This window comes from Rhodovulum sp. DZ06 (genome assembly GCF_050586345.1).
In the GTDB taxonomy this organism is placed as follows: Bacteria; Pseudomonadota; Alphaproteobacteria; order Rhodobacterales; family Rhodobacteraceae; genus JBOCEF01.
This window is the reverse complement of the sequence record NZ_JBOCEF010000014.1, coordinates 1-55,440: the sequence shown is the minus strand read 5'-3', so window position 1 is coordinate 55,440 and position 55,440 is coordinate 1. Positions and strand designations below refer to the sequence as shown.

Annotated in this window: 50 protein-coding genes, 1 tRNA gene and 1 pseudogene (1 of these 52 only partly in view); 28 read left to right on the top strand and 24 right to left on the bottom strand. The window is 72.1% G+C overall.

From position 1 onward, the window contains the following. Positions 1-329, top strand: the 3' end of a protein-coding gene (gene xrtD / locus ACQ5SO_RS08655) for a VPLPA-CTERM-specific exosortase XrtD (protein ID WP_430941189.1). 1,273 nt of this gene lie to the left of the window's left edge; 329 of the gene's 1,602 nt are visible here — the last part of the coding sequence; the start codon falls outside the window, past its left edge; the stop codon is at positions 327-329. Between the two features lie 168 nt (positions 330-497). Here xrtD and ACQ5SO_RS08650 read toward each other — a convergent pair whose 3' ends face one another. Next, complete coding sequence (locus ACQ5SO_RS08650) at positions 498-935, bottom strand: MarR family winged helix-turn-helix transcriptional regulator (protein WP_430941188.1); 438 nt, start codon at positions 933-935, stop codon at positions 498-500. A 243-nt stretch (positions 936-1,178) separates the two neighbouring features. Here ACQ5SO_RS08650 and ACQ5SO_RS08645 point away from each other — a divergent pair, with 243 nt between their 5' ends. The 4 genes from ACQ5SO_RS08645 to ACQ5SO_RS08630 are packed head-to-tail and all read left to right on the top strand — an operon-like array spanning position 1,179 to position 4,849. Next, complete coding sequence (locus ACQ5SO_RS08645) at positions 1,179-2,360, top strand: 3-hydroxybenzoate 6-monooxygenase (protein WP_430941187.1); 1,182 nt, start codon at positions 1,179-1,181, stop codon at positions 2,358-2,360. A gap of 29 nt (positions 2,361-2,389) precedes the next feature. Beyond that, positions 2,390-3,085: a fumarylacetoacetate hydrolase family protein gene (locus ACQ5SO_RS08640; RefSeq protein ID WP_430941186.1), complete on the top strand. Its 696-nt coding sequence runs from the start codon at positions 2,390-2,392 to the stop codon at positions 3,083-3,085. A 58-nt stretch (positions 3,086-3,143) separates the two neighbouring features. Next, complete coding sequence (locus ACQ5SO_RS08635) at positions 3,144-4,244, top strand: cupin domain-containing protein (protein WP_430941185.1); 1,101 nt, start codon at positions 3,144-3,146, stop codon at positions 4,242-4,244. A 23-nt stretch (positions 4,245-4,267) separates the two neighbouring features. Then, positions 4,268-4,849: a maleylpyruvate isomerase N-terminal domain-containing protein gene (locus tag ACQ5SO_RS08630; protein ID WP_430941184.1), complete on the top strand. Its 582-nt coding sequence runs from the start codon at positions 4,268-4,270 to the stop codon at positions 4,847-4,849. Positions 4,850-4,953: 104 nt separating this feature from the next. Here ACQ5SO_RS08630 and ACQ5SO_RS08625 read toward each other — a convergent pair whose 3' ends face one another. From ACQ5SO_RS08625 to ACQ5SO_RS08595, 7 genes are all read right to left on the bottom strand, one after another. Further along, positions 4,954-5,799 (bottom strand): hypothetical protein, encoded by an 846-nt coding sequence (locus ACQ5SO_RS08625; protein WP_430941183.1) that lies wholly within the window; start codon positions 5,797-5,799, stop codon positions 4,954-4,956. A gap of 223 nt (positions 5,800-6,022) precedes the next feature. Continuing rightward, complete coding sequence (locus ACQ5SO_RS08620) at positions 6,023-7,171, bottom strand: CaiB/BaiF CoA transferase family protein (protein ID WP_430941182.1); 1,149 nt, start codon at positions 7,169-7,171, stop codon at positions 6,023-6,025. After that, positions 7,164-7,529, bottom strand: coding sequence for a hypothetical protein (locus ACQ5SO_RS08615; RefSeq protein WP_430941181.1), 366 nt, complete (start codon positions 7,527-7,529; stop codon positions 7,164-7,166). The genes ACQ5SO_RS08620 and ACQ5SO_RS08615 overlap by 8 nt, the downstream gene beginning before the upstream one ends. 52 nt (positions 7,530-7,581) lie before the next feature. Beyond that, on the bottom strand, positions 7,582-7,932 hold the full coding sequence (locus tag ACQ5SO_RS08610; RefSeq protein ID WP_430941180.1) for a hypothetical protein: 351 nt from the start codon (positions 7,930-7,932) through the stop codon (positions 7,582-7,584). 87 nt (positions 7,933-8,019) lie between these two features. Beyond that, positions 8,020-10,158, bottom strand: coding sequence for a 3-hydroxyacyl-CoA dehydrogenase NAD-binding domain-containing protein (locus tag ACQ5SO_RS08605; protein ID WP_430941179.1), 2,139 nt, complete (start codon positions 10,156-10,158; stop codon positions 8,020-8,022). A gap of 3 nt (positions 10,159-10,161) precedes the next feature. Beyond that, entirely contained in the window at positions 10,162-11,370 is a 1,209-nt protein-coding gene (locus tag ACQ5SO_RS08600; RefSeq protein WP_430941178.1) for an acetyl-CoA C-acetyltransferase, read from the bottom strand. 69 nt (positions 11,371-11,439) lie between these two features. Further along, complete coding sequence (locus tag ACQ5SO_RS08595; RefSeq protein ID WP_430941177.1) at positions 11,440-12,243, bottom strand: enoyl-CoA hydratase; 804 nt, start codon at positions 12,241-12,243, stop codon at positions 11,440-11,442. A gap of 301 nt (positions 12,244-12,544) precedes the next feature. On the opposite strand from ACQ5SO_RS08595, the gene ACQ5SO_RS08590 reads away from it, so the two are divergent. Then, entirely contained in the window at positions 12,545-14,095 is a 1,551-nt protein-coding gene (locus ACQ5SO_RS08590) for an acyl-CoA synthetase (protein ID WP_430941176.1), read from the top strand. Positions 14,096-14,116: 21 nt separating this feature from the next. On the opposite strand, the gene ACQ5SO_RS08585 is transcribed toward ACQ5SO_RS08590, so the two are convergent. Continuing rightward, positions 14,117-14,479 (bottom strand): MmcQ/YjbR family DNA-binding protein, encoded by a 363-nt coding sequence (locus ACQ5SO_RS08585; protein ID WP_430941175.1) that lies wholly within the window; start codon positions 14,477-14,479, stop codon positions 14,117-14,119. Between the two features lie 200 nt (positions 14,480-14,679). Between ACQ5SO_RS08585 and ACQ5SO_RS08580 the strand changes: the two genes are divergently transcribed. After that, the gene (locus ACQ5SO_RS08580) at positions 14,680-15,399 is read left to right on the top strand and encodes a TetR/AcrR family transcriptional regulator (protein ID WP_430941174.1); all 720 of its coding nucleotides are present in this window, start codon (positions 14,680-14,682) and stop codon (positions 15,397-15,399) included. A 234-nt stretch (positions 15,400-15,633) separates the two neighbouring features. Here the strand turns inward: ACQ5SO_RS08580 and ACQ5SO_RS08575 are convergent, their stop codons facing one another. Together ACQ5SO_RS08575 and ACQ5SO_RS08570 are read right to left on the bottom strand one after the other, a co-directional pair. After that, on the bottom strand, positions 15,634-18,378 hold the full coding sequence (locus ACQ5SO_RS08575; RefSeq protein WP_430941173.1) for a hybrid sensor histidine kinase/response regulator: 2,745 nt from the start codon (positions 18,376-18,378) through the stop codon (positions 15,634-15,636). A 315-nt stretch (positions 18,379-18,693) separates the two neighbouring features. Beyond that, positions 18,694-19,308, bottom strand: a complete 615-nt coding sequence (locus ACQ5SO_RS08570) for a molybdopterin-dependent oxidoreductase (protein ID WP_430941172.1) — start codon at positions 19,306-19,308, stop codon at positions 18,694-18,696. 286 nt (positions 19,309-19,594) lie between these two features. Between ACQ5SO_RS08570 and ACQ5SO_RS08565 the strand changes: the two genes are divergently transcribed. Continuing rightward, the gene (locus tag ACQ5SO_RS08565; protein ID WP_430941171.1) at positions 19,595-20,209 is read left to right on the top strand and encodes a response regulator transcription factor; all 615 of its coding nucleotides are present in this window, start codon (positions 19,595-19,597) and stop codon (positions 20,207-20,209) included. Positions 20,210-20,778: 569 nt separating this feature from the next. On the opposite strand, the gene ACQ5SO_RS08560 is transcribed toward ACQ5SO_RS08565, so the two are convergent. Continuing rightward, a complete protein-coding gene (locus tag ACQ5SO_RS08560) occupies positions 20,779-21,843 on the bottom strand; it encodes a glycosyltransferase family 4 protein (RefSeq protein ID WP_430941170.1) in 1,065 nt (354 codons plus the stop codon). 523 nt (positions 21,844-22,366) lie between these two features. Further along, positions 22,367-22,441: transfer RNA gene (locus tag ACQ5SO_RS08555), tRNA-Lys, on the bottom strand. A 263-nt stretch (positions 22,442-22,704) separates the two neighbouring features. On the opposite strand from ACQ5SO_RS08555, the gene moaC reads away from it, so the two are divergent. From moaC to lexA, 3 genes are all read left to right on the top strand, one after another. Then, positions 22,705-23,181: a cyclic pyranopterin monophosphate synthase MoaC gene (gene moaC, locus ACQ5SO_RS08550; protein WP_430941169.1), complete on the top strand. Its 477-nt coding sequence runs from the start codon at positions 22,705-22,707 to the stop codon at positions 23,179-23,181. A gap of 5 nt (positions 23,182-23,186) precedes the next feature. Then, positions 23,187-24,371, top strand: a complete 1,185-nt coding sequence (locus ACQ5SO_RS08545; protein ID WP_430941213.1) for a molybdopterin molybdotransferase MoeA — start codon at positions 23,187-23,189, stop codon at positions 24,369-24,371. Positions 24,372-24,472: 101 nt separating this feature from the next. Continuing rightward, complete coding sequence (gene lexA / locus ACQ5SO_RS08540; protein ID WP_430941168.1) at positions 24,473-25,180, top strand: transcriptional repressor LexA; 708 nt, start codon at positions 24,473-24,475, stop codon at positions 25,178-25,180. A gap of 287 nt (positions 25,181-25,467) precedes the next feature. Here the strand turns inward: lexA and ACQ5SO_RS08535 are convergent, their stop codons facing one another. Then, entirely contained in the window at positions 25,468-26,046 is a 579-nt protein-coding gene (locus tag ACQ5SO_RS08535) for a hypothetical protein (protein ID WP_430941167.1), read from the bottom strand. 16 nt (positions 26,047-26,062) lie between these two features. Next, positions 26,063-28,078 carry a DNA topoisomerase IV subunit B gene (gene parE, locus ACQ5SO_RS08530; protein ID WP_430941166.1) on the bottom strand — a complete coding sequence of 672 codons (2,016 nt, stop codon included), beginning with the start codon at positions 28,076-28,078 and terminating at the stop codon, positions 26,063-26,065. A 368-nt stretch (positions 28,079-28,446) separates the two neighbouring features. Here parE and rplU point away from each other — a divergent pair. From rplU to ACQ5SO_RS08475, 11 genes and pseudogenes are all read left to right on the top strand, one after another. After that, positions 28,447-28,758 (top strand): annotated as a pseudogene (rplU, locus tag ACQ5SO_RS08525) (50S ribosomal protein L21); the annotation flags it as partial. 30 nt (positions 28,759-28,788) lie between these two features. Next, positions 28,789-29,058, top strand: coding sequence for a 50S ribosomal protein L27 (rpmA, locus tag ACQ5SO_RS08520; RefSeq protein WP_430941165.1), 270 nt, complete (start codon positions 28,789-28,791; stop codon positions 29,056-29,058). Between the two features lie 210 nt (positions 29,059-29,268). Next, on the top strand, positions 29,269-29,838 hold the full coding sequence (locus ACQ5SO_RS08515) for a GNAT family N-acetyltransferase (protein WP_430941164.1): 570 nt from the start codon (positions 29,269-29,271) through the stop codon (positions 29,836-29,838). A gap of 52 nt (positions 29,839-29,890) precedes the next feature. After that, a complete protein-coding gene (gene obgE / locus ACQ5SO_RS08510; protein WP_430941163.1) occupies positions 29,891-30,919 on the top strand; it encodes a GTPase ObgE in 1,029 nt (342 codons plus the stop codon). A gap of 165 nt (positions 30,920-31,084) precedes the next feature. Continuing rightward, positions 31,085-31,525 (top strand): hypothetical protein, encoded by a 441-nt coding sequence (locus tag ACQ5SO_RS08505; protein WP_430941162.1) that lies wholly within the window; start codon positions 31,085-31,087, stop codon positions 31,523-31,525. Positions 31,526-31,656: 131 nt separating this feature from the next. Beyond that, positions 31,657-32,880, top strand: a complete 1,224-nt coding sequence (gene proB / locus ACQ5SO_RS08500; protein WP_430941161.1) for a glutamate 5-kinase — start codon at positions 31,657-31,659, stop codon at positions 32,878-32,880. Between the two features lie 141 nt (positions 32,881-33,021). Then, the gene (locus ACQ5SO_RS08495) at positions 33,022-34,296 is read left to right on the top strand and encodes a glutamate-5-semialdehyde dehydrogenase (RefSeq protein ID WP_430941160.1); all 1,275 of its coding nucleotides are present in this window, start codon (positions 33,022-33,024) and stop codon (positions 34,294-34,296) included. A gap of 277 nt (positions 34,297-34,573) precedes the next feature. After that, positions 34,574-35,254 (top strand): TetR/AcrR family transcriptional regulator, encoded by a 681-nt coding sequence (locus tag ACQ5SO_RS08490; RefSeq protein WP_430941159.1) that lies wholly within the window; start codon positions 34,574-34,576, stop codon positions 35,252-35,254. A gap of 182 nt (positions 35,255-35,436) precedes the next feature. Beyond that, the gene (maiA, locus tag ACQ5SO_RS08485; protein WP_430941158.1) at positions 35,437-36,078 is read left to right on the top strand and encodes a maleylacetoacetate isomerase; all 642 of its coding nucleotides are present in this window, start codon (positions 35,437-35,439) and stop codon (positions 36,076-36,078) included. A 104-nt stretch (positions 36,079-36,182) separates the two neighbouring features. After that, positions 36,183-37,118 (top strand): sulfotransferase, encoded by a 936-nt coding sequence (locus ACQ5SO_RS08480; protein WP_430941157.1) that lies wholly within the window; start codon positions 36,183-36,185, stop codon positions 37,116-37,118. Then, on the top strand, positions 37,115-37,960 hold the full coding sequence (locus ACQ5SO_RS08475; protein WP_430941156.1) for a hypothetical protein: 846 nt from the start codon (positions 37,115-37,117) through the stop codon (positions 37,958-37,960). The genes ACQ5SO_RS08480 and ACQ5SO_RS08475 overlap by 4 nt, the downstream gene beginning before the upstream one ends. A 7-nt stretch (positions 37,961-37,967) precedes the next feature. Here ACQ5SO_RS08475 and ACQ5SO_RS08470 read toward each other — a convergent pair whose 3' ends face one another. Beyond that, positions 37,968-38,729 carry a competence/damage-inducible protein A gene (locus ACQ5SO_RS08470; protein WP_430941155.1) on the bottom strand — a complete coding sequence of 254 codons (762 nt, stop codon included), beginning with the start codon at positions 38,727-38,729 and terminating at the stop codon, positions 37,968-37,970. 57 nt (positions 38,730-38,786) lie between these two features. Between ACQ5SO_RS08470 and sfsA the strand changes: the two genes are divergently transcribed. From sfsA to ACQ5SO_RS08455, 3 genes are all read left to right on the top strand, one after another. After that, entirely contained in the window at positions 38,787-39,512 is a 726-nt protein-coding gene (gene sfsA, locus ACQ5SO_RS08465) for a DNA/RNA nuclease SfsA (RefSeq protein WP_430941154.1), read from the top strand. A 91-nt stretch (positions 39,513-39,603) separates the two neighbouring features. Further along, the gene (map, locus tag ACQ5SO_RS08460) at positions 39,604-40,455 is read left to right on the top strand and encodes a type I methionyl aminopeptidase (protein WP_430941153.1); all 852 of its coding nucleotides are present in this window, start codon (positions 39,604-39,606) and stop codon (positions 40,453-40,455) included. Between the two features lie 26 nt (positions 40,456-40,481). Beyond that, positions 40,482-40,748 (top strand): hypothetical protein, encoded by a 267-nt coding sequence (locus tag ACQ5SO_RS08455; protein WP_430941152.1) that lies wholly within the window; start codon positions 40,482-40,484, stop codon positions 40,746-40,748. 96 nt (positions 40,749-40,844) lie between these two features. Here ACQ5SO_RS08455 and ACQ5SO_RS08450 read toward each other — a convergent pair whose 3' ends face one another. The 8 genes from ACQ5SO_RS08450 to acs all read right to left on the bottom strand — a co-directional run bounded on the left by ACQ5SO_RS08450 (position 40,845) and on the right by acs (position 51,477). Then, positions 40,845-43,256, bottom strand: coding sequence for an exonuclease domain-containing protein (locus ACQ5SO_RS08450; RefSeq protein WP_430941151.1), 2,412 nt, complete (start codon positions 43,254-43,256; stop codon positions 40,845-40,847). After that, on the bottom strand, positions 43,249-43,641 hold the full coding sequence (locus ACQ5SO_RS08445) for a response regulator transcription factor (RefSeq protein WP_430941150.1): 393 nt from the start codon (positions 43,639-43,641) through the stop codon (positions 43,249-43,251). Before ACQ5SO_RS08445 ends, ACQ5SO_RS08450 begins: the two co-directional genes overlap by 8 nt. A 130-nt stretch (positions 43,642-43,771) precedes the next feature. After that, entirely contained in the window at positions 43,772-44,287 is a 516-nt protein-coding gene (locus ACQ5SO_RS08440; protein ID WP_430941149.1) for a hypothetical protein, read from the bottom strand. 78 nt (positions 44,288-44,365) lie between these two features. Continuing rightward, the gene (locus tag ACQ5SO_RS08435) at positions 44,366-46,207 is read right to left on the bottom strand and encodes a DUF294 nucleotidyltransferase-like domain-containing protein (protein WP_430941148.1); all 1,842 of its coding nucleotides are present in this window, start codon (positions 46,205-46,207) and stop codon (positions 44,366-44,368) included. Between the two features lie 274 nt (positions 46,208-46,481). Next, positions 46,482-48,269: a sodium:solute symporter family protein gene (locus ACQ5SO_RS08430; RefSeq protein WP_430941147.1), complete on the bottom strand. Its 1,788-nt coding sequence runs from the start codon at positions 48,267-48,269 to the stop codon at positions 46,482-46,484. Between the two features lie 19 nt (positions 48,270-48,288). Then, positions 48,289-48,546 (bottom strand): DUF4212 domain-containing protein, encoded by a 258-nt coding sequence (locus tag ACQ5SO_RS08425; protein ID WP_430941146.1) that lies wholly within the window; start codon positions 48,544-48,546, stop codon positions 48,289-48,291. A gap of 78 nt (positions 48,547-48,624) precedes the next feature. Then, a complete protein-coding gene (locus ACQ5SO_RS08420; RefSeq protein ID WP_430941145.1) occupies positions 48,625-49,305 on the bottom strand; it encodes an adenylate kinase in 681 nt (226 codons plus the stop codon). Positions 49,306-49,506: 201 nt separating this feature from the next. Further along, a complete protein-coding gene (gene acs, locus ACQ5SO_RS08415; protein ID WP_430941144.1) occupies positions 49,507-51,477 on the bottom strand; it encodes an acetate--CoA ligase in 1,971 nt (656 codons plus the stop codon). Between the two features lie 399 nt (positions 51,478-51,876). On the opposite strand from acs, the gene ACQ5SO_RS08410 reads away from it, so the two are divergent. The 3 genes from ACQ5SO_RS08410 to ACQ5SO_RS08400 all read left to right on the top strand — a co-directional run bounded on the left by ACQ5SO_RS08410 (position 51,877) and on the right by ACQ5SO_RS08400 (position 55,356). Next, positions 51,877-52,341: a c-type cytochrome gene (locus ACQ5SO_RS08410; RefSeq protein ID WP_430941143.1), complete on the top strand. Its 465-nt coding sequence runs from the start codon at positions 51,877-51,879 to the stop codon at positions 52,339-52,341. A gap of 7 nt (positions 52,342-52,348) precedes the next feature. After that, positions 52,349-53,326 (top strand): c-type cytochrome, encoded by a 978-nt coding sequence (locus ACQ5SO_RS08405; protein WP_430941142.1) that lies wholly within the window; start codon positions 52,349-52,351, stop codon positions 53,324-53,326. 278 nt (positions 53,327-53,604) lie between these two features. Beyond that, entirely contained in the window at positions 53,605-55,356 is a 1,752-nt protein-coding gene (locus ACQ5SO_RS08400; RefSeq protein ID WP_430941141.1) for a sugar phosphorylase, read from the top strand. Positions 55,357-55,440: the final 84 nt, after the last annotated feature.

The following is a 55,440-nucleotide window of genomic DNA, read 5'->3' as shown; positions in this document are numbered from 1 at the left end:
CGAGCATCAACACCGTGGACATCGGCCCGCAGCTGGGCGTGGCCGAGGAGTTCAACGTGAACCGCGCGGTGATCCGCAAGGGGCTGAGCCAGATGCTGGTCTATTACTGGTTCGAGCAGACCGGCCGCCACATCGCCTCGGACTACTGGGCCAAGGCCATGCTGATCTACTCGGGCGTGGTCGAGGGGCGCACCGACGGCGCGCTGGTCCGCCTGACCACGCCGATCGCCTCGAACGAGACCGAGGCCCAGGCCGACGCGCGGGTGATGTCCTTCCTCAAGCCCGCCCTCGGGCCGATGGACCGGCACCTGAACGGCGAGATCCGCTGAGGACGGGGTGCGGCGCCGCCGCCCGGGCAGGGCGGAGGCGCCGGGCCGGCTCCGGTGCAGGGGCTGAAACGCGAAGGGCGCGCGACGGGGAAACCGTTGCGCGCCCTTTCTTCGTTGCGGGTCTGCGGGCAGGGCCCGGCAGGCGCGGCCCCGGCGGCCCGGCCAGCGTCAGCCCGCCTCGCCCGCGCCCGCGCCCGCGGCCTTGCGCGCCAGCGCCAGGAACTGCACCCGCTCGGCGTCGTCGAGATCGCTGAGAATCTCGTCCTGCAGGCCGCGCACCACGGGGCGCGCCGCCTCCAGCACCGCCTCGCCGTCCCGGGTCAGCCGAAGCTCGCGCGCGCGGCGGTCGCGGCGGCTCACCTCCCGCGCCAGCAGGCCCTTGCGCTCCATCCGGTCGATCACGCCGCCGATGGTCGCGCGGTCATAGGCGATCCGCGCCGCAACCCCGGCCTGGTCGATCCCCGGCGCCGCCGCCACCGCGTCGAGCGCCGCGAACTGCACCGGCGTCAGGTCGAACCCCGCCGCCTTCATCCGCGACTGGAACAGCGCGCTCGACGCCTGGTGAAGGCGCCTTATGACGTGGCCGGCCATGTCCTGGAATTCCATCCGCGGCCCCTCCCGACCCGATCATGTTCCTATCCACATCAATAGCTTGAGTGAATTGATAAGACCACACATCTTTTCGGTTGACCGAGAAATGGTATGCACACATATTATCCCTCGCCGGGGCCGGGAGGACGCGCCGCGGCGGGCAGGGGTTGAACGTCGCCGGACACAGGCGCGCCGCCCCGCCGGGATCAGCACCGGGCGCGCCGCGCGCCGCCCGCGTCGCAGGGGAAGGAAACGCACATGTCCGACGCGCCCATCATCATCGCCGGGGGCGGCATCGGCGGCCTCGCCGCCGCCTGCGGCCTCGCCCGCAAGGGCGTCCGCTCCATCGTCGTCGAACAGGCGCCCGCCCTGGGCGAGATCGGCGCGGGCATCCAGATCGGCCCCAACGCCTTCCACTGCTTCGACTATCTCGGGGTGGGGGACGAGGCGCGCTCCAAGGCCGTCTATATCGACGCGCTGCGCCTGATGGACGCCCAGACGGCCGAGGACATCGCCTCCGTCTCGCTCGGCGACGAGTTCCGCGCCCATTACAAGAACCCCTACGCGGTGGTCCACCGCGCCGACCTGCACGGCGTGCTGCTGGCCCAGGCCGAGGCGAGCCCGCTGATCGAGATCCGGGTCAACACCCGCGTGACCGGCTATGAGCAGGACGGGACCTCCGCCACCCTGCTGACCGCCGACGGGGGCAAGATCACCGGCCGCGCGCTGATCGGCGCCGAGGGGCTGCGCTCCCCCATCCGGTCGCAGATGATCGGCGATGGCGAGCCGCGGATCTCGGGCCACACCACTTACCGCTCGGTGATCCCGACCGAGCAGATGCCCGAGGACCTGCGCTGGAACGCCGCCACCCTCTGGGCCGGGCCGAAGTGCCACATCGTCCACTACCCGCTGAAGGGCTGGAAGGTGTTCAACCTGGTCGTCACCTATCACCGCGACGTCAAGGAAGCGATCGCCGGCAAGCCGGTGAGCAAGGAAGAGGTCGCGCAGGGCTTCGAGCATATCCACCCCAAGGCCCGGCAGATCATCGAGCACGGCAATGACTGGAAGCTCTGGGTGCTCTGCGACCGCGACCCGATCTCTACTTGGATCGACGGGCGCGTGGCGCTGCTCGGCGACGCCGCCCACCCGATGCTGCAGTATTTCGCGCAAGGCGCCTGCATGGCGATGGAGGACGCGGTCGCCCTCTCGCACTGCGTTGCCGGCCATGACGACCTTGACGCCGCGCTCAAATCCTACGAGGCCATGCGCACCGTGCGCACCGCCCGGGTCCAGATGAACTCTCGCCTCATCGGCGAATACATCTATCATCCCGGCGGCGCCCAGGCCGCCGTGCGCAACAGCGTCATGGGCGGCATGAACCAGCAGGACTGGTTCAACACCCTCGACTGGATCTACGGCTCCAACGGCCTGTCCAACTGAAGACTCTCGAAGAACAAGGATACAGCCCCATGGGTTACGTCATCGACCCCGCGCCCCAGGCCTCGGTCGCCGTCGCCGGCAGCGAGGACCGCTTCCCGGTCCGCCGCATCTATTGCGTCGGCCGCAACTACGCCGCCCATGCCCGCGAGATGGGCAAGGACCCGGATCGCGAGCCCCCCTTCTTCTTCGCCAAGCCCGCGAACGCCGTGGTGGACGACAATGAGACCGTCGCCTACCCGCCGCAGACCGAGAACTTCCACTACGAGGCCGAGCTGATCGTCGCCCTCGCCTCGGGCGGCGTGAACATCCCCGAGGACGAGGCCGAGTCCCACATCTGGGGCTATGCCGTCGGCAACGACCTGACCCGCCGCGACATCCAGCTGAAGGCCCGCGACCAGGGCCGTCCCTGGGACATGGGCAAGGGTTTCGACCGCTCCGCGGTCATCGGGCCCCTTCATCCGGTTTCGGAAGTGGGCCACCCGTCGAAAGGCTCGATCAAGCTGACGGTCAACGGCGAGGTGAAGCAGGACGCCGACCTCGAGGAGCTGATCTGGTCGGTTCCCGAGATCATCTCCTACCTCTCGGGCCTCGTCGAGCTCAAGGCCGGCGACGTGATCATGACCGGCACCCCGGCGGGCGTCGGCGCCATGGTCCCGGGCGATGTCTGCGTCGTTTCGATCGACGGCCTCGGCCAGATCACCACCACCATCGGCCCGAAGGCCTGATGACGTTCGGGGGGCGGGCCGGTCCCGCCCCCCGGTTTCGAACAAGGGAGGATGCGCCATGAATGAAGAGCTCGACCACGAGACCGTCGCCCACGGGATGCAGCCCGAAGACACGCCCGAGCTGCGCGCCCTCTACCAGGGGTTCAAGGACAACCACCTGAACCCGCTCTGGACCCAGACCGGCAGCCTGATGCCGATGACCCCCACCTCGGACGCCGTGCCTTACGTGTGGAAGTGGTCCGACCTGCTGCCGTTGGCCGAGAAATCGGGCGAGCTGGTGCCCGTCGGCCGCGGCGGCGAGCGCCGCGCCATCGGCCTCGCCAACCCCGGCCTCGGGGGCGCGGCTTATGTCTCGCCGACGCTCTGGTGCGCCATCCAGTATCTCTGCCCCGGTGAGAACGCGCCCGAGCATCGCCACGCCCAGAACGCCTTCCGCTTCGTGGTCGAGGGCGAGGGCGTGTGGACCGTGGTCGACGGCGACCCGGTGCGCATGTCCCGCGGCGACCTGCTGCTGACCCCCGGCTGGCGCTTCCACGGCCACCACAACGTCGCCACGGAACCCATGGCCTGGATCGACGGGCTCGACATCCCGTTCAGCCGCCAGATGGACGTGGGCTTCTTCGAATTCGGCGCCGACCGGGTGACCGACAACGCGACGCCGCAGTTCTCGCAGGGCGAGCGGCTCTGGGGCCATCCGGGCCTGCGCCCGCTCTCGGGGCTGGAGAACACCGTCTCCTCGCCCCTCGCCGCCTTCCGGTGGGAGCATACCGACCGCGCGCTGACCGAGCAGCTGCTGCTCGAGGACGAGGGCCAGCCCGCCACCGCCGGGCCGGGCCATGCCGCGATCCGCTACGTGAACCCGACGACCGGCGGCGACGTGATGCCGACCATCCGCTGCGAGTTCCACCGCCTGCGGGCCGGCGCCTCCACCCCCGCGCGGCAGGAGGTCGGCTCGACCGTCTTCCAGGTGTTCGAGGGCGAGGGCGCGGTGGTGCTGGGCGGCGAGCGGCGCAAGCTCTCGAAGGGCGACCTGTTCGTGGCCCCCTCCTGGGTGTCGTGGTCGCTCGAGGCCGAGACGCAGTTCGACTTGTTCCGCTTCTCGGACGCGCCGATCATGGAGGCGCTGCACTTCATGCGCACCAAGGTTTCCGGCGCGTGAGCGCCGAAAGCAAGGGGCCGCGCGTGAGCGTGGACGAAACCTCCGCGGCGGCGCCGGATCCCGACGCCGCCGCCCGCGCGGCCCTGCGCGAACGCCAGGGTGCGGGGGCGCGCTGGGACGCCGAGGCCGCCCCGGCCGGGGACCTGCTGCTCGCCCGCCGGGCCGCCGCCTATTTCGCCCGCAAGCTCCGCGAGCTGCCGGACGACGCGCTGTTCGCGCCCTCGGCCCGCCCCGGCGCCACCCGTGCGCGCATCGTGGCCGAAGTGGGCTATGACGCCCGCCGCCGCGCCGCCTGCGCCAAGGCGGCCCGGGTGGGCGAAGCGTCGGAGGACTGCGCCGAGACCCCCGAGGCCCGCCTGTCGCTGGCCGAGGTTCTGCCCGCCCGCGCGCTGCGCAGCCTCTATGACCATTCCGCGGTGCATCTGAACGTGGAATGGCGCGACCTGACGGATGCGGGCTGGGCCGCCGACGGCCCGATGGGCCCGCTCGCCGCCGCCCCCCGCGCCCGCGCCGTGGCGCTCTGGCGCGCCGCGCTCGCGCTTGGAAACGGCGCGCGCCAGGGCGACGTGCCCGACGCGCTCCGGGCGGAGGTCCTCGGCGCCTGAGCGCGCCGGGGGCGGGGCGCCCCGGTCCTCGCCCGGGCGCCCCTTCCGCCGAACGCCCGCGGCCCGAAGCTTGCCGCCGCAGGCCCGCCGCCGCCCGCCGCGCCTCAATAGGTCCGGTGCGCGGCCTGCACGTGCATGAAGTCGTAATTCTTCATCCGCCCCAGCGAATACCAGCCCTCGGCCTCCCACGCCTCCCAGAACGGGATCGCGTCGCGCTGGCCCAGACGCGCCTCGGCGCCGTTGGCATGGAGGCTGTTGCGGGTGTGGTCGAAGTCGAAGGCGATCCCCCAGGAATGCAGCGAATGGCGGTCCGCGCCCTTCATCTTGCGCGGGTTGTAGTCGCCGCTGAAGATGTCGATCCCGAGATCCTCGCGCTGCGCCGGGGAATAGGCCGCCTCGATCCGCGCCAGCACCCGCACCAGGCTCTCGGCGCATTTCTCGTGCACCCGCAGGCTCGAGCGCGACAGGCTGCGGTTCCAGCTCAGCTTCATCCGCCAGGGCAGCTCGACGCGCACCAACCGCGGCTCGCGCCCGTCCTTGACGCCGGGGGCGCCGTAGAAATCGCGGATCTCGCGCTGACCGCGGCTTTCGGCCGGAAAACCCGAGGGGTTGGGCAGGGTCTCGGGCGTCTCGTCGAGGAAATGCCGGATCCCCGCGCCCGAGAGCTTCTGTTCCAGGCACTCGGCCGCGTATTCCGTCTGCGGGCCCCACCAGCCGTCCACCGGGCCGGGGTCGATCCCCTCGGACGCGGCCCAGGCCTGCAGGAAGCCCACGGCGCAGCGTTTGCCGGACCAGTCGGCGAAGCCCTCGGGGGTTCCTTGCCCGAGGCCCGGAAGCCCCGCCCGCGCCGCGGCGTTGGTCTTCGGTCCGCGGTCGCCATCCACCTTGGCGGTGTAATGGCCCATCTCGGCCAGCTTCGTCTGGATCAGCCTCACGATATCGGCGTTCATCGCGCATCCTCCCCTGGCGCCTTCCGGTGCGGCAAGGGTCGGGCAGGGCGCCTGTCGCCAAGGTGAACGGCGGGTGATGCGCGAAGGGGCCGCGCGCCCGTCCGGCGCGCGGCCCCCATCGTCAGGCCCCCGTCGTCAGGCCCCCGTCGTCAGGCCCCCGTCGTCAGGCCCCCGTCGTCAGGCCCCGTCATCAGGCCCCGTCGTCAGGCCCCCGGCGGGCGCGTCAGCCGAGCGCGCCGGCCGCCTTCAGCGCCGCGATCTCGGCCGCGCCCAGGCCCGCCTCGGCCAGCGCCGCCTCGGTGTCCGAGCCGGCGGGCCGCGCCGCCGTCACCGCGGGCGCAGGCGTGCGCCCGAAGCGGGGGGCGGGGGCGGCCTGGGTCACGCCGCCCACCGTCACGTGCACGCCGCGGGCGGTGTTGGCGGGATGCGCCTCGGCCTCGGAGGGCGAGAGCACCGGCGCGACGCAGGCGTCGGTGCCCTCGAAGATCGCCACCCACTCGTCCCGGGTCTTGCCGCGGAACACCTCGGCATACTGCGCCGCGCGCGCCTCCCAGGTCGCCGGGTCGCGCTGGTCCTCGCGATGCGCCTCGGGCAGGCCCGCGAGCTTGACGAACTGCGCGAAGAACTGCGGCTCCAGCGGGCCGACCGAGAGGAACCCGCCGCAGGCGCATTCATAGCAGCGGTAGAAGGGCGCGGCGCCGTCGAGCAGGTTGTCCGCCCGTTCCTCGCGCCAGGCGCCGAGGGCGGCGAAACCGCGGAAGATGCCGGAGAAGGCCGAGACCCCGTCCACCATCGCCGCGTCCACCACCTGGCCCTTGCCGGAGCGCGAGCGTTCCCACAGCGCCGAGAGGACCCCGAGCAGCAGGAACATCGTCCCGCCCCCGTAATCCGCCACGAGGTTCAGCGGCGGGACCGGCGGGCGGCCCTTCTCTCCCATCATCCACAGCAGGCCGGTCATCGACAGGTAGTTGATGTCATGCCCCGCGGTCATCGACAGCGGCCCGTCCTGGCCCCAGCCGGTCATGCGCCCGAACACGAGGCCCGGATTGGCGGCGAGGCATTCCTCCGGCCCCAGCCCGAGCTTCTCCATCACCCCCGGGCGGAACCCCTCGATCAGGATGTCGGCGCCCTTGATCAGGGTCATCGCCGCGCCCGCGCCTTCCGGCGTCTTGAGGTTCAGCGCCACGGGCCGCTTGCCGCGGTTGTTCACGTCCCAAGCGCGATCCTTCGCCGGGGTCCCGGCGCGCTCGATCAGCAGCACCTCGGCCCCGAGATCGGCCAGCATCTGCCCGGCCAGCGGGCAGGGGCCGAGCCCCGCCATCTCCACAACCTTCAGCCCCTCCAGGGGCCCCCCGCGTGCGGCGTCAGCCATTGCGCGTCTCCTTGTCGTTCGTCGTCATGTCGTCGTATTCGTCTCCGCTCCGCGCCCCGGCTGCGGGGCGGCGCAGCAGCCGCCGCACCGCCCAGGGCACGAGAATGAACCATTGCGCATACCCCGCCGCCGCGGTCGCCGCGAACAGCCCGGTCGCCATCAGCGCGCCGCCCCCCGGGACCGGCATGGCGAGTCCCCCCCAGGCCCCGCTGACCAGGAGGCTCGCCGGCGCGTTGGGCAGCAGCATCAGGGCATAGCCGGACAGCAGCGCCTCCTGCGCCGGCAGCGCCGCGATCCCGGCGGCGTAGAGGCAGGCGCCGGCCCAGAGGGCGCGCAAGGCCCAGCCGATCAGCCGCATGCGCCGCCCCGACCTTGAGGCGCCGCCGCCCGGGGCGCCCCGTGTCGCGGCCTCAGCCATCGCGCGCCTCCCCGGTCGTCATGTGGTCATCCCGGGCGGGCGGCTTGCCGAAGACCAGCCGCCGGAACGCCCGGGGCAAAAGAATGAACCACTGGGCATAGCCCGCGGCGGCGGCGAGGGCCCAGACCGCGACCGCCGCGGCCGGCGCCGCCATGATCCCGGCCCCGAAGCTCCACATCAGCGGCGCCGCGGCCAGCACCCCCAGCGGCGCGGTCAGCAGCAGCATGAGCACCACGGCGGCCTGTCCGTCCGCGAACCCCGCCCCCGCGCGCCAGAGGGTCGAGAGGGCGAAGAGGCAGGCGCCGAGCCAGGCCGCCCGCAGGATCCATCCCGCCGTTTTCATCCCGCCCGCGTCCTTTCGCAAGGAAAGGGGCGGCCCGCGCCGCCCCTTCCGGTTCTCGTCGTCGCCGCGGCGCTTGCGCCGCGTCCATCAGGCCGCGATCGGGTCCGCCGCCTTCATCGCCTCGAGCGCCCCTTCGGGCACCGCGAAGCGCTCGCCCCACGCGTCGGCCAGCGCGGCCGCGCGGGCGCCGAACGCGTCGATCCCGACGCCGCGGATGAACTGCATCGCGCCCCCGGTATGGGCCGGGAAGCCGATGGCGAAGATCGAGCCGATATTGGCCTCGACCTCGGAGCGCAGCACGCCCTCATGCCAGCAGCGCAGCGTCTCGATGGCGAAACGGTAGAGCATCCGGTCCTCCGCCTCCTGCATCGAGATCGGCGCGTTCCCTTCCGCGAACTGGCCGAGCCCGTCCCAGAGGCGCCGCCCGTCCGGCCCGTACTCGTAAAAGCCGCCGCCGTAATGGCGCCCGCCGCGGCCGAGCTCGACCATCTTGTGGGCCACCTTCTTCGACGCCTCGTTCTTCGCCGGGAAGCCGTCGGTGATCCCGAGCCGCTTGTCGAGGGCCACATGCGTGTCGTGGACCTTCTTCGACAGCACCATCGAGGTCTCGTCATGCACCTGGAGCGGGCCGACCGGCATGCCGATCTTCCACGCAGCGCGCTCGATCATCACCGGGGACATGCCGTCGACCAGCAGCGCCATGCCCTCGTCGAGATAGGTGCCGAAGACGCGGGAGGTGAAGAAGCCGCGGCTGTCATTGACCACGATCGGGATCTTGCCGATGCCCTGCACGTAGTCATAGGCCTTGCGCAGCGTGTCCTCGCTGGTCTTCTCGCCCATGATGATCTCGACCAGCTGCATCTTGTCGACCGGCGAGAAGAAGTGGATGCCGATGAAGCGGGTCGGGTCGGGGCAGGCCTCGGCCAGGATCGAGATCGGCAGGGTGGAGGTGTTGGAGCCGTAGATGCCGTCCTCGGACAGCTTCGCAAAGGTCTCCGGGATCACCTTTTCCTTCAGGGCGATGTCCTCGAACACCGCCTCGATGATGATGTCGACGCCGTCGTAATCATCCTGGTCGGTGGGGCGGATGGCCCCGAGCAGCGCCTCGGCGGCCTCGGGCTTCATGCGGCCCTTGGCGACGCGCCCCTCGGCGATCTTGGCGGAGTAGCCCTTGCCCTTCTCGGCGTTCTCGAGGCTCATGTCCTTGAGCGCGGTGGGCAGGCCCTTGGAGGCATGGGCCCAGGCGATGCCCGCGCCCATCATCCCGGCGCCGAGCACGGACGAAGACGCGGGCTTCCAGCGGTCGCCCTTGGGCCGGAACGCCCCGCCGCGGATGGCGCCCATGCCGAAGAAGTTGGTGGTGATCGCCGCCTTCGCCTCGGTGGTCGGGACGAGGGAGACGAATTTGCGCGTCTCCATCCGCAGGGCGTCGTCGAAGCCGATGCGCATGGAGTTGACCGCGATGTCGAGGATCTTCTCGGGCGCCGGCATCAGCCCGCGGGTCTTCTTGACCAGCATGGTCGGGGCGATGGCCGCGGTCATGCGGATGTTCGGCGCATCGGCGCCGCCGCCGGGGTATTTGAAGCCCTTGCGGTCCCAGGGCTGTTGCGCCGCGTCGGGGTTGGCCTTGATCCAGGCCTTGGCGGCGGGGATCAGCTCTTCCGGCGTCTTCACCAGCTCATCGATCATGCCGAGCTTCAGCGCCAAGGCGGGCTTGTGCGGCTTGCCTTCCATCAGCACCGGCAGGGCCTTCTCAAGCCCCAGCAGCGCGGTGATGCGCACCACGCCCCCGGCGCCGGGCAGCAGGCCCAGCGTCACCTCGGGCACGCCGGTGACGGCCCCGGGGTGGTCCAGCGCGATGCGCCGGTTGCAGGCGAGGCAGATCTCGTACCCGCCCCCCAGCGCCGCGCCGTTGATGGCGGCCGCCACCGGGACGGGCAGCTTCTCGATCCGCCGCAGGAAGCCCTTGTTCTCCTCCGCGTAGCCGAAATATTCCTCGGTCGCCTCGGACTGGGCCAGCAGGTCCTTCAGGTCCCCGCCCGCGAAGAAGGTCTTCTTGGCCGACGCGAAGACGACGCCGGTCAGGCCCTCTTCGGCCTCCAGTTTGGCCACCGTCTCGGACATCAGGCCGCGGAACTGCATGTTCATGGTGTTGGCCGACTGGCCGTCCATGTCCATGGTGACGGTCACGATGCCGTCTTCGTCTTTGTCGTAATGGAACGGCATGGATCAGACCCTCTCGATGATGGAGGCGATGCCCATGCCGCCGCCCACGCACATGCACAGAAGCGCGCGCTTCAGATTGCGCCGCTCAAGCTCGTCGAGCATCGTCGACACCAGGCAGCCCCCGGTCGCCCCCAGCGGGTGGCCCATGGCGATGGCGCCGCCGACGACGTTGAGCTTCTCCTCCGGCACGTCGAGATCCTTCTGAAGGCGAAGGGCGACCGAGGCGAAGGCCTCGTTGATCTCCACGAGATCGATGTCGTCCATGCTCAGCCCCGCCTTGGCGAGCGCCTTCTTCGAGGCCGGTCCCGGCCCGGTCAGCATGATCGTCGGGTCGGTCGAGGTCAGCGCGACGGAGACCACGCGGCCGCGCGGGGTCAGGCCGAGTTCCTTGCCGATCTTCTCGTTGCCCACCATCACCAGCGAGGCGCCGTCGACGATGCCCGAGGAGTTGCCCGGGGTGTGGACGTGGTTGATCCGCTCCACCTCGGGGTATTTCGACAGGGCGATGGCGTCATAGCCCATGGCGCCGGGCTTCTCGAAGCTGGCGCGCAGGGAGCCGAGGGCCTGCATGTCGGTGTTCGGCTTGATGAAATCGTCGCGCTCGAGGATGACGAAGCCGTTCTCATCCTTCACCGGGACGACCGAGCGGTCGAACCAGCCGGAATCGCGTGCATGGGCGGCCTTCTGCTGCGACTTCATCGCGAACTCGTCCACGTCGTCGCGCGACCAGCCCTCGATGGTGGCGATCAGGTCGGCGCCGATGCCCTGGGGCACGAAGCCGGTCTGGATGTTGGTCTCCGGGTCCTCGGTGAAGGGGCCGCCATCGGCCCCCATCGGGACGCGGGACATCGACTCGTAGCCGCCCGCGCAGACCAGGTCCTCCCACCCCGACGCGACCTTGGCCGCGGCGGTGTTGAAGGTGTCGAGGCCCGAGGCGCAGAAGCGGTTGACCTGCGCGCCCGCGACCTTCTCGTCCCAGCCGGCCTTCTGCAGGGCGATCTTCGGCAGCACCGAGCCCTGTTCCTTGACCGGCATGACGCAGCCCAGCATCACGTCGTCGACGCGGCTGGTATCAAGGTCATGGCGGCTCTGCATCTCGCTCAGCAGCGTGGTCACGAGGTCGATCGGCTTGACCTCGTTGAGCGTGCCGCCCGCCTTGCCCTTGGACCGGGGCGTGCGGATGGCGTCGTAGATATAGGCGTTTTCCGCCATGCGACTTTCCTCCCTGTGGATGCCCCGCACCCCCCTCCCGGGGGCGTCGGGGCCGTGTTCTGCGGCGGCTCAGACCTGGGTCCGGCCGCGTTCGGTGACCTTCTTGCGCCGCGCTTCCAGGTCGGCGGCGCTGCGGCTTGCGTTCCAGGCGCGCGAGGCCGCGCGCTCGGCCTTCATCCCGTCGGCGAAGGAACCGGCGAGCCCCTCGTCGATCAGCTTGCGCTCGGCGGCGATGAATTCGGGGTCGCTCTCGGCGATCTTGGCGGCGATCTTCATCGCCTCCTCCACCAGCTGATCGGCGGGGACGACGCGGTTGATCAGCCCCCACTCCGCGGCGGTGGCGGCGTCGATGAAATCGCCGGTGAAGGCCATTTCCTTGTAGCGCGACACGCCGATGATCCGCGGCAGGCGCTGCGTCAGGCCCCAGCCCGGCATGATCGCCATGCGCGCATGGGTGTCGGCGAAACGGGCGTTCTCGGACCCGATCAGGATGTCCGCGACCAGCGCCATCTCGAAGCCCCCGGTCACCGCCACGCCGTTCACGGCGCAGATGATGGGCTTGGGGAAATTCTCCAGCGCCACGACCGGGTCGTCCTGGGCCGAACCCTCGCCGAACTTGGATTCGCCCGAGCCGAGCTCCTTCAGGTCCAGCCCCGCGGTGAAGGCGCGGGTTCCGGCGCCGGTCAGCACCAGCACGCGGATCGCGTCATCGGCCCCGAGGTCGCGCACCAGCTGCGCCAGGTCCCGGCGCATGGCCCGGTTCATCGCGTTCATCGCCTGCGGGCGGTTGAGCGTCACAAGCGCCACGCCCTCGCGGCGCTCGCACAGCAGGATCGGGTCTTCGTCGCGGGTTTGGGCGGCGGCGTCGGTCATTCTTCGGTCTCTCCCTGGCTTCGGGCGCCCTCCCGGCGCCGCAATGCGGTCCTGCGTTCCGCAGGATGTCCCGCGCGACGCTAGGCCAGCCCGCCGCGCCCTTCAAGCGCCGCGGCCGAAGCCCTCGACCCGGGGCGGGCCCGCAAGGGGCGCCGACCCGGTTCGACGACCAAATTGACGCGGCTCGAAGTTTAATGCAACGTTTCAATGCGCCCGCCGACGCGACGTCAGATCTGCGCGGCCGGGGCCGGGAGGCGCGCCGCCGCCCCCGCAGGGAGGACGCCGAACAGAAGGACAGCCCATGCTGCATCCGTCGCACCACGCCGCCGTCACGCCGGACAAACCCGCCTACATCATGGCCGGGTCGGGCGAGACGATCACTTATGCCGAGCTTGACCGCATCTCGATGAAGGGCGCCCAGGCGCTGCGCCGCCTCGGGGTCGGGCCGGGCGACAACATCGCGCTGATGATGGAGAACCGGCGCGAGTTCATGGAGATCGTCTGGGCCGCGCACCGCGCCGGGGTGATCTACACCGCCATCAGCCGCTATCTCGGCCCGGCCGAGGCGGGCTACATCCTGCGCGACTGCGGGGCCAAGGCTTTCATCGTCTCGGCCGCGGACGCGGACAAGGCGGCGGCGATCCGCGCCGAGGCGCCGGATGCCGCCTGCCTGACCGTGGGCGGCGCGGTCGAGGGGTTCCGGCGCTGGGAGGACGCCGTGGCCGAGGCCCCCGCCACGCCCCCCGCCGATGAATGCGCGGGCGAGGACATGCTCTACTCCTCCGGCACCACCGGCCGGCCCAAGGGGATCCTGCGCGGGTGGGAGAAACGCCCGGTCGACTGGGCCATGCCCGTGGTGCCGGTGCTGGTCGACGGGCTCTTCGGCCTGTCGCAGGACAGCACCTACCTGTGCCCTGCGCCGCTCTACCACGCCGCGCCGCTGCGCTTCACGCTCCGCGCGGCCTCCCTCGGGGCCACCTGCGTGATCATGGAGAAATTCGACCCCGAGGGCGCGCTGCGGGCCATCGAGACCCACCGCGTCACCCATGCCCAGTTCGTGCCGACCCATTTCGTGCGGATGCTCAAGCTGCCGGAAGCGGCGCGCGCGGGGGTAGACCTCTCGAGCCTGCAGAAGGCGCTTCATGCCGCCGCCCCGTGCCCGGCCGAGGTGAAGGAGGCGATGATCGACTGGTGGGGCCCGATCCTCGAGGAATATTACGCGGGCACCGAGGCCAACGGCATCACCTACGCCACCGCCGCGGAATGGCTGGCGCATCGCGGCACCGTCGGGCGGTCGCTGCTGGGCGAGATCCGCATCCTCGGCCCCGACGGGAGCGAGCTGCCGCGCGGCGAGACGGGGGGCGTCTATTTCGACAGCGGCATCGATTTCGAATACCGGGGCGACCCGGACAAGACCGCCGAGGCCTTCGCGCGGCCCGGCTGCTCGACCCTCGGGGATATCGGGTATCTCGACGAGGACGGCTTCGTGCACCTCACCGACCGCGCCGCCTTCACCATCATCTCGGGCGGGGTGAACGTGTACCCGCAGGAGACGGAGGACCTGCTGATCGCGCATCCCGAGGTGATGGACGCCGCGGTGTTCGGCATCCCGGACGAGGACCTGGGCGAGGCGGTGCACGCGGTGGTGCAGCCGAAGGGGGTCCCGCGCGACGGGCTGGCCGAGGAGCTGCGCGACTGGCTGCGCGCGCGCCTCAGCCACGTGAAGGTCCCGAAGGCGATCGAGCTGCGCGCCGAGCTGCCGCGGACCGAGACGGGCAAGCTGATGAAGAAGCTCTTGAAGGCGGAATACGCCGCCGCCCCGAAGGCGCGCAGCCCCGAACCCGCGGGCTGAGGGGGAGGCAGCGGGCGGCGCTCAGGCCGAAAGGCCCAGCTCCGCCCGCTTCGCCTTGCTCAGCTTGGCCCCGACCATGCGGCGGCTCTCCTCGACATGGGCCTTCAGCTCGGCGTCGCCCAGCGTCTCCGGCCCGGTCCGCTGGATCCATTTCAGCCCGCGCGAGGCCATGTAGGGCGCGGGGCGGCAGCCGGGGGCGTCCGAGAGGATCTCGAACCCCATCTCGGTGGCCTTGAAGGTGACCATGACCTCGCCATCCTCGCCCGACCGGCCCATGGCGTAGACCTTGCCGCCGATCTTCCACACATGCGCGTCGCCCCACTGGCGCACGAAGGTGGAATGGGGAAGGGCGGCGCAGAAGGCGTCGAACTCGTCCAGGGTCATGGCGGCGGCTCCGGGGCGGGGGCGAAGAGGGCGGCGAAGGGGGACCGGGCGCATCACGCCCCGCGGGGCGGCGCGGGTCAAGGGCGTCTTCACGGGCACCTATGGGGGCGCCTATGGGGGCGCCCGTCCGGGCGCCTTTGCTTGGGCGCGCGAAGCGGCTAGGAACGAAACTGGAAAAAGACACCGGAAAGGGGCGGGACGTGAGCGAGGCGCACGAGGCGGATATCGACGGCGGCGGCAGCCACAAGGGCGAGCAGACGCGCGCCCGGATCAAGCGCGCGGCGCTGACGCTCTTCGCCCAGAAGGGCCTCGACGGCGTCTCGGTGCGCGAGATCCTCAAGCTCGCCGGGCAGAAGAACGCCGGGTCGATCAACTACTACTTCTCCTCCCGCGCCGACCTGGTGCAGGAGCTGATCCGCGACGTCGCCGTGATCCTCGACGAACACCACACCCGCCGCCTCGACGCGCTCGAGGCCGCGGGCGGCCCGCACACGCTGCGCGAGCTGGCCGAGATCCTGATCGACGCGCCCTCCCTCTCGGACCCCAACCGGCAGGAGGACGACCGCTCGCTGCGCTTCCTCAACATGGTGCTGCTGAACCACCGCCAGAACCTGTTCGACGCGATGCGCGGGCTCGACGGCGGCACGCGGCGTTGCCTGACCCGGATGCGCGAGATGATGCCCGAGATCCCGCAGCGGATCCTGGCGCAGCGGCAGATGCTGGCGATGATCTACGTGATCGGCGCGACCTCGACGCGCGAGGCGGCGCGGGACGATCCCGACGCCTGGGCCCGCCTCTGGGGCGGGGAAGCGACGCGCGAGACGCTGGCCGACACGGTGGTGGGGATCATGACCGCGCCGGTGGACGCGGCGACCCTCGCCGCCCTGGCCCGGGACGAGGCGCGCGGCCAGGCGGTCTGAGCCCCCCGGCGCTCGGTCCACCCGGTCGTCCCCCGTGTCCGGCCGCCCGGTCGGCCCCCCGGTCGACCCTCCCGTCGGGTCTTCCATCAGCCCCGCGGTCGGCGCCCGCCCGCTCCTCGGTCGCCCCGGGGGGCGCCCCGGGGGCCGGGCCTTGGTGCGCCCGCCGGGCGGTTCCGCGCCCCGTGCCGCGCGCGCCGCGCGGGACGCCGCCTGCGCCCCGGCCCCCCGCGGGTCTCAGGCCCCCCCGACCCGCTCGGGGTTCTCGGCGGTCGCCGTCGCGGTGGCCTCGAGCGCGGCGCGGCAGATCGCCCAGGCCTCGGCCGCCCCGCGCGCCGCGGCCTGCACGCCGTCCTGGTCCCCGTCCCGCGCCGCGCGCTCGAGCTTCGATAGCCGCTGGTGCAGGGCCATGGCGCCGAAGCTCGCCGCCCCGCCGGCCAGCCGGTGCGCCGCCTGCGCCGCCGCGGCGCCGTCCCGCGCGGCCAGCGCGCCGAGCGTCGGGACCACGCGGTCGCCCTCGGCCAGGAAGCGGATCGCCAGCTCCAGCGCCGGGCCCTGGCCCAGCTCCGCCTGCATGTTCTCGAACCGCGCGGGCGACAGCGCGCCATCGCCGCCCGCACCCGCGCCCGCCGCCTTGCCGCCGGCCGGGGCCGGCCTCCGCTCCCCAGCCGTCCCGGCCTCCCCGTCCTGCAGCAGGGCGCCGGGCAGGTTGCGCAGCAGCGCGTCGAGCGACTCGGCGGCGACCGGCTTGGTCAGCACGCTGTCCACGGCGTCCCCGGGCCCGCCGGCCTCGACGGTGACGTCGGCGGTGACGGCGTGGATCGGGGCATGGGCCGAGGGGCCCCCGCCCGAGCGGATCCGGCGCGCGGCCTCGAACCCGTCCATCCGCGGCATGCCGATGTCGAGGAGCACGAGGTCATAGGCCCGCGCCCCGGCCATCACCACGCCCTCGACCCCGTCCCCGGCCTCGTCCACCTCGGCCCCGCGGCGCATCAGCATCCCGCGCAGCACCGCGCGGTTGATGCTGTTGTCCTCGACCACCAGCACGCGCGGCGCGTCGGCGCGGGCGGCGGCGATCCCGCCGGATGGGCCCGGCGCGGCCCCGGTTGCGGTCCCGGTTGCGGCAGGGGGCGCGGCAGGGGGCGTGGCGGCAAGTGGCGTGGCGGCTGCGGCCGCGGATTGGGCCGCGGCCTTGGGCGTGTCGGCGGCGGGGATCGCCGCGCGGACGGGCAGGGTGACGGTGAAGATGCTGCCCTCGCCCGGCTCCGAGACCACGTGGATCGCGCCCTTCATCGCCTCGACGATGCGGCGCGAGATGCCGAGGCCCAGCCCCGTGCCCCGCCGCCAGCGCGCGCGCGATCGGTCCAGCGTCTCGAAATCCTCGAACACCCGCGCCAGGTCCGCCTCGGCGATCCCGGCGCCGGTGTCGATCACCCGCAGCTCGAGCATCGCGTCCTCGCCGCGGCCCAGGATCTCGCCCTCCAGCGTCACCTCGCCGTTCTCGGTGAACTTCACGGCGTTCGAGAGCAGGTTCAGCAGCACCTGGCGCAGGCGCGGCCCGTCCAGCATCAGCCGCGGCGGGTGCGGCCCGATCCAGCGCATCGACAGCCGGTCGCGCCGGCGCTCGGCCTGGGCGACCTGCGAATCGAGCGACTCGCGCATCAGCGCGGGCAGGTCGGTGGCGCGCGGGCGCAGCTCCAGCCGCCCGCTGTCCATCCGGCTGATGTCGAGCACGTCGTTCACGTGCTGCATCAGGATCCGCCCCGAGGTCTCCATCATCCGGCGCAGGTCGTCGCGCTCCTCCTCGGTGCGCGCGTCGCGCATCAGCGCCAGCGCCCCGAGGATCCCGTTGAGGGGGGTGCGGATCTCGTGGCTCATCACCGCGACGAAATCGGCCCGCGCCTTCTCTCCGGCCACCGCCCGGTCGCGCGCCTCGATCAACGCCTCCTGCCAGGCGCGGCGGGCCGAGATGTCGCGGATGAAGGCGATCAGCAGGTCCTCGCCCCCCGCCTGGGCCGAGCGGATCGAGAGTTCGACGGGGAACACCCGCCCCGTCTTGTCGCGCCCGTAGCTTTCCATCGGGCGCTTGTCGATGATCCGCGTCTCCTCTCCGCCCTGCCAGATCTCGCGCCCCTTGCGGTTGGCGGGGACCAGGTTCGGCGGCGTCATCAGGTCGTCCACCGTCTCGCCGATCGCCTCCTCGGGGGAATAGCCGAACATCTCCACCGCGACGTCGTTGAGGTCGAGCAGCCGCCCGTCGCGGTCGGTGACGATGATGGCGTCGAGCGAGCTGCGCAGGATGGCGTCGAGCCGCGCGGCGGTGGCCGCGGCCTCGGCGGCGCGGGCGGTCATCGCGTCCTTGCTGCGCCACAGGGCGGCCGTCATCGCCGCCAGCGCGCCGACCAGCGCGCAGGTCACGAGGGCGAGCAGCGCGAGGGTGTCGGACACCCGCTCGCGCAGCGCCCGGGCGCGGGCGGCCTCGGCCCCGAGGCCGATCACCCCGAGCCGCCGGACGCTCTGCGCCATCACCGCGGCCTGGGTCTCGAGCCCGGGCAGCGCGGCGCGCAGCGCGTCGTCGTCGCCGTCGATCGCCGCGACCGAGGCGTCCAGCCCGCGCTTGAGGCGGCGCAGCAGGCCGTCGAATTCGGGATCGGCGCGCAGGTGGCGATAGGCGTCGCCCTGGGTCAGGGTCGTCACCCGGCTGTAGAACACGTCGAAGCGGCGGCGCACGTCCTCGAGATCGCCGAAGTCGTGCCGCCCCTCCAGCACCGTCTCGTGGATCGCGACATGCAGGGTCTGAAGTTCGGTCTCGGCCCGGGACAGGGTCCACTCGACATTGTCCGCCTCGGCGGTGTCGAGCTCCTGGATCCGGGGCGTCACCTGCAGGCCGAGCGCGGCGATCAGCCCGAGCAGGCCCAGCAGCGCGGCGGCGACCGCGAACAGCCGCCACAGGCGCGGGCGCGCCTCGAAGGCGGGATGCACCCGTCTCACGGTCGCCCGGAGCGGCCCGCGGCGCCCATGATCCGGCGCCAGAGCGCGCCGCGCAGGCGCCTCCAGGCCCGTTCGAATCCCCGGTCGGGGGGCGGCGCGGCCCGGCGCGTCGGCATCGTCTGCATCGCGGCGTCCTTCCCCTCGTCTTCCGCGCGGCCCGCCGTCCCGGCGGCGCCCGCGCCCTTCCGCCCGCCCGTGCGGGCGGCCGTCCCCGAGATGTGGCACAGCCGCGGCGCGCGCACATCCCCCAAACATGTCCCGCCGGCCCCGTCTCGCGCCCGCGCGGGCGCCGCGGCCGCGCGGGGCCTAGTCGACGATCTCGAGCCGGTCGAGCTGCCAGACCGAGCGGGCGTAGATCTCCTCGGTGCGCCAGGCCGGGTCCGCGTCATAGGGGTAGACGATCCAGATCGGCCCCTTGTCGCGCACGCTCATCGGCGCGCCGTCCATCTCCAGCGCCAGGATCGGCCCGGGCGCGCGCGCGTCGGCGACCGGCATCTCGATCATGTAATCGTTGATCGCGGTGGCCATGAGGACGCCCCCGGCGACCCCCAGCCGTTCCATCAACGCCTGCAGCGGCGGCCCCGAGAAGCGCACCGCCCCGTCGGTCCAGTTGGTGCGGGTGGTGAAGCTCTCGGTTCCCAGCGCCTCGAGCATGGCGCGGTCGAACATCGCCTTGCCGCCGACATTGGCGACCCCGATGGCGCCGGACACGACCAGCAGCACCTTGCCCTCGGGCTGGGGCAGGGGGGCGGGCGCCTGCTGCGCCTGCTGCGCCTGCGCCTGCGCCGGGGGCGCGGCGACGCAGAGCGCCGCGGCGACGAGTGCGGCGCAGAGCGCGGCCCGGAGCGCGGCCCGGAGCGCGGTGGCGGCGCGCCGGGGCGTTGACCGGGCGGGCGGGGGCGACCTCCAGCGGGCGTGCATGGGCGGATCCTCGGATCTGTGGCCGGGTGCGGGACAGGGTTTAACAGTTCTTAACGCATGGCCGCTTCGCGGCGCCCGCGCGTTAACGGACAGGGGACCTACCCTTTCGGACAGGTCCGCCTTGCCGCCTTGCGGCGCCGGGGCATCTGGTGCGGGCCGGACGGCGCGGCGCGCGCGCGCTCCGCACCTTGCCGCCCGAGGCTTGTCCGGGGGCCGTTTCCTCGATTAACGTGGTCTCCCGCTGCGCCAGTTCAGCGCACCGCCCCGAACGACGGACGACCACACGATGCGTATCCTGATCGCCGACGATCACGACCTGCTGCGGGACACCCTGCGGCTGTACCTCGAGACCGAAAGCGACATGGACGTGCAGACGGCCGCGGATTTCGACGACGCCATGGAGCTCGTGCGCGGGACCGACCCGTTCGAGGTGGTGCTGCTCGACTACAACATGCCGGGGATGCGCGGGCTCGACGGGCTGCGCGACATGCAGCGGGCCTCGGGCGGCAAGGTGGCGCTGATCAGCGGCGTCGCCACGCGCCGCGAGGCGCAGGCCGCGCTCGACGCCGGGGCCGCCGGGTTCCTGCCCAAGACGCTTTCTGCCAAGTCGCTGGTCAACGCGGTGCGTTTCATGGCGATGGGCGAGGTCTACGCCCCGATCGAGTTCATGACCGCGCCCGAGGAGCCGGCCGGGGCGCACCCGCTGGTCGACAAGCTCTCGCGCCGGGAATACCAGGTTCTCGAGGGGCTCAGCGAGGGCAAGTCGAACAAGGAGATCGCCCGCGACCTGGAGGTCCAGGAGACGACGGTGAAGCTCCACGTCAAGACGCTCTACCGCAAGCTCGGGGTGTCCAACCGCACCCAGGCGGCGCTCAGCGCGCGCGAGGCCGGGCTGTTCTGAGCCGCGGCGCCGGGCACGGCGCCCCGCAGGCCGCCTTCCGCGGGCGCGCCGCCAGGATTCCGTCCGACGGCCCATCCCGCGGCTTATCCCGCGGTCTGTCCCTAGGCTTGGCCCCCGGCTCCATCGCCTGCTCCCGCAGAACGGACCCATTCCCCGGCAATGTTCCCCGCTCATGCCGAAATCCCCCGTGCGCCGCGCGGGGGCCATCCGTGTCGCGCGTCCCGCAGGGACGCACCCCTTCCGCACGCGCGCGGCCTCTCTCCCGGGATGCTGCGCCGTCCCCACAGACTGCGCGGCATGGCGGCCTGGCCGCCCGAGGCGCGCTTGCGCGCGGAAGGGGTCTCCACCGCCCTGCGCCGCCCCTGGGGTCGGGGGGGGGCGACGGTGCGCCCGGGGCTGCCCTCGCTAGCCCTCTTTCCCTGCATGAAAGGGGCGGGTCCTGTCGCGGCCGGGGGACGGCGACGCAGGAAGGGGGCCCGGACGGATCCCGCGGACGCGAACACCGCCCGCGGGAATTCCGGATCGACGGACCGGGCGCCGCGCGCGGCGGCGTCCGGCCCGGTCCGCGCTCAGCCGAGCGCGGCGACGAGGGTCAGCGTCGGGCGCGCGGGGCGCAGCCGCGGCGCCGGGCGGGCGGCGCGCTTCGCCGGCGCCGGGGCATGGCGCGCAAGGCTGTCGAGGGTCAGCGCCCAGCGGGTCTCGAACCGGTCCATGGCGCGGTCGGCCTCGACCCGGGCGCGGGCGATCTCGAATTCCGGCGCGGGCTCGGTCGCGGCGCGCGAGATGGCGGCGGTCCAGGCGCGGGCGGTCAGCCCGGGGACATGCCGCGCCCCGGCGCAGACCTGGTCGCGCAGCCCGCCGGCGCCCGAGGCGATGGCGATCCGCCCTGCGGCCCGGGCCTCGAGCGTCGAGAGCCCGTAGGCCTCCCAGCGCGAGGGGGCGAGCACGGCGTCGAGCCCGCGCATCGCCTGCACCGGGTCGACCGCGTGGCCGTGGAAGCGGATCCGCGGATCGCCCGCGGCCTGCTCGACCAGCGCGTCGCGCATCGGCCCCGCGCCGATGATGTCGAGGGTCAGGCCCGGGTTCTCGAGCTTGCGGAAGGCGGCGATGGCGATGTCGACGCCCTTCTGGCGGGTGAGGCGCCCGAGCACGCCGAAGCGCCGGGCGGGGCGCACCGCGGGGGGCAGCGCGGCGAAGCCCGACAGGTCGGAGGCCGGCGGGATCACCCCGATGCGCCCGTCCGGGACCAGCCGTTCGGCCAGCAGCCAGGCGGCCTGCGCCTCGGAGCAGGCGATCACCCGGTCGAAGCGCTTGTAGACCTCGCGCAGCGCCTCGATCCCGTGCGGGCCGCGCGACACCGCCGGGTGCCCGGGGGCGAGGGCGTGCTCGACATGGACCAGCGGCAGGTGCGGGACGGCGGCGCGCAGCTCGGCCGCCGCGCGCGGGGTCAGCCATTCGGCCGACAGGTGCGAGACGATGACGTCATGCCCCGAGGTCGCGCTCAGCCGGTCGCCGAAGGCGAGCGTCTGGACCTCGTGCACATGCGGGGCGACGGTCTCGAGATGCGCCAGCGTGCGCGTCAGCGCGCCGGGCATGACGTCGTCCAGCAGGTGCAGGATGCGTCTCGTCTTCATGGCGGTCCCTCCGGTCTTCGCGGCCGTTCGGCCGGGCGGTGGAGCGGCGGGCCGGAAGGTGCTGCGGCGCGCCCTGCTGGGGGCGGTCCCGCCGGTCCCCGGCCGCGCCGTCACGGGGGCGCTGGGGGAAGGGGCGGAACATCGGCGCGTCGCGCGGCCTGGTCCGGTGTCGCTCGGCCCGGGAAGCGTGGGGCGCTTCGGGTCGCGATTTCGTTAACCAATAGATACCGCGGCGGGGTCCGGGGGTCCCCGCCCAAGCTGGACACCGGGCGGGCTTATCGGTGCAGAAACCTGTCCTTTCGTACAGATTTATTCGCATATGAACCGCGCCCCGGGCGCTGTTTCGAAGGGAAACTTCAAAGGGCTGAAGAGACTCGAAAGGCGGGGCGTCGATTTGCAATTTTACATTGCTTTGACGTTCATCTGGCGAGTCGCGCCGGGGAGGGGCCGGGGAGGGGCCGCGCGGCCGGCGCCCGAAACGGAAACGGGGCCGGATGCGCTTGCATCCGACCCCGTCCGAAACTGGTGAGCGGGGTGGGGATCGAACCCACGGCCAACTGATTAAAAGTCAGTCGCTCTACCGCTGAGCTACCCGCCCTCACCGGCATCCGCGTCTCCGCGTCCGCCTCCGTTCCCGCCGCGCCGCCGCAGCCGCTCCGTCCGGGAACGGGCGCTTGTTACGGGGCCGGGCGGCGGGCGTCAACCCTCTCCGGGCGCAGTTTTTTCGTTAGCCGTCATCGAGGCCCCCGAAGGGCGTCCCGGCCCCCCCCGAACCGCCCGCTTGAAACCCGCGCCCGAACCGGGGCAGGGTCGCCCGCAACATGCGCCGGGGCGCGCGCCCGGCCCGCGAGGGAGACCCAGATGAGCCAGCTGACCCATTTCGACGACAAGGGCGCCGCCCACATGGTCGACGTCTCGGACAAGGCCGAGACGCACCGCACCGCCATCGCCCGCGGCGCGGTGGAGATGGCGCCCGAGACGCTGGCGCTGATCACCCAGAATCGGGCCAAGAAGGGCGACGTGCTCGCCGTCGCGCGCCTCGCCGGGATCATGGGGGCCAAGAAGACGGCCGAGCTGATCCCGCTCTGCCACCCGCTGGCCCTCTCGAAGGTGGCGGTGGAGCTGACGCCGGACCCGGAGACCAGCCGCGTGCTGATCGAGGCGACCGTCAAGACCACCGGCCCGACGGGGGTGGAGATGGAGGCGCTGACCGCCGTCACCATCGCGCAGCTGACCGTCTATGACATGGTCAAGGCCGCCGACAAGGCGATGCGCCTGACCGATGTGCGCCTGGCGTTCAAGGAGGGCGGCAAGTCGGGCCGCTACGAGGCGGAATGAGCGCGCTGCTCCCGGTCCCCGAGGCGCTGGCCCGGGTCCTGTCGCTGGTCGAGGTGCTGGGCGAGGAAGACGTCCCGCTGACCGAGGCCGCGGGCCGCGTTCTGGCGCGTCCGGTCCACGCCCTGCGCACCCAGCCGCCCTTCGCCGCCTCGGCCATGGACGGCTACGCGGTGAAGGGTGCCGAACTGCGCCCCGGCGCGGTCTTCACCGTGGTCGCCGAATCCCGCGCCGGGGAAGGCGCGGGCCGGGCGCTCGGCCCCGGCGAGGCGATCCGCATCTTCACCGGCGCCCCGGTCCCCGAAGGCGCCGACCACGTGGTGATCCAGGAGGATGTGCGCCGCGAGAGGGACCGCATCACCGTGCTGCCCACCCTGGGCGCCGGGCCCAACATCCGCCCCGCGGGCCTCGATTTCGAGGAGGGCCAGGCCCTGCCGGTGCGCCGCCTGCGCCCCGCCGACATCGCGCTCCTCGCCGCCTTCAACCACGCCTCCGTCCCCGTGCGCCGCAAGCCGGTCGTCGCGCTGGTCGCCACCGGCGACGAGCTGGTCGAGCCGGGCCAGGCCCCCGGCCCGGACCAGATCGTGTCCTCCAACTCCTACGGCCTCCATGCCATGCTGCGCGCCCACGGCGCCGATCCGCGCCTGCTGCCCATCGCCCGCGACAGCCGCGCGGCGCTGACCGAGGCGCTGGAGGCGTCGCGCGGCGCCGACCTCGTGGTCACGCTCGGCGGCGCCTCGGTCGGGGATCATGACCTGGTGGCCGAGGTGTTCGGGGAAGGGGGCCTCGACCTCAGTTTCTACAAGATCGCCATGCGTCCCGGCAAACCGCTGATGGCCGGGCGGATCAAGGACGGGCCGATGATGGTCGGGCTGCCGGGCAACCCGGTCTCGGCCATGGTCTGCGGCCACCTGTTCCTGCGCCCCGCGCTCGACGCCTTCGCGGGGCTGCCCGCCGGGCCGCTGCCGCGCGCCCGCGCGCCGCTCGCCGCCGCCGTTCCCGCGACGGCGGGGCGCGAGCACTACGCGCGCGCCGCGCTCGAGGACGGACCGGACGGCCCGCGCCTGCGGGTGTTCAACCGGCAGGACAGCTCGGTGCTGTCGCTGCTGGCCGACGCGGACGCGCTGGCGGTGTTCCCCGCGGGCGCCCCGGCGATGGCGGCGGGGGAGATGGCGGAGTACATAAGGCTCTGAATTGCTCAACCTTTGCGGGTATTTTGCGAACCCGGATTGACACAAACGGGGAACGTCTGTAGAACGTCTGCGAGGGATTTGCAGGACGACCCGGAGGCGACATGCTCACCAAAAAGCAGCGCGATCTGCTCGTGTTCATCCACAAGCGCGTGCAGAGAGACGGGGTCTCCCCCTCGTTCGACGAGATGAAGGACGCGCTCGACCTGCGCTCCAAGTCCGGCATTCACCGCCTGATCACGGCGCTGGAGGAACGCGGCTTCATCCGCCGCCTGCCGCACCGCGCCCGCGCGATCGAGGTGCTGCGCCTGCCCGAGGACGTGGAGGTCGCCGCGCCCGGCCCGCGGACCGCGGCGACGGCCTCCGAGGACGAGGCGCTGGCCGCCGTCGCCCCGGGGGTGATGAGCGCGGCGGAGCGCGCGGCGCTGGCGGGGTCGATCCCGCTGATGGGCCGCATCGCCGCGGGCGTGCCGATCGAGGCGATCCAGCAGGCCTCCTCGCATATCGTCGCTCCGGCGGGGATGCTCGCCGCGGGGCACGAACACTACGCGCTCGAGGTCCGGGGCGACTCGATGATCGACGCGGGCATCCATGACGGCGACGTGGTGGTGATCGAACAGCGCGACAGCGCCGATGACGGCGACATCGTGGTGGCGCTGGTGGAGGAGCAGGAAGCGACCCTGAAGCGCCTGCGCCGCAAGGGCGGGATGATCGCGCTCGAAGCGGCGAACCCGGCCTACGAGACCCGCAGCTACCCCGAGGACAAGGTCCGCATCCAGGGCCGCCTCGTGGGCCTGATCCGCACCTACTGACCGGCGGGGGGCGCCGGCGGGGGGCGGCGCGAACCGGGGGTCACCCTCGACATCGCAAGCGCCTGCCAAAAGGGCCGTCCCGGGATCGGGGCGGCCCTTTTGCGCGGAGCGGTGCGGCGGCTGCGCGCGGGGGGGGGGGCGGCGGAGCGCGGGGGCGGCGGGCGTCCCTCGGCCGCGCCCCGCCGGGGGCGCCGCCCGGCACTCGTCCCGCCCGGGCAGGAGCGGTCGAACTGCGTCCCCGGGCGCCCCCGGGGCGGGCCCGCCGCGCCGCCCGTCCCGGCGCCGCCTCAGTCGATCTGGAGCGAGCGCTGGTCCACCGCCCGCCGCTCGGCCGAGTTGCCGAACACCGACCAGATCAGCTTGTCCAGCGCCCGCTTCGCGAAGGCGGCGTCGCGCGTCTCGGGGCTCGGCGCTTCGGCCTTCACGCTGCCGACCGCCAGCGTCCGGTCTCCGTCGCACAGCGCCACGTCCGCGGTGAACCCGGCCTTCGACAGCGGCGCGTCGCGCCCCATCGCCTGGGTCAGCGCGCAGATGTCCCGCGCCTCCATCGGCGCGCGGGCGTTGAAGATCAGCACCAGCCGCACCGCCTCCTTGTCCGCCAGCTCCACCGGGCGCGCGGTGAAGGGCGCGTCCTCGGCGTAGCTGTCCGGCCGCGCCAGCAGCGCCGCGGTGTCCGCCTGCGACAGGCCCGGATAGGGGGTGCGATGCATCTCCACCTCCCGCGCCTCGAGCAGGTAGGTGCTGTCATAGGACATCTGCCGGTTCACCAGCGAGACGTCGATCCGCTCCTCCGCCTCGCCGCAGCCGAGCAGCGGCAGGCACAGGCCCGCGAGAAGGAGGGGGCGCAGGGGCAGGGCGCTCTGCATGGGGGTCTCCCGTGGCTCAGACGTCGAGATCGGCGGCGAAGCGCGCGTTCTCCTGGATGTAGGTGAAGCGCTTCTCGGCCTTCTTGCCCATCAGCCGCTCGACCAGCTGGCCGGTCTCGCCCGGCTCGTCCTCGTCGATCGACACCCGGATCAGGGTGCGCGAGCGCGGGTCCATCGTGGTTTCCTTGAGCTGCTTGGGCATCATTTCCCCGAGGCCCTTGAAGCGCCCGACCTCGATCTTGCCGCGCCCCTTCGAGAGCTCGGCCACCAGCTCGTCCTTCTCGGCGTCGTCCTTGGCGTAGACGGACTTGGCGCCCTGCGTGACCCGGAACAGCGGCGGCGCGGCGAGGTAGAGGCGCCCCGCGTCGATCAGCGGCCGCATCTGGCGGAAGAAGAAGGTCATCAGCAGCGAGGCGATATGCGCCCCGTCCACATCCGCGTCGGTCATGATGACGATCTTCTCGTACCGCAGATCGTCGAGGTTGAACTTCGAGCCCGGCGTGACCCCGAGCGCCTGGCACAGGTCCTGGAGCTCCTGGTTCTGGGCCAGCTTCTCGGTCGTCGCGTTGGCGACGTTGAGGATCTTGCCCCGCAGCGGCAGCACCGCCTGGTTCTTGCGGTTGCGCGCCAGCTTCGCGGACCCTCCCGCCGAGTCGCCCTCGACGAGGAAGATCTCGGTCCCCTCGCGGGTGTTCGAGGAGCAATCCACCAGCTTGCCCGGCAGGCGCAGCCGCTTGGTGGCGGATTTGCGCTGGGTCTCCTTCTCCTGGCGCCGGCGCATCCGTTCCTCGGCGCGCAGGATCAGGAAGTCGAGGATCGCCTCGGCCCGCTTGGGGTCCGCCGCAAGCCAGGTGTCGAAACGGTCGCGCACCGCGCCCTCGACGAGGCGCGACGCCTCGGTGGTCGAGAGGCGGTCCTTGGTCTGGCCGACGAATTCGGGATCGCGGATGAAGGCCGAGACCAGCGCCCCCGCCGCCCCCGCCACGTCGTCGCGGGTGATCTGCGCGGCCTTCTTCTGGCCCGTCAGCTCGCCATGCGCGCGCAGCCCGCGGACCACCGCGTTCCAGAACCCCGCTTCATGCGTGCCGCCCTGCGGGGTCGGCACGGTGTTGCAGTACGACGAGACGAACCCGTCCCGCGCCGGGGTCCAGCTGATCGCCCATTCGACCGACCCGGCGGTGTCCGGGTCGAAACGCTCGTGGAACTGGACCTTGCCCGCGAAGGGCTCCTCGGAGAGCTGGAGGGACTTGCCCATCGTCTCCTTGAGGTAATCGGCGAGGCCCCCGGGGAAGTGGAACACCGCCTCCGAAGGCGTGTCGTCCCCCTCGGCGATCAGCGAGGGGTCGCATTTCCAGCGGATCTCGACGCCCGAGAAGAGATACGCCTTGGAGCGGACCATGGTCATCAGCCGCTTGGGCTTGAACCCTGCCTTGGCGCCGAAGATCTCGGTGTCCGGCACGAAGGTGACGGAGGTGCCGCGCCGGTTCGGCGCCGCGCCGACCTCCTCGACCGGGCCCAGAGGCTTGCCGCGGCTGAAGCCCTGGCGGAACAGGGCGCGGTTGCGCGCGACCTCCACCATCATCTCCGAGGACAGCGCGTTGACCACCGAGGCGCCCACGCCGTGCAGGCCGCCCGAGGTCTGGTAGGCTTTCCCCGAGAACTTGCCGCCCGCGTGCAGCGTGCACAGGATCACCTCCAGCGCCGACTTGTCGGGGAACTTGGGGTGCGGGTCGATCGGGATGCCGCGGCCGTTGTCGCGGATGATCAGCCGGTTGCCCGGCTGCAGGTCGACCTCGATCCGGCTCGCGTGGCCCGCGACCGCCTCGTCCATCGAGTTGTCGAGGACCTCGGCCGCCATGTGGTGCAGCGCGCGCTCGTCCGTGCCGCCGATATACATGCCCGGGCGCATGCGCACCGCCTCGAGTCCCTCGAGCACCTCGATGGAGCTGGCGTCGTAGCCGGACTGGTCCGCCGGACCGTCATGGAAAAGTCCGTCGTCCTGGGGCCCGGTTCCGGGCTTGGGGTCGGCCATGCTGGATGCGCTCCCGACTCTGTTGTTTGACTGCTCTGCAGCCAGTATCGGCCAGCGCGGCGGCGGCTTCAATGCGCGCCCGCCCGGCGGGGCGGGATTTCGCCCCCCGCAAGGCCCCGCGCAATGCTTGACAAGCCGCCCCCGCCCATGGATAAGGCCGCTTCTCCCGCCCGGACGCGTCCGGTGCGGGGCGCGTGCCTTGGCCGCGGCCCGACAGGGTCCGGGCAGGGGGCGCAAGATCCGCTCCGCATCCGCGGGGCGCGCAGTTCGAAGGCGGGGCGATCGCCCCACAAGCGCGCCGACCCGGGGGATCCGCCCCCGACCCGGCGCCGCCGCAGGACGCGGAACCGAAGGGAAGGACACGCGATATGTTCGCCGTGATCAAGACCGGCGGCAAGCAGTACAAGGTCGCCGTGGGCGACGAGCTTGCCATCGAAAAGCTGGAGGCCGAGGCCGGCGCTCCGATCGAATTCACCGAGGTGCTGATGGTCGCCGGTGAAGGCGAGCCCGTCATCGGCGCCCCGCGCGTCGCCGGCGCGCTGGTCAAGGCCGAGATCGTCGACCAGTTCCGCGGCCCGAAGGTCTACACCTTCCACAAGCGCCGCCGGAAGCACTCGTCCAAGCGGCTCAAGGGCCACCGTCAGTCGCTGACCTCGGTGCGCATCACCGAGATCGTCGCGGGCTGAAACGCAAGCTGAAGGAGACAGACAATGGCTCATAAAAAAGCAGGCGGTTCGTCCCGTAACGGCCGCGACTCCGCCGGCCGCCGCCTGGGCGTCAAGAAGTATGGCGGCGAAGCCGTCATCCCCGGCAACATCATCATCCGTCAGCGCGGCACCCAGTACTGGCCGGGCGTGAACGTGGGCATGGGCAAGGACCACACCCTGTTCGCCACCGCCGAGGGCAAGGTGACCTTCAAGAAGGGCCTCAAGGGGCGCACCTTCGTGAACGTGGCCGAGCTGCCGGAAGCCGCCGAGTGACGCGGCCCCGGGCGGCCCCGCGCCGCCCGGAGCGAATGATACCGCAAGGGGCCGACGGCGCGCCGTCGGCCCCTTCGCGTCTTTCTCCCGCCCGCCGCGAAGCGCCCGCCAGAGGCGTGGAGGACGGGGGATCCCGGACCGGCGCCCCCGCGCGCCGCCGCGCCGACCGCGGGCCCTGAAGGGCCGCCGCCCCGGAGGAGGGTGAGAGCGATGACTGACGAGGCTGGAAGCCTGACCCCGACCCGCGCCGCGCCCATCGCGCTGCGCGCGCCCGAGCCCGCGGACGCGGGACCGATCGGCATGTGGCTCTCGGATCCCGAGGTCGCGCGCAACCTGACCCAGATCCCCCACCCGTACCCGCCCGGCGCGGCGGAGACGATGGTGGAGCGGGCGCTGGCCGGGAAGCGCGCCGGGCCGCTCTGGGTCATGGCGCGGGGGGATGAGCCCGTCGGCCTCGTCTTCGTCAACGCCGCTTCGGGCGAGGGCGCGGGCCCGCAGGACCTGCGGATCGGCTACATGGTCGGCCCGCCCTGGCGCAACACCGGCTGCGCCACCGAGGGCGTCGCCGCCGCGGTGGACGCGCTGTTCGACGCGGGCGCCGAAACGGTGACGGCGAATGTCTTCACCGACAACCAGACCTCGGCCCGGGTGCTGACCCGGGTCGGCTTCGCCTATGAAGGCGACGGCATGGAATGGTCGGCGGGCCGCGGCGCCGCCGCCCCCTGCTGGCGCTACCGACTGACCCGCGCCGCGCGCGCGGCCGCACGGGACCGCGCCTGACCGGGCGCGGCCATGCGGCCCGCGGGACGCGGGCGCATCCAAGGAACGGGACATGAAATTCCTCGATCTCGCCCGCGTGCACCTGCGCTCCGGCGCCGGCGGCCCCGGCTGCATCAGCTTCCGGCGCGAGAAATTCATCGAATACGGCGGACCCGACGGCGGCGACGGCGGCCGGGGCGGCGACGTGATCGTCGAGGCGGTCGAGGGGCTCAACACCCTGATCGACTACCGCTACCGCCAGCATTTCTACGCCCAGAACGGCGAGCACGGCATGGGCAAGCAGCGCAGCGGCGCCAGCCGCGACGCCGTGGTCCTGAAGGTTCCCGTGGGCACCGAGATCCTGGAGGAAGACCAGGAGACGGTGATCGCGGACCTGACCGAGGTCGGCCAGCAGGTGCTGCTGTGCAAGGGCGGCAATGGCGGCTTCGGCAACCTGCATTTCAAGACCGCGACCAACCAGGCCCCGCGCCGCGCCAACCCGGGCCAGCCGGCGGTGGAGCGCACGGTGTGGCTGCGGCTGAAGCTGATCGCGGATGCGGGCCTCGTCGGCCTGCCCAACGCGGGCAAGTCGACCTTCCTGTCCGCGGTGTCCAACGCCCGGCCGAAAATCGCCGACTATCCCTTCACCACCCTCGTGCCGAACCTCGGCGTCGTCGGCGTCGACGGGCGCGAATTCGTGATGGCCGACATCCCCGGCCTGATCGAGGGCGCCCATGAAGGCCGCGGCATCGGCGACCGGTTCCTCGGCCATGTCGAACGCTGCTCGGCGCTGCTGCACCTCGTCGACATCACCGCCGAGAACCCGATCGAGGATTACAAGGTGATCTGCGGCGAGCTCGAGGCCTATGCCGAGGAGCTGGCGCAGAAGCCGCGCATCGTCGCCCTGTCCAAGATCGACGCCGTGCCCGCCGAGGACATCGCCTTCTGGCGCGAGGAACTCCAGGCCGTGGGCGCGACGGACGTGCTCGCGCTCTCCGCCGCCTCGGGGCAGGGGATCGAGGACGCCTTGCGCAGGATCATGGCGCAGATCGATGCGGACCGCGATTCTGGCAAGGACGAAGACGAGCCCTGGCGGCCCTGACCTGACGGGGCGGCGGGGCCCTTGCGGAGGACCACCCCCATGACCGCCCTGCACCTGCCTTCCCTGCACCTGCCTTCGCTGGCGCGCGCCCCGGCCCGCCTCCTCGGGGCGCTCGCGCTCCTGTCGCCGGCCGCTTGAGCGCAGGCCAGCCGCCCCGAGCAGATGGTGGCCGAGCCGGCCCTGGCCGGCCCGGTCGCCGGCCCCGGCTATGCCGTGGAGAAGGTGATCGGCGGCGAGGAGACCAGCCCCATCGCCATGTCCAAGGTCTCGGACGGCGCGTTCCAGCAGGCGCTGGCGGAATCGCTGCGCCGGATCGGGCTGCTCGACCCGGCCACGGGGCTGAAGATCACCGCCACGCTGATCGCGCTCGACCAGCCCATCGTCGGGTTCGACCTGACGGTGAAGGCCACCGGGCGCTACCAGGTCCATGACGCCGAGGGGCGCGAGCTCTACGACGAGATGTTCACCACCCCCTGCAAGGCGCCCTTCAGCAGTTCGCTGCTGGCGGTCGAACGCCTGCGCCTGGCCAACGAGGGCGCGATCAAGGCCAACATCGCCGCCTTCCTCGAGGACCTGGTGAAGACCCGCCACGCCGCCGGGGGCTGAGGCGCCCGCACGCCGCCCCTTGCCCCCGGCTCGCCGCGGCGCAATAAGCAGGGTCCGGCCCCGCGCGGGGCCGGACCCTGAATCGCCCCCGGGACCCGTCCCGCCGGGCCGCGCCGCCGGAGGGCGCCACGATGACCGCCAGCGCAGACGAGACCGGGATGACGGGGATGGCTTCGGCCACGCCGCTGGCCCATGCGCGGCTGGTGGCGGTCAAGATCGGCTCCTCGCTGTTGGTCGACCAGGCGACGGGAACGCTGCGCAAGACCTGGCTCGCGGGCCTCGCCGCCGATATCGCGGCGCTGCGGGCGCGCGGCTGCCAGGTGATCGTGGTCTCCTCCGGCGCCATCGCGCTGGGGCGCCGCCCGCTCGGGCTGCCCGCGGGCAAGCTGGCGGTCGAGCAGGCCCAGGCCGCCGCCGCCGTCGGGCAGATCCGCCTCGCGCAGGGGTGGGAGGAGGCGCTGGCCCCCCATGGCATCCCCTCGGCGCAGGTGCTGCTGACCCTGGCCGACACCCATGACCGTCGCCGCTACCTCAATGGCCGCGCGACGCTGAAGACGCTGCTGGACCTCGGCGCCTGCCCGGTGATCAACGAGAACGACACCGTGGCGACGGACGAGATCCGGTATGGCGACAATGACCGCCTCGCCGCCCGCGTGGCGCTGATGGCCGAGGCGGACGCGCTGGCGCTGCTCTCGGACGTGGACGGGCTCTACACCGCCAACCCGCGCAGCGACGCCTCGGCCCGGCGGCTGGATCGCATCGGCCGCATCACGCCCGAGATCGAGGCGATGGCCGCTGGCGCCGGCAGCGATGTCGGCACCGGGGGGATGCGCACCAAGCTCCTGGCGGCCAAGACGGCGCTGTCCGGCGGCTGCGCCATGGCGATCTGCCTTGGCGACGTGGACCGGCCCCTGTCGCAGCTGGCCGAGGGCGGGGCCGCGACCTGGTTCGTGCCCGAAACCTCGCCCGTCAATGCGCGCAAGCGCTGGATCGCGGGAATGAAGCCCGAGGGGCGGCTGGTGGTCGACGCCGGCGCCGCCCGGGCGCTGGCCCGCGGCGCCTCGCTGCTGCCCGCCGGGCTGCGCGGGGTGGACGGGGCGTTCGAGCGGGGCGATCCCGTCGCCATCGCCACCCAGGAGGGCGACGCCATCGGCGCCGCGCTCTCGGGCTATTCCTCGGACGAGGCGCGCGCCATCGCGGGCCTGCAGACCAGCCAGATCGAAGCCGCGCTCGGCCACCAGGCCCGCGCCGCCGTCGCCCATCGCGACGACATGGTGATCTGGGACGATGCGACCGCGGAAGCGGCCGCCCTCCCGTCGCCGAAGCCGACCGTCCCGGGCCCGCGCCCGGACTGATCGTTTTCGCGCGCATGGGCGGTCCTTCGGGCGTCGCCGCCCCGCCGCGAAGGCGGGGGGCGGCGGCGGCTGGCATACCGGCCCGCGATCCGCTAGACCCTTCGCACCCCTCCAAAGACGGCGCCCAGGGAAGGAAGACCCATGCTTGACGACAAGTCGATGGACGTGAAGGCCGTGATGGCCGAGATCGGCGCGAAGGCCAAGGCCGCCGCCGCGCAGCTGGCCTTTGCGGCGCCCGAGGCGAAGGCGAAGGCGCTGGAGGCCGCCGCCGATGCGCTCGAGGCCCGCGCGCAGGAGATCAAGGACGCCAATGCGCAGGACATGGAATTCGGGCGCGAGAAGGGGCTGAGCGCCGCCATGCTCGACCGGCTGGAGCTCAACGACGACCGCATCAAGGCGATGGCGGACGGGCTGCGGGCCATCGCGGGGCAGGAGGATCCGGTCGGCGCGGTGATGGAGGCGTGGGAGCGTCCCTCGGGCCTGAAGATCCGCCGCGTGCGCACCCCCCTCGGGGTCATCGGCGTGATCTATGAAAGCCGCCCGAACGTGACCGCCGACGCCGGGGGCCTGTGCCTGAAATCCGGCAACGCCGCGATCCTGCGCGGCGGCTCGGAATCCTTCCACTCCACCCGCGCCATCCATGCCTGCCTCGTGGACGGCCTGCGCGCGGCGGACCTGCCCGAGGACGCGATCCAGGTGGTCCCCACCCGCGACCGCGCCGCGGTGGGCGAGATGCTGACCATGACCGGGACCATCGACGTGATCGTGCCCCGCGGCGGCAAGGGCCTCGTCGGCCGGGTGCAGGCCGACGCCCGCGTGCCGGTCTTCGCCCATCTTGAAGGCATCTGCCATGTCTATGCCGACCGCGACGCCGATTTCCCCAAGGCGCTCAAGGTCATCCTCAACGCCAAGACCCGCCGCACCGGCATCTGCGGCGCGGCCGAGTGCCTGCTGATGGACGGCCCCTATGCCGAGGCGCACGGGGCCGAGACCATCGGCGCCCTCCTTGATGCGGGCGTCGAGGTGCGCGGCGACGCGGCGGTCCAGGCCATGGATGCGCGCGTGGTCCCCGCCCAGCCCGACGACTGGGGGCGCGAGTATCTCGACAGCATCATCGCCGCGAAGGTGGTGGACGGGGTGGACGGCGCGATCGAACATATCCGCGCTCATTCTTCGAGCCATACCGAGGCGATCCTGACCGAGAACGACGCGACCGCGGACCGCTTCTTCGCCCGGGTCGACAGCGCCATCCTGATGCGCAACGCCTCGACCCAGTTCGCCGACGGGGCGGAGTTCGGCATGGGCGCCGAGATCGGCATCGCCACGGGCAAGATGCATGCGCGCGGGCCGGTCGGCGCGGTGCAGCTGACCTCGTTCAAGTACCTGGTCGAGGGGGACGGCACGACCCGCGCCTGAGTCGTCCGGCCGCCGCTTCGCGCGCTGTTAAGAAACCCGCGCCATCCTCAGGGTGGCGCGGGAGTCGTTTGCAGGCCGGTTTCTCCCTATGCGCGCATGGTTAACTTCGCATTCACCCGGGTTTCGGGCCGATTCACTTTGACGCCTTTGAAGGGTTGCCCCGACGTCATTGGAAATTAGCCCTAATTTTTAGCAAACCTGTTGGTAACCCATTGATCGGCCCAAATTTCCAACGCAATATCCCCCGCAAGAAACGAAACCGTTCAGGAGCTTATCAATGCACGACGGCAACCCCGCCGATCACGCCCCGCAGGCTCAGGCGGACGCCGAGGTTCAGACGCGCCGTCCGCGCGGCCGGCCGAAGGTCATGCCGGACGCCGAGCAGGCGCGCATCATCCTGGAAAATGCAGAACGGCTGTTCCTCGAGCAGGGCTTCTCCGGCGCCACGATGAACGACATCGCCGCCGCCTGCCGGATGTCCAAGCGTACCCTCTATCGTCTGTTCCCCTCGAAGACCGAGATGTTCGCCGAGCTGGTGCGCCGTCACCGCAAGCGGATGGTGGACCTCTCGGAGATCCCCGACGACATGCCCATCGCCCAGGCCCTGCGCCGCGCGATGAGCGCGGATCTTGACGAGGGCGCCGCGCGCAGCCGCGTTCACCTTCTGCGGATGGTGATGATGGAGGCCGAGCGCACCCCCGACATCGCCCGCGTGGTGCAGCGCGAGGCCGCCGGCGGCGCGCGTCCCGAGCTGGCCGAGTTCCTGGCCAAGCGGGCCGAGCGCGGCGAGATCGTCATCCCCGACGCCGACCGCGCCGCGGAAATGCTGATCGACCTCGTCTACGGCGCGCTGATCCGCCGCCGCGACGGCGCCTATGGCTGGCGCAATGTCGAGGAGCGTCGCCGCAACATCGAGACCGGGATCGACCTGTTCCTCAACGGCGCCATCCCGCGCTGAGCGGGACACATTGACAACGCAACGGTTTTGCGGCGGGGTGACCTCCCCGATCTTCGCCGCAGGACGCCCATGACGCCCCCGTTTTCACAGCCCGCCGCGCATCGCGTCCCGGGCGGAGACGTCCGCTCCTGCGCCGCCCGGCGCGCGCCCGCGCGCCGCCCCCGAGCAGCCAGGAAGCCCTCATGATCCTTCACAACTACTTCCGCTCCAGCACCTCGGTGCGCCTGCGCGTGGCCCTGAACCTCAAGGGCCTCGCCTATGACTACGTGTCCTACGCGCTGCAGAAGCAGGAGCAGTCGGCCCCCGATTTCCTCGCCCGCAACCCGCAGGGGCTGGTCCCGGCGCTTGAGCTCGAGGACGGCGCGGTGCTGCACCAGTCGCTGGCGATCATCGAGTGGCTGGACGAAACCCATCCCGACCCGGCGCTTCTGCCCTCGGACCCGATGCTGCGTGCGAAGGCCCGGGCCTATGCCTACATGATCGCGTGCGAAATCCACCCGCTGAACAACCTGCGCGTCCTCAACACGCTGCGCTCCGAGTTCGGCGCCGACGATGCCGCCGTCGCCGCCTGGTTCCGCAAATGGGTCGAAACCACCTTCACCCCGCTTGAGAAGATGCTGGCCGAAGCCCCTGAAACCGGGACCTTCTGCATGGGTGAGACGCCGACGCTGCCGGACCTGTGCCTCTATGCCCAGGTGTGGAACAACAAGCGCTTCCAGGTCGACATGGCGCCGTTCCCGACCATCTCCCGCATCTTCGACGCCTGCGACGCGCTCGAGGCCTTCGCCAAGGCCGCCCCGCCGGTTCAGCCGGACGCGTTCTGAGGGGGCGCGTTCCGAGGGGGCGCGTTCCGAGGGGCCGCGCAGGCTTTCCTTAACCCTCCGCCGCTAGCGTCCCCACCACTGGGGGCAGAGCGGCGGAGGACCCGATGACCGACCGGCCCGGCATGGTCGACGCGATGGTGATCGGCGCGCAGAAGGCGGGCACCACCTGGCTGTGGGAAGCCCTGCGCCGCCGCGCCGATGTCTTCACCCCCCCGGTGAAAGAGCTTCACCACTACGATCACCGCCATATCCCCGCGAACCGGGCCTGGACCCACCGGCACCTGCGCCGCGGCGTCCGCCAGGCGCTGCGCTGGCACGTCAACCGCGCCAACCCGTTCGACCGGGACTGGATCGACTATCTCGTCGATCTCGCCGACCGCGCGCCCTTCACCCAAGGCTGGTACGCCCGCGCCTTCGCCCGCGCGCCCGCGGGCGCGCTGCGGCTGGACGTGACCCCGGAATACGCCTCGCTGCCGCCCGAGGGGGCCGCCGAGGCGGTCGCGGACAACCCGGGTCTGAAGGTCGTCCACGTGCTGCGCGATCCCGTCGACCGGGCGCTGAGCCAGGTCCGCATGGGCTTCGCCCGCCGCAAGCTTGCCGCCCCGGGGCGCGAGGATTGGGCGCAGGCGCTGGCGGACCCGGATCTCGCGGATCGGTCGGACTATGCCCGCCACCTTGCGACCTGGGGTGCGGCGCTGCCGCCGGATCGCATTCTTCGCCTGAATTTCAGCATGTTGCGGGATGATCCTGCGGCGCTGCTTGACCGGGTGGAGGGCTTCTTCGAGCTTCCCCCCGCAGCCCGCCCGGCGGGCTTCGCCGACGCCGTCCATGCCGGTCCGCGGATCGAGGCGCCGGCCTGGGTGCGGGCCGATCTCGACGCCCGCCTCGCCCCCCAGCGCGCGGCGATGGCGCGGGCGCTCGCCGCCGCGCAGCCCCCACGCCTGCGCACCGATCTGGGTCCCGGTCTGGACCTCGCGCCGTCGCCCGCCACCCCCTCCCGCGCCGGGCAAATCCTGTCGCTGGTCCGGGGGCGGGGATGAGCCTGCCCTTCTTCATCCTGACGCTGCCGCGCTCCGGCTCCTACCACCTGGTCAGCCTGCTCGACAGCGCGCCCGACCTCTCCTGCCATGGCGAGGTGTACAAGCGCGACCGGGTCGAGCTCGCCCCCGCCACGCGCCGTCGCCTCGGGCTTGGACCGGCGGAGGTGGCCCCGCGCGACGCGATGGGAATGGACCTTGTGAAGGCGCTCCAGGGCAGGGGAAAGCCAAGCGGGTTCAAGGCATTCCCGCAGCATCTTGAGGCTTTGCCTCATCGCCGCGCGCTGCTGTTCGGCCAGGGCCTGCGCCGCGTCGCGCTGACCCGCGATCCGCTGGCCGCCTATCTCTCGGCCCTGCGCGCCCGGGCGACCGGGCGCTGGGTGCGCATGGCGGGTGAGGCCGCGCCGCCGGTGATCCCGATCCGTTACGATCCCGATGAGTTCGAGGCCCGCCTCGCCGCCCGCGCCCGGTTCGACCGCCTCCTGGACGAGATCGAGGCCGCCGCGCCCGGAACCCTCCACCGCATCGACTATGACCGGCTGTCCGATCCCGGCGCGCTGACCGGGCTGCTGCGCTTCCTCGGCTCGCGGGCCGAGGGCGCCGCGCTGCGATCCGACCGCGCGCGCCAGCACTGCCACCCGCCCTTCGCCGGGGTGCAGAACCCCGGGGAGATGGAGGACCACCAGCGCGCCCTCGGCCGCCCCTTCCCGCAGGACGCCCCGCAGAACGCCCCGCGGGCCGCCCCGGACGGCGCGCCGGCCGCGCCCCCGGCGCGGCGCGGGCGGGCGAGCGGGGGCTTCATGCCCCCCGAACCCGCCCGCTCCCCCGCCGCGACGCGGCGCTGAGCGGGCGTCACGCGGGCGGCGTCTCCTGCACCTCCGCCGCGCCGAGCGCGAGGCACATGGCGCGCACCGCCGCGACCCCCGCCTCCAGCGCCGCGCGGTCGGTCGAGCGCGCCACCAGCGTCGTCCCCAGCCCGCCGCGGAAGAACGGGTAGGACCCGAAGGACACCCCCGGATGCGCCGCCGCGATCTCGCCCAGCGGGCCGGAGATCTCGCCCTCGGGCAGCGGCGCGCGCAGCGCGTGGCTCAGCATCGGCGGCCCGCCCGCAAGCCGCGGGCGCAGGCTGTCCAGCATCGCCTCGAAGATCGCCGGAACCCCGGCCATCACGTGGACGTTGCGCAGGGTGAAGCCCGGCGCCTGGCTCACGGGGTTGAGGATCAGCTCCGCTCCCTCCGGGATCCGCGCCATCCGCAGCCGCGCGTCGTTCAGCGCCCCCGGCTCGTAATAGGCCTCGAGGATCGCGCGCGCGTCGTCGCGGATCCCGATCGGGGCCCCGAAGGCCGCCGCCACCGCGTCGGCGGTGATGTCGTCATGGGTCGGCCCGATCCCGCCCGAGGTGAAAACGTGGTCATGCGCCCCCGACAGCGTGCGCACCGCGTCCACGATGGCGTCCCGGTCATCGGCGATCACCCGCACCTCGCGCAGCGAAATCCCGATCTCGGTCAATCGCTTGGCCAGGTGCCACATGTTGGCGTCGCGGGTGCGCCCCGACAGCACCTCGTCCCCGATCACGATCATCGCCGCGCGCGGCTGGGTTCCGCTTCCGTCCATCTCGCCCTCTCTCTCGCCCCCTTGCGCAGGCGGCGGCGGCGGGATACCCCGCCGGTCATGCAATTCGCAGCGCCCCTGGTCCGCGCCACCCTCATCCGGCGTTATAAGCGGTTTCTGGCCGACGTCACGCTCCCGGACGGGACCGAGGCGACGGCCCATTGCGCCAATCCGGGCGCGATGACCGGCATGGGCGACCCCGGCGACGCCGTGTGGCTGGAGCCGAACGACGATCCGAAGCGCAAGCTGAAATACTCCTGGAAGCTGACCGAGCGCGGCGGCGCCTTCATCGGCGTCGACACCGCCATGCCCAACCGCATGGTGCTCGAGGCCCTGAAGGCCCGCGTCCTCCCCGCCTTCGCCGACTGGCCCGGGATCCGGGCCGAGGCGAAATGGGGCGACCGCTCCCGCATCGATTTCCGCCTTTCAGGCCCCGACAGGCCCGACATGTGGGTCGAGGTGAAGGCGGTGTCCCTGTCCCGCGCGCCGGGGCTGGCCGAGTTCCCCGACACGGTGACCGCGCGCGGCGCGAAACACCTGGCCGAGCTTGCGGATATCGTGCGCAGCGGCGCCCGGGCCGCGATGCTCTATGTCATTCACCGCACCGATTGCGACCGCGCCGCCATCGCCGCCGATCTCGACCCCGCCTATGCCGCCGCCTTCGCCGCCGCCCGCGCGGCCGGGGTCGAGGCCTACGCCGCGCGGGCCGAGCTTTCCCCCGCCGGCGCGCGCATCAGCGGCCCTGCCGCCGCGCCGCCGCATCCGACCCTGCCGGGCGCGGCCTGACGCCCTTTTGCGCCCGGCCCCGTACCGCGATATGTAAGACCGGCGCGGGCGACGCCCCCCGCGCCCGAACCCGAAGGAAGAGGACCCCGCCATGGACGGATCCAAGCCCGACGTGACCCCCGAGGGGATCCGCATCTACGCGCCCGAGGATTTCGAGGGCATGCGCCGGGCCGGCCGCGTGGCGGCCGAGATCCTGGACGAGGTCGCCCCGCTGGTGCGCGTCGGCGCCACGACGGCCGAGATCGACGCGGCCATCGCGCAGATGGTGACCGACAAGGGGACCGTTTCGGCCACCATCGGCTATCGCGGCTACCAGCACGCCTCCTGCATCTCGGTCAACCACGTGGTCTGCCACGGCATCCCCGGCTCCGAGATCCCCAAGTCGAAATACGAGAAGAAGAAGCGCGGCGACGACGTGCTGGTGGATGGCGACATCCTCAATATCGACGTCACCGTGATCCTCGACGGCTGGTATGGCGACAGCAGCCGCATGTATATCGCCGGGTCCCCCAAGCCCTTCGCCCTGCGCCTGATCGACGTGACGCACGAGGCGCTGATGCGCGGCATCGCCGCCGCGAAGCCGGGCGCCACCTTCGGCGACATCGGCCACGCGATCCAGGTCTATGCCGAGGGGCAGAACTGCTCGGTCGTGCGCGATTTCTGCGGCCACGGCCTCGGGACCGCGTTCCACGAGCCGCCGAACGTGCTGCATTACGGCCGCCCCGGGACCGGCGCCACCCTGCGCCCGGGCATGTTCTTCACCATCGAGCCGATGATCAATCTCGGCCGGTACGAGACCAAGACCCTCTCGGACGGCTGGACCGCGGTCACCCGCGACGGGACCATGTCGGCGCAGTTCGAGCATTCGATCGGCATCACCGAGGAGGGGGCCGAGATCTTCACCCTCTCGCCCGCGGGCAAGTTCCACCCGACCTGGGGCTGAGAGCGCGCGCGAGGGGACGCGAAGGAATGGTCATTCTGCTCGCCGCCGCGGCGCTCAACCTCGCGCTCGCCTTCGGGGCGGGGATCTGGGTGCAGGTGACGCTCTACCGCCGCCTGATGCGCCTGTCCGAGGGCGACCGCTGGGCGCCCAATGGCTGGGGCACCAATCTCGGCAAGTTCTTCAAGGGCGAGTGGGAGCCGGGCCTTCGCCCGCGCTGGATCGGCGCGAACCTCTGGGCCGTCGTCAGCGTGGTGCTGGCGCAGGCGCTGAGCAGCTATGCCGCGGGAGCCTGAGCAGGGGCCTGAGCCGCGGCCTGAGCAAGGGCCTGGGGGCCAGCCGCAGGACATGCACAGACGGCGCCGGGGGCCTCTCCCGGCGCCGTCTGCATGTCAGTACTTCGCCTGCTCGCGCCGGATCGCCTCGATCCGCTGGCTGACCGACAGAAGATCGCCCAGCGTGCGGATCCCCTCGGCCTCCAGCGCCGGGATCAGCCGGGCGAAGACCTCGGCCGTCGCCACCGCATCCCCCAGCGCCGTGTGGCGCAGCTCGGGCGGGATCTCGACGCCATAGCGGGCGCAGAGATCGTCGAGCGTGTGCTTGCCGGTCGTGGGGTCCAGCCGGGCCGAGATGGCCACCGTGTCCGCCACCGGGTTGTCGAAGCGCAGGCCCAGATCGGCTTCCTTGCGGCGCAGGAAAGCCATGTCGAAGGGCGCGTTATGCGCCACCAGCACCGAGCCTTCGGCGAAGGCGTGGAAATCGCGCCCCACCACGTCGAAGCCCGGCGCATCGGCCACGTCCGCGTCGGTCAGCCCGTGGAACTTCGTGGACGCGGGCGGGATCCTGCGGCCCGGATTGACCAGCGCGTCGAACTGCTCTCCGGGCACCACGCGCCCGCCAAGCACGCGCGCGGCGGCGATCTGCACGATCTCGTCGCCGCCCGAGGGGGACAGGCCCGTCGTCTCGGTGTCGAACACCACGAAGGACAGCTCGCGCAGCGGGCGCTCATCGGCCCAGGAGGCGACGGGCTGGCGCATCAGCTCGAAGTCGTAGAACTCCGGCCGCGCGGCGTCGGGGCGGGGGGCGGCGGCCAGCGTCTCGGCCAGCGGCAGCGGCAGCACCAGGCGCGCGCGCCCGCCCCCGGCCTCGGACCACAGGCCCGCGCCGTGATGGGCCAGCGCCTCGCGCCCCGTCAGCCCGCGCAGCCCGACGCCGAGACGGCGCGAGAGCGCCTCGTCCAGCGCCTCGGCCCCGAGCGGCTTGCCCTGCCATTCAAGCGTCAGCGCCGCCTCGTCCCGCGCGGCGCCGTCCCGGCCCGCGGGGCGCAGCGACAGCTTCAGCGGCTGGCCCGCCGCGGGGCCGCCCGCGCCCGCCGCGGCCTTCGCCGCCGCCTCCAGCGTCGCGAGGATCGAGAGCATGTCGCAGACCAGCGCCGGGCCGTTCGCGATCCCCTCGCCCGGGTCCAGCACGATCCCGTCCGCGGCGCAGCGCCCGGCAAGGGCCGCGGCGATCTCCTCGGGGTGGGTGGCGGACATCGGCCAATGCGCGGCGATGGCGGCGTCCTGGCGCCGGCCGAGCTCGGTCACCAGCGCCGACAGGCCCTCTGTCTCGGCGTCCAGCGCATCGTCGAGGGCGCCCGCCAGCGCGGGGTCCCCGGCGCCCCGGCGGGCGGCCAGCAGCGCGCCGATATTGGCGGCCGAGCGGCGCAGCGCCTCGAGCGCCTCTTCCAGCAGCTGGTCGCGGGCGGCGTGGCCCTCCATCTCCTCGGTCGCGTCGCGGAAGGCGAAGACATAGGCGCCGCCGCCGCTCTCGGCCTCGTCGAACTCCAGCGGCGCCAGGCGCCCGCGATACATGCGCGAGCCGTCGGCGGCGGCGCAGAGGATCTCGGCCTCGGCCGCGTCCCCCTCGGCAAGGCGCGAGACCGCGTGGTCGAGCGGTTCCGTGCGCAGCCAGCGGCGCAGCGGGCGGGCGAGGCCGATCCCCTCGCCGCCCCCCGGCAGCTGCGCCATGGCGCGGGCGTTGTAGAGCAGCACCCGGTGGTCGCGGGTGCAGATCACCACCGCCTCGGGCAGCCCGTTGATGACGGTCTCGAGCCGCTTGCGGCGGGCATGGAGGGCGGCGGTTTCCGCGGCCACCGCCCGCCCCAGCGCGCCGCGCGCGCCGTGCAGCGCCTCGGCGGCCTCGGCGGCGGCGGGGGCGAGCGCGCCGAGCCAGCGGCCCGGGGCGGTGTCGACGCCCGCGCCCGCGGGGCCGGCGTCGACCCGCGCGCGGGCGGTCAGGTCCTGCGCCAGCCGGTCGATGGGCCGGGCCACGTGCTGATCGAACCGGGTCCAGACCCAGAGCGTGACGGCGGCGAGCCCCAGCGCGCCCATGACGGCCCCGAGGGTGAGGGCCGGGAGGGCCGCCTCGCGCGCCGCGGGGTCGAGGCGCGATGCGGCGAACCAGGCGCCGCCCGCGATGGCGGCGGCCCCGGCGAGGGCGATCAGCCCGAAGAACAGGAAGATGCGCAGCCGCAGCGACCAGGCCTGCGGGCCGCGCGCGGGGCGCGCCGGCTTCGGCGGGGGCGGCGGGGTCAGCCCCCCATGCTCGGCGGCGGGCGCGGGCGCGGGCGCGGCGTCCACGGGGTCGGCGTCGGCGTCGGCGGCATGGGCGGCGCCCGGGGCGGGGGCGTCCTTGCCTGCGCCCGGCCCCTGCAGCACCGGCGCGGCGGGCGGGGTGCGGGCGAGCGCGGCTTCGAGCGTGCCGGGCGCCGGGTCCGCCGGGTCCCCCGGGGCCGCGGCGGGGTCTTGCGCGGGATCAGCCATGTCGCGCCTCCCCGCCCGCATCGCGGGCCATCAGCGCCCGCACCCGGGCCACCAGGTCGCGCGCGTCGAAGGGTTTGACCAAGAAGTCATCCGCGCCCGCCGCCTTCGCCCGCTCGGCCGCGTGGGCCCCGGCGGCGGCGGACATCATCAGGATCGGGGCCTGGCCGAAGGCGGGCTGGCGGCGCAGCGCCTCGCAGACCGCGAACCCGCCGAGCCCCGGCAGGCCCACGTCCAGCAGCAAGAGGTCGGGCGCCGCCTCGGACATCGCCGCCACCGCCTCGGCGCCGTCGGCATAGCGTTGCGGCGCGAAGCCCTCGCGCTCCATCAGCACCCGAAGGGCGAGCGCGATGCTGTCCTCGTCCTCGACAATGGCCACCGTTTTCATGACGCGTCCTCCCAGAGCCGCCTGATCCGTTTCGTCGTTCCGTCCGATCGTCATTTCGCGTCTTTTGATCGGGCCGGGCCCCGCCGCCGGGGCCCGCGCCGATCCTGCACCGGCGCCGCGCGCCGCGCGCTCAGCCGCAAAGGGCCGAGAGCACCGGGTCGCCCGCCTCGGCCCCGCGCCAGCGCACCCCCTCGGGCAGGCCCGCGTCGCCGAGCGCCGCGCCCTGGGGCACCTGGCCGAGGCGCGAGCCGGGACAGTCCGCCAGCAGGTCCATCGCCGCCGGGGGCATCCGCCGGTCGTAGAAATAGAGGGTCGCGAGGCGCATCCCCGGGGCCGCGTCGTTGCGGCGGGCGGCCGCGACGTCGAGCGCGGCGAAACGCTCCTCGGGCGGCGAGACCCAGGTCCAGGGCTTGAACCAGGTCGGCGCGGCGGCGCTTTCGACCACCACCAGCCCCGCGGGCAGCCCGTCCCGGGCGCGCGGGCCCCAGGCGTAATCCATGTAGACCGAGTACCCGATCATGCCGATCCCGGCCGCGGCCGGAACCAGCCAGCCGGGCAGCCGCCCGCCGGACAGCTTGCGCAGCGCCATGGCGAACCCGCCTGCGCCGACGCCGAGCGCGATGGCCCCGATCAGCTCCCAGAACATGGCATCTCCTTCCCTCGGAGCCCGTCTTGGCGCGGGTCCCCGTATCGCCCGCCGCGGAAGATCCGCGGCGCGGGCAAGTTACATCAGCCCGCCGCCGCGGCCCGAGGCGGCGCCCGACTGCATCGTGCGGATCACCCCGAACGCATCCTTCAGGTGGTTGCGCTCAAGCTCCGACAGCGTCGTGGGGTCCATGAAATTGTCGGGCTTCTCGCCCCGCCGCACCTGGGCGGCCTGGTGGCGCAGCCGCGTCTCGGCGATCATGTCATAGGCGTCGAGCAGGTCGGCGATGCCGGACGCGCTCGCCGCCCCCCGCTCCTTCGCCGCGATCAGCCGCGCACGGGTGCCCGCCGCCTCGATCTTCGCGATCAGCGCATAGAGCCGGCCCAGGTCCACCACCGGCACCACGCCGTTATGCTTGAGGTCGAGCGTGTTCTTGTGCTCGCCCGACCGGACCAGCGCGAAGCCGCGGAACAGGCCCAGCGGCACCGTGTGCTTGAGGCTGTTGGAGGTCATGTGCGCGACGAAGATGGTGTTCTTCGACGCCATCTCCAGCGTCTCGGCCTGGAGGCCGGTGAACAGGCTCTCATCCCCGCCGATGGGGCGCAGGTCGAACATCACGCTCGCCAGCATCTGCGCCATCGGGTCGGGTTTCCTCACCCAGCCTTCGAAATAGCTGCGCCACACGCGGACCGGCTGCCGCCAGCGGGCGTTCGACGCCATCATGTCGCCGGGGCAGTAGACATAGCCGATCTCGTTCAGGCCGTCGCAGACGAACTCCGCGAAATCCTTGAAATACTGGCCATGCTCGGCTTCCACGTAGTCGTCCGACAGGATCAGGCAGTTGTCCTGGTCCGAGACGCCCGTCTGCTCCTGCCGCCCCTGCGATCCGCAGGCGAGCCAGAGCCACGGGACCGGCGCCGGGCCGATGGTCTCCTCGGCCAGGGTCAGCAGGCGGCGGGTGGCGGCGTCGGCGATGTCGGTGATCATCCGGGTGATCGCCTCGGGGCGCGCGCCCTGGGCGACGAGCTGCGCCAGCAGGCCCGGGATCGCCGCGGTGATCGGGATCATCTCCTCGGCCGAGCCCTTGCGGGCGATGTCGCCGACAAGATGCGCCGCGCTCAGCGCCTCGCGCCGCACGAGGTCGGTCTGGGTGACGATCCCCAGGAGCTTGCCGTTGTCGACCACGGGCAGGTGGCCGATGCGCCGCTCGGCCATCATGTGCAGCGCGTCGAGGCCGAGCGCGGTGGGCGCGAGGGTGCGCAGGCCGGTGGTCATCACCTCCGAGCCCGGCGTCTCGCCGTCGATGCCCTGCGCCAGCACGCCGACCATGTCGCCCGCGGTCAGGATGCCGTCGAGCCGCCGCCCCTCGCCCAGCAGCACGCAGGAATGCTTCTTCTCCTGCATGATCCTGGCCAGCGCGCGCACCGGCGCGCCGGGGGGCAGCAGGGCGGGGTCCGGGGTCATGATGTCCGAGACGGGGAGCGTGGCGAGGTCGGGCTTGCGCGGCCCCGCGTCCAGCCCCTCGCCAAGGTCCTTGCGCCCCGAGACGAGGAAGCGCGCGAAGGCCGGGAAATCGGCCATCAGCATGCGCAACACGCCCTCGGGGACGAAGATCAAGCGGCTGTCGGCAGTGGCCACGACCTGCGCGCGCGAGCCCTGGCCGCGCAGCAGCGGGCGGTCGCCGACGCGGTCGCCGGGGCCGCGATGGGCGATGGGGTGGCCGGTCTCGTCCCGAAGCTCGACGCCGCCGGTGCGCACCAGGTGGATGCCGGTGGGAAGCTGGCCGAGGGCGATCAGCTCCTCGCCCGCCTTCACCTCGACGATCGACGCCTCGCGCGCCGCCTGTTCCAGCACCGCCGGGGGCAGGGCGTCATAGGGCTGACAGGTCGTCAGGAAGGCATGAATTTCGCCGTGCTGCATGGCGCCGAGGATCCTTCTGCCGGGCGAAAGGCGCCGGGGCGCGGGGGGCCTGCCGAAGGGGGGAAGGGGCAGGGGGCCGGGCCGGGGCGGCGCATTCGCGTCAGGGGCGCGCCATGTCGGCGCCGCTGGCGGAAATGCGTCTGGTTCGCTGCAGGCTCCGCCGGGGACAGGCATGGCGCAAGCTGCGGGTCCGCGCCTTGATTTGGGTCAGGCGGGAAGGGGGAGGGAGCCGGGGGCGCGGCGCGCGCGCCCCCGGCGGTCTTGCAAGGTCCGATCAGTGGTCCTGGGCGGCGCCGGCGCCGCGCGGCACGCGGATCGACTCGACCATGTCCTTGATCTCCTGCGGGGTGTCCTCGGTCGCGTTGGACACGAAGTAGGCGACCGCGAAGTTCACCATCGCGCCGACGGCGCCGAAGGAGGTGGACTTGATGGTGCCCAGCAGCGGGTCCGCATCCGTGAACGAGTTGGTGTCCGGGATGAAGAACCAGCCCTTGTGCAGGAAGATGTAGACCAGGGTGACGACGAGGCCGGAGACCATGCCCGCCACGGCGCCCTTGTTGTTGATGCGGGTCGAGAAGATGCCCATCATCAGCGCCGGGAAGATCGAGGCCGCCGCCAGGCCGAAGGCCAGCGCCACGGTCTGCGCCGCGAAGCCCGGGGGGTTGAGGCCCAGGTAGGTCGCCACCGCGATCGCCACGGCCATCGCGATCCGGGCCGACATCAGTTCGCCCGATTCAGAGATGTTCGGGTTGATGGCGCCCTTGATCAGGTCGTGGGAGACTGCGGAGGAGATCGCCAGCAGCAGGCCCGCGGCGGTGGAGAGCGCGGCGGCGAGGCCGCCCGCGGCCACCAGGCCGATGACCCAGCCGGGCAGGTTGGCGATTTCCGGGTTGGCCAGCACGAGGATGTCGCGGTTGAACACGGTCAGCTCGTTCTCGGAGCCCCAGCCCGCCGCTTCCATCTTGGCCACGGTGTCGGCGTTCGCGTCGTTGAAGTAGACGATCACGCCGTCGCCGTTCTTGTCCTCGTAGTCGAACAGGCCGGTCTTCTTCCAGGTCGCCATCCAGGCGTAGGCGTCCTCGGACTCGATGGTCTCGACCGACACCGGGGTGCTCTGCGCGCCGTTCGGCCACATCAGCTCCGAGATGTTCAGGCGCGCCATGGCGCCGACGGCCGGGGCGGTCAGGTACAGCAGCGCGATGAACACCAGCGCCCAGCCCGCCGACCAGCGCGCGTCCGACACCTTGGGAACGGTGAAGAAGCGCATGATCACGTGCGGCAGACCCGCGGTGCCGATCATCAGCGACAGGGTGAACAGCACCATGTTGAGCGTGTCGGCATGGTGGGTGGTGTACTCGGCGAAGCCCAGCTCGCGGACGATCTGGTCAAGCTTGGCCAGCAGCGGCTCGCCCGAGCCGGTGTGATCGCCGAACAGGCCCAGCGCCGGGATCGGGTTGCCGGTCAGCTGCAGCGAGATGAAGATGGCCGGGATGGTGTAGGCCATGATCAGCACGACGTACTGCGCGACCTGGGTGTAGGTCACGCCCTTCATGCCGCCGAACACCGCGTAGGCGAACACGACGCAGGCGCCGATCAGCAGGCCCGTGGTGTTGTCGACCTCGAGGAAGCGGCCGAAAGCCACGCCCACGCCGGTCATCTGGCCGATCACGTAGGTGGTCGACGCGACGATCAGGCAGATCACCGCCACCAGGCGCGCGGTCGGGGAGTAGAACCGGTCGCCGATGAACTCGGAGACGGTGAACTTGCCGAACTTGCGCAGGTAGGGCGCGAGCAGGAGCGCGAGCAGCACGTAGCCGCCGGTCCAGCCCATCAGGAACGAGGAGTTGTCATAGCCGGTGAAGGCGATGAGGCCGGCCATCGAGATGAAGGACGCGGCGGACATCCAGTCCGCGGCGGTCGCCATGCCGTTGGTCACCGGGTGGACGCCGCGGCCGGCGGCGTAGAATTCGGCGGTCGAGCCCGCGCGGGCCCAGATCGCGATGCCGATGTACAGCGCGAAGGACGCGCCGACAAAGAGCAGGTTCAGAGTGAACTGGTCCATCTGTCAGAAACCCCCTTGCTTATTCTTCGTCCACGCCATGGGCGCGGTCGACGGCGTTCATGCGCCAGGCGTAGAAGAAGATCAGCGCCAGGAACACGAGGATGGAGCCCTGCTGGGCGAACCAGAAGCCGAGGTCGGAGCCGCCGACGGAGATGCCGGACAGCATCGGGCGCAGCAGGATGCCGAACCCGAAGGACACGACAGCCCAGATCACGAGGCTGACGCGGATGATGGAGATGTTCGCCTTCCAATAGGCGTTGTCGTCCTTTTCTGACATTTCAAGCTCCCTTGGGTCAGAGGTGGAACGCGCCGCCCCGCCCCCGGGCCGGGGGGCGGGACGACGAAGCGGGCGGGGTCAGATCGCCGCGCGGATGGCGGCGGTGACGTCGTCGATGTCCTTCATGGCATCGACGGTTTTCAGCTTGCCGGTCGCCGCGTAGTGGGCGATCAGCGGAGCGGTGTCTGCGTGGTAGGCCTCGAGGCGCGCGCGCACCGTCTCGGCGTTGTCGTCGGCGCGGCGCTTGAAATCGCTCCCGCCGCACTTGTCGCACACGCCCTCGGTCCGCGGGACCTTGGCGGCGTCGTGATAGCCCTCGCCGCAGCCGCCGCAGGTGTAGCGGCCGGAGACGCGGCCCACCATCGCGTCGTCATCCACTTCCATGGAGACGACGGCGTCGAGCTGCATGCCGTGTTTGGCCAGCAGCGCGTCGAGCGATTCCGCCTGGGCGGCGGTGCGCGGGAAGCCGTCGAAGATCACGCCGGGGCCGGATTTCTCCTCGGCCAGCTTGTCGTCGACGATGGCCACCACGATCTCGTCCGAGACGAGCCCGCCCGCCTCCATCACCGCCTTCGCCGCCTTGCCCGCATCCGTGCCCGCGGCCACGGCCGCGCGCAGCATGTCGCCGGTCGACAGCTGCGTCAGGCCGCGCTCTTCCATCAGGATCCGGGCCTGGGTGCCCTTGCCGGCGCCGGGCGGGCCGAGAAGGATCAGGTTCACCGTGCGGGTCTCGGAGCGGGTGTCGGTCTGGGCGTCCATGACGCGCCCTCCTCTCTGGTCTGGTCAGGGCCGCCGGGACGCGCGCCGCGCAGCAAGGGCGCGCGCATCCCGGCGGGGGGTCGGGCCGCCGCGCGGCCGGCCGCCCCCGCGTCGCCGCCCCGCCGGGCCGGGCGGGGGGCGTCCTTGGGGTGCGGGGGCCGTGACGGCTGGCCGCCGGCGGCGGCCCGACGGGCGCGGGGCTCAGGCCCCCGCGCGGTTCGCGATCAGATCGTCGACGACCGACGGATCGGCGAGGGTCGAGGTGTCCCCGAGCGAACCGGTCTCGTTCTCGGCGATCTTGCGCAGGATGCGGCGCATGATCTTGCCCGAACGGGTTTTCGGCAGGCCGGGGGCCCACTGGATCACGTCCGGGGACGCGATCGGGCCGATCTCGGTGCGCACCCAGGTCCGCAGCTCCTTGTAGAGCTCGTCCGAGGGCTCGTAGCCTTCCATCAGGGTCACGTAGCAGTAGATGCCCTGGCCCTTGACCTCATGCGGGTAGCCGACCACGGCGGCCTCGGCGACGGCCTTGTGCGCGACCAGCGCGCTCTCGACCTCGGCGGTGCCCATGCGGTGGCCCGAGACGTTGATCACGTCGTCCACGCGCCCGGTGATCCAGTAATACCCGTCGGCGTCGCGCCGGCACCCGTCGCCCGAGAAGTAGTAGCCCTTGTACATCTCGAAGTACGTGGACACGAACCGGTCATGGTCGCCGTAGACGGTGCGCATCTGGCCCGGCCAGCTGTCGGCGAGGCAGAGGACGCCCTCGCAGGCGGTCTCGGCGATCTCGTCGCCCTTCTCGTCGAGCACCACGGGGCGCACGCCGAAGAACGGCTTGGTGGCCGAGCCGGGCTTCGTCGGGGTCGCGCCCGGCAGCGGGGTCAGCAGGTGGCCGCCGGTCTCGGTCTGCCACCAGGTGTCGACGATGGGGCAGTTCTCCTTGCCCACGACCTCGTTGTACCAGTTCCAGGCCTCGGGGTTGATCGGCTCGCCCACCGTGCCGAGGATGCGCAGCGAGGACAGGTCGTACTTCTCGACGAACTCGGTCCCCTTGCCCATCAGCGCGCGGATCGCGGTCGGGGCGGTGTAGAACTGGTTGACCTTCAGGTCCTGGCAGATCTGCCAGAAGCGGCCCGCGTCGGGGTAGGTCGGCACGCCCTCGAACATCACCGTGGTCGCGCCGTTGGCGAGCGGCCCGTAGACGATGTAGCTGTGGCCCGTGACCCAGCCCACATCCGCGGTGCACCAGAAGATGTCGCCCTCCTGGTAGTCGAACACGTATTTGTGGGTCAGCGCGGCATAGAGCAGGTAGCCGCCCGAGGAGTGGACGACGCCCTTGGGTTTGCCGGTGGAGCCCGAGGTGTAGAGGATGAAGAGCGGGTCTTCCGCGTTCACCGCGACGGGTTCGCAGTGGTCGGTCACGCGCTCGACTTCCTCGTGGTACCAGTAGTCGCGGTCCGCGTTGAAGGGCACGTCGCCGCCGGTGCGGCGCACCACGAGGCACTTGACGTCGGGCGCGCAGCGGGCCAGCGCCTTGTCGACATTGGTCTTGAGCGGGGTGTTGCGGCCGCCGCGGGGCGCTTCATCGGCGGTCACCACCACCTTGGCGCCGGCGCCGTCCACGCGGTCGGCCAGCGCGTCCGGCGAGAAGCCGGCGAAGACGATCGAGTGGATGGCGCCGAGGCGGGCGCAGGCCAGCATCGCGTAGGCCGCGGCCGGGATCATCGGAAGATACAGGACGACGCGGTCGCCCTTCTTCACGCCCATGCCGTGCAGCACGTTGGCGAAGCGGTTCACCTCGTGGTGCAGCTCGGCATAGGTGATGTGCTGCACGACGTTCGGATCGTCGCCGACCCAGATGATCGCGTTCTGGTGCGCGCGCTCGGGCAGGTGGCGGTCGATGCAGTTGGCCGAGACGTTCAGCTCGCCGTCCTCGAACCACTTGATCGAGACGTTGTGGTAGTCGAACGAGGTGTTCTTCACCTTGGTGTACGGCTTGATCCAGTCGAGGGTCTTGCCCATGTCGCCCCAGAACCCTTCGGGGTCCTCGATGGAGCGCGCGTACATCTCGTCATACTTGGCGGCGTCGATATGGGCGGACGCGGCCAGGTCTGCCGAGGGCGGGTACACCTTGTCGTCGGCCTGGGCCGGGGCGGAGCTGGTCTGGGTCATCGTCTTCCTCCAACGTGTCGACGCGGCATGCGCGCGTCCGGGCTGCTTTCCGCGTCGGGGCCGGCTGGACCGGGCTCCATCTGCGCGCATGCCTCTTTACGTTGGGCAATCTACACCATTTACGAAAATCGAACACTAACTAATTCGTCGCATTGGATTTTTCTGTAAATTCTTTGACGGGCGGGGCGTGAAGTTCGTCAAGAAATTTACCATGCCACGCAATTTCGCCGCATTTTCAGCGGTCTGGGCCGGGGGGCGCGGCGGGCCTGTGCGAGGGGGCGGCGGGCGCCCCTCACGCGGTTGTCAGCCCGCGCAAGGTTTCGTTACGGCAGACTGCAGGTCGCCCCGGGATTTCGGGGCCGGCCCGCGGGGCCGTGCAAGTACAGACAGGAAAGACCCATGCGCAGCACAAGAATCGCCGCCGCCGCCGCCCTCTTCGCCATCGGGAGCGCGGCCGTCGCCCATGGCGACATGGGGCCCGCCGACCTCTCCGACCCCGTCTCCCTCCGCATGCACATGATGAAGAACGTGGGCGCCGCGATGGGCGCGCTCGGCGGCATGGCCAAGGGCGAGATCGCCTATGACGCCGCGCTGGCCGAGCAGTCCTTCCGGGTGATGAACTCGGCCGCGCTCGGCTTCGCGGCGCAGTTCCCCGAGGGCTCGGCCACCCACGATTCCGAGGCGTCGCCGAAGATCTGGTCGGATGCGGCGGGCTTCGAGGCGGCGGCGGCCAAGTTCCTCGCCGACACCGCCTCGGCCATGGCCGCAAAGCCGGCGGACAAGGACGCCTTCATGCCGGTGTTCGGGCAGGTGGCCGCCAACTGCAAGGGCTGCCACCAGGATTACCGCGTGAAGAAGAACTGAGGCGCAGATGCAGACGCGCCTGGTCGCCGCCGCCCTGTTGCTGGCGGCGGGGGGCGCGGGCGCGGGTTGGGTGCTGAGCGCGCCCGACCCGCTGCCCGGCGCCCGTTTCGCGGGGCCCGCGATGACCCGGACCGGCCCGGACGGGCTGCCGGCCGCGGCCCCGGATTTCACGCCCGACCCCGAGCGCGGCGCGACGCTGTTCGCCGTCGCCGGCTGCGCCTCGTGCCACATCGCCCCGGCGGGCGAGGCGGGGGGCGAGGGCGCGGGCGAGGGCGCGGAGCCCGACGCCCCGCCGCGCCTTGCGGGCGGCAAGCGGTTCGAAACCGCGTTCGGGACCTTCGTCGCCCCCAACATCTCGCCGCACGAGACCGACGGCATCGGCGCCTGGTCGAGCCGCCAGTTCGCCGACGCGGTGCTGCGCGGGATCGGGCCGGAGGGGGCGCATCTCTATCCCGCCTTCCCCTACGCCTCCTACGCGAAGCTGACGGTGGGGGATGCGCTCGACATGTTCGCCTATCTCGGGACGCTGCCGCCGGTCGAAGGCGCCGCGCCGGGGCACGAGCTGGGCTTTCCCTTCAACATCCGCCGCGGGCTGGGGCTGTGGAAACGGCTCTACCTCTCCGGGGAGTGGGTGGTGGCGGCCGAGGACCCGCAGGTGACCCGCGGCCGCTTCCTGGTCGAGGGGCCGGGGCATTGCGCCGAGTGCCACACGCCGCGCGATCCGCTCGGCGGGCTCGACCGCTCGCGCTGGCTGGCCGGGGCGCCGAACCCGGACGGGCCGGGGCAGGTGCCGGACATCACCCCGCGCGGCCTGTCCTGGTCCGAGGCGGACATCGCCTATTACCTCGAGAGCGGGTTCACCCCCGATTATGACAGCGTCGGCGGGTCGATGGTCGAGGTGGTCGAGAACCTCGCCGCCCTGCCGCCCGAGGACCGCGCCGCGATCGCGGCCTATCTCAAGGCGGTTCCCACCCCGGCGGAGTGAGGGGTGCGGGCGGCGCGCGCCATCGGCCACGGGCAGGGGGATGGATGGGGAGCGCGAGGGGAAGGAAGGGGGCCTCGGCCCCCGTCCTTCCCCTCGCATCCGCCCGCAGGGCGGACACCCTGTTGCGCATCCCGACCAATTCCCGCGCTGCGGCGCCTTACGCCTTTGCACCCGTCTTCCACGGCGCCTAATCTGGACGCTCAGCGCAGCGACGTGACGTCTGCGCGACCACACCACAGGCAAGACCGGCGCCTCCGCCGGTCAGCAAGGGAGCCTTCATGGTTCAGGACCTGAGCGCGCTCGTGGCCGGACACCTGGCCGCCATCTATCCCGACGCCGACGCCGAGGCGCTCGCCGAACAGGCCATCGACGCCTTCTGGCCCGGCAAGGACGCCCCGCGCGACATGGTCAAGCCCAACGCGCTGGCGCTGTGGTCCGAGGCGGACAGCATCCTCATCACCTATGGCGACAGCATCAAGGGGGAGGGGGAGCGCCCGCTTTCCTCGCTTCTGCGCTTCCTGCGCGAAAACGTGCATCCCGACATCAACGGCGTCCACGTGCTGCCCTTCTTCCCGTGGTCCTCGGATGACGGGTTCTCGGTGATCGACTACGACGCGGTGGACCCCGCGCTGGGGACCTGGGACGACATCAACCTGATCGGGCAGGAGTTCCGCCTGATGGTGGACCTCGTGCTCAACCACTGTTCGGCGGAATCGGCCTGGTTCAAGGCGTTCCTGGCCGGGGAGCCGCCCTTCGAGACCTGGTTCAAGACCGCCTCCCCCGAGGACGACCTGTCGGACGTGGTGCGCCCGCGCCCGCACCCGCTGCTGGCGCGCTATGACGCCCATGACGGGCCGCGCCACGTGTGGTGCACCTTCTCGGCCGACCAGGTGGACGTGAATTTCGGCGACCCGCGGGTGCTGATGGAGTTCCTGGCGATCATGCGCCGCTATATCGACCACGGCGCGCGGATCATCCGCCTCGACGCCGTGGCGTTCCTGTGGAAGCAGGTCGGCACCTCCTCGATCCACCTGGCGCAGACGCACGAGGTGATCCGGCTGATGCGCACCCTGGTCGACCGGCTCGACGCCCCCGTGGTGCTGCTGACCGAGACCAACGTGCCCCATGCCGAGAACCTGAGCTATTTCGGCAACCAGAACGAGGCGCACGCGATCTACAACTTCTCGCTGCCGCCGCTGCTGCTGCACGCGCTGCTGTCGGGCTCCTCGCTGTTCCTGCGCCGCTGGCTGATGTCGATGCCGCCGGCGCTGCCGGGCTGCGCGTATCTCAATTTCGTCGCCTCGCATGACGGGATCGGCGTGCGCGGGGCGGAGGGCATCCTGCCGGAGCCGGAGATCAACGCGATGATCGAGGCGGTGCGCGACGCGGGCGGCGCGGTGTCGATGCGCGCGCGCGACGGGGTCGAGGCGCCCTACGAGATGAACGTCTCGCTCTGGTCCGCCATGTCCCGCACCATCCATGGCGGCGAGGATGACCTGCAGTTCGAGCGCTTCATCTGCTGCCAGACGGTGATGATGTCGATCGAGGGGCTGCCCGCCTTCTACATCCACTCGCTTCTGGCCACGCCGAACGACCGCGAGGCGCTGAACCTGACCGGCCACAACCGCGCCATCAACCGGCGCAAGTGGGACCGCGAGGCGCTGGACGGGCTGCTGGCGGATCCGGCCTCGGACCAGAGCCGCGTGCTGGCCGAGATCAAGCGCCGCGTCGCCATCCGCCGCCGACAGCCCGCCTTCCACCCCAACGCCACGCAGTTCACGCTGCAGCTGCCCGAGCAGCTCCTGGGCCTGTGGCGGCAGAGCATGGACCGGCGGCAGTCGATCTTCTGCGTCTACAACCTGACGCCGGAGCCGCAGGCGCTGCCGCTGGCGCAGATCAACCTGATCTGGGGCGAGCCCTGGCTGGACCTGCTGACCGGCGAGGAAGTCGGGACCGGCGAGAGCGAGGAGATCATCCTCGCGCCCTACCAGGCGATCTGGGTGACGAACATGACCACGGCGATGATCTGAGGCGTTTCTTGGGGGGGGGGGGGGGGGGGGGGGGGGGGGGGGGGGGGGGGGGGGGGGGGGGGGGGGGGGGGGGGGGGGGGGGGG

What these genes read in the sequence shown, in the direction of transcription:
- maiA (WP_430941158.1), top strand. Translation starts at nt 35,437, where the DNA reads ATGATCCTTCACAACTACTTCCGCTCCAGCACCTCGGTGCGCCTGCGC.
- ACQ5SO_RS08650 (WP_430941188.1), bottom strand. Translation starts at nt 935, where the DNA reads ATGGAATTCCAGGACATGGCCGGCCACGTCATAAGGCGCCTTCACCAG.
- sfsA (WP_430941154.1), top strand. Translation starts at nt 38,787, where the DNA reads ATGCAATTCGCAGCGCCCCTGGTCCGCGCCACCCTCATCCGGCGTTAT.
- ACQ5SO_RS08430 (WP_430941147.1), bottom strand. Translation starts at nt 48,269, where the DNA reads ATGGACCAGTTCACTCTGAACCTGCTCTTTGTCGGCGCGTCCTTCGCG.
- ACQ5SO_RS08490 (WP_430941159.1), top strand. Translation starts at nt 34,574, where the DNA reads ATGCACGACGGCAACCCCGCCGATCACGCCCCGCAGGCTCAGGCGGAC.
- ACQ5SO_RS08470 (WP_430941155.1), bottom strand. Translation starts at nt 38,729, where the DNA reads ATGGACGGAAGCGGAACCCAGCCGCGCGCGGCGATGATCGTGATCGGG.
- ACQ5SO_RS08445 (WP_430941150.1), bottom strand. Translation starts at nt 43,641, where the DNA reads ATGAAAACGGTGGCCATTGTCGAGGACGAGGACAGCATCGCGCTCGCC.
- ACQ5SO_RS08495 (WP_430941160.1), top strand. Translation starts at nt 33,022, where the DNA reads ATGCTTGACGACAAGTCGATGGACGTGAAGGCCGTGATGGCCGAGATC.
- ACQ5SO_RS08420 (WP_430941145.1), bottom strand. Translation starts at nt 49,305, where the DNA reads ATGGACGCCCAGACCGACACCCGCTCCGAGACCCGCACGGTGAACCTG.
- ACQ5SO_RS08475 (WP_430941156.1), top strand. Translation starts at nt 37,115, where the DNA reads ATGAGCCTGCCCTTCTTCATCCTGACGCTGCCGCGCTCCGGCTCCTAC.
- ACQ5SO_RS08450 (WP_430941151.1), bottom strand. Translation starts at nt 43,256, where the DNA reads ATGGCTGATCCCGCGCAAGACCCCGCCGCGGCCCCGGGGGACCCGGCG.
- ACQ5SO_RS08405 (WP_430941142.1), top strand. Translation starts at nt 52,349, where the DNA reads ATGCAGACGCGCCTGGTCGCCGCCGCCCTGTTGCTGGCGGCGGGGGGC.
- ACQ5SO_RS08640 (WP_430941186.1), top strand. Translation starts at nt 2,390, where the DNA reads ATGGGTTACGTCATCGACCCCGCGCCCCAGGCCTCGGTCGCCGTCGCC.
- ACQ5SO_RS08425 (WP_430941146.1), bottom strand. Translation starts at nt 48,546, where the DNA reads ATGTCAGAAAAGGACGACAACGCCTATTGGAAGGCGAACATCTCCATC.
- ACQ5SO_RS08585 (WP_430941175.1), bottom strand. Translation starts at nt 14,479, where the DNA reads ATGACCCTGGACGAGTTCGACGCCTTCTGCGCCGCCCTTCCCCATTCC.
- proB (WP_430941161.1), top strand. Translation starts at nt 31,657, where the DNA reads ATGACCGCCAGCGCAGACGAGACCGGGATGACGGGGATGGCTTCGGCC.
- ACQ5SO_RS08595 (WP_430941177.1), bottom strand. Translation starts at nt 12,243, where the DNA reads ATGACCGACGCCGCCGCCCAAACCCGCGACGAAGACCCGATCCTGCTG.
- map (WP_430941153.1), top strand. Translation starts at nt 39,604, where the DNA reads ATGGACGGATCCAAGCCCGACGTGACCCCCGAGGGGATCCGCATCTAC.
- ACQ5SO_RS08535 (WP_430941167.1), bottom strand. Translation starts at nt 26,046, where the DNA reads ATGCAGAGCGCCCTGCCCCTGCGCCCCCTCCTTCTCGCGGGCCTGTGC.
- ACQ5SO_RS08515 (WP_430941164.1), top strand. Translation starts at nt 29,269, where the DNA reads ATGACTGACGAGGCTGGAAGCCTGACCCCGACCCGCGCCGCGCCCATC.
- ACQ5SO_RS08600 (WP_430941178.1), bottom strand. Translation starts at nt 11,370, where the DNA reads ATGGCGGAAAACGCCTATATCTACGACGCCATCCGCACGCCCCGGTCC.
- obgE (WP_430941163.1), top strand. Translation starts at nt 29,891, where the DNA reads ATGAAATTCCTCGATCTCGCCCGCGTGCACCTGCGCTCCGGCGCCGGC.
- ACQ5SO_RS08620 (WP_430941182.1), bottom strand. Translation starts at nt 7,171, where the DNA reads ATGGCTGACGCCGCACGCGGGGGGCCCCTGGAGGGGCTGAAGGTTGTG.
- ACQ5SO_RS08625 (WP_430941183.1), bottom strand. Translation starts at nt 5,799, where the DNA reads ATGAACGCCGATATCGTGAGGCTGATCCAGACGAAGCTGGCCGAGATG.
- ACQ5SO_RS08480 (WP_430941157.1), top strand. Translation starts at nt 36,183, where the DNA reads ATGACCGACCGGCCCGGCATGGTCGACGCGATGGTGATCGGCGCGCAG.
- ACQ5SO_RS08635 (WP_430941185.1), top strand. Translation starts at nt 3,144, where the DNA reads ATGAATGAAGAGCTCGACCACGAGACCGTCGCCCACGGGATGCAGCCC.
- ACQ5SO_RS08610 (WP_430941180.1), bottom strand. Translation starts at nt 7,932, where the DNA reads ATGAAAACGGCGGGATGGATCCTGCGGGCGGCCTGGCTCGGCGCCTGC.
- ACQ5SO_RS08615 (WP_430941181.1), bottom strand. Translation starts at nt 7,529, where the DNA reads ATGCGGCTGATCGGCTGGGCCTTGCGCGCCCTCTGGGCCGGCGCCTGC.
- ACQ5SO_RS08645 (WP_430941187.1), top strand. Translation starts at nt 1,179, where the DNA reads ATGTCCGACGCGCCCATCATCATCGCCGGGGGCGGCATCGGCGGCCTC.
- rpmA (WP_430941165.1), top strand. Translation starts at nt 28,789, where the DNA reads ATGGCTCATAAAAAAGCAGGCGGTTCGTCCCGTAACGGCCGCGACTCC.
- acs (WP_430941144.1), bottom strand. Translation starts at nt 51,477, where the DNA reads ATGACCCAGACCAGCTCCGCCCCGGCCCAGGCCGACGACAAGGTGTAC.
- parE (WP_430941166.1), bottom strand. Translation starts at nt 28,078, where the DNA reads ATGGCCGACCCCAAGCCCGGAACCGGGCCCCAGGACGACGGACTTTTC.
- lexA (WP_430941168.1), top strand. Translation starts at nt 24,473, where the DNA reads ATGCTCACCAAAAAGCAGCGCGATCTGCTCGTGTTCATCCACAAGCGC.
- ACQ5SO_RS08455 (WP_430941152.1), top strand. Translation starts at nt 40,482, where the DNA reads ATGGTCATTCTGCTCGCCGCCGCGGCGCTCAACCTCGCGCTCGCCTTC.
- ACQ5SO_RS08590 (WP_430941176.1), top strand. Translation starts at nt 12,545, where the DNA reads ATGCTGCATCCGTCGCACCACGCCGCCGTCACGCCGGACAAACCCGCC.
- ACQ5SO_RS08560 (WP_430941170.1), bottom strand. Translation starts at nt 21,843, where the DNA reads ATGAAGACGAGACGCATCCTGCACCTGCTGGACGACGTCATGCCCGGC.
- ACQ5SO_RS08410 (WP_430941143.1), top strand. Translation starts at nt 51,877, where the DNA reads ATGCGCAGCACAAGAATCGCCGCCGCCGCCGCCCTCTTCGCCATCGGG.
- moaC (WP_430941169.1), top strand. Translation starts at nt 22,705, where the DNA reads ATGAGCCAGCTGACCCATTTCGACGACAAGGGCGCCGCCCACATGGTC.
- ACQ5SO_RS08605 (WP_430941179.1), bottom strand. Translation starts at nt 10,158, where the DNA reads ATGCCGTTCCATTACGACAAAGACGAAGACGGCATCGTGACCGTCACC.
- ACQ5SO_RS08570 (WP_430941172.1), bottom strand. Translation starts at nt 19,308, where the DNA reads ATGCACGCCCGCTGGAGGTCGCCCCCGCCCGCCCGGTCAACGCCCCGG.
- ACQ5SO_RS08565 (WP_430941171.1), top strand. Translation starts at nt 19,595, where the DNA reads ATGCGTATCCTGATCGCCGACGATCACGACCTGCTGCGGGACACCCTG.
- ACQ5SO_RS08400 (WP_430941141.1), top strand. Translation starts at nt 53,605, where the DNA reads ATGGTTCAGGACCTGAGCGCGCTCGTGGCCGGACACCTGGCCGCCATC.
- ACQ5SO_RS08435 (WP_430941148.1), bottom strand. Translation starts at nt 46,207, where the DNA reads ATGCAGCACGGCGAAATTCATGCCTTCCTGACGACCTGTCAGCCCTAT.
- ACQ5SO_RS08440 (WP_430941149.1), bottom strand. Translation starts at nt 44,287, where the DNA reads ATGTTCTGGGAGCTGATCGGGGCCATCGCGCTCGGCGTCGGCGCAGGC.